The following is a 49,744-nucleotide window of genomic DNA, read 5'->3' as shown; positions in this document are numbered from 1 at the left end:
CCAGAACTTCAAAGATGACCCCGACACCAAAACCATCCTCAAAGAACGCGCTACCCAGGATGATGACAGCAATGTGCGATATGCAGCAGTCCAAGAATTAGCTAAACACTTTAAATATCACGCTGATTTGTTTGACATCTACTACCAGTGCGCTGTCGATAATGCCTTTAAAGGTAGCCATGAACCTCCCTATAACCCCAACCCTCGGCGCATTGCACTGGAAATAATTATCAAGCAATTTCCTCAGCATGAGCAGACTTTACCACTGTTGTGCGATCGCGCAGAGAATGACCCAGATGAGCAAGTGCGGGAGTATGCTCAGAAGAAGTTAAAGCAGTGGGAAGGGTAAATGTAAGCTGAGTATATGCCCAAGAAAATAAGAGAACTCAAAAGTTTATTGTCGCAAGCAGGGTTTACCTACCGTCCTGGTAAAGGTAGCCACACTAATTGGTATCATCCTCTCCTACCTGGAAGAGTTACTATATCAGGTAAAGACGGAAGTGATGCTAAAGCTTACCAAGAGAAAGACGTTAATAATGCACTTCAAAGGTTAGAAGAAATCAAGAATGCTCAAGAGGAAAAAAAGAATGAATTCTCACTACACAATAATTATTCAGTGGTCTGATGAAGATGAGTGTTTTGTTGTCAGCCTTCCTGAATGGGGAGAATTTTGTCACACTCACGGAGAAACTTATGAAGAAGCTTTTAAAAATGCTCAGGAAGTTTTAGAGATGCTGATTGAATCATCTTTGGCTGATGGTGAAACTCTACCAGAGCCTAAAACGCTAGGGAAATCTTTAGAAGTTGCATAAAATTGAGAAATTAAAGGGGTAGCTGATGAACACATCTGTGAATACCACCAAAGTCTAGCAAGAGCTAATCAGTACGTTAACCCTAAGTGAGTATTCAAAATGTCTCGTCCATATATTAATGCAGAACTGCGGCGTTTAGTTTGCGATCGCGCCGCCCATCTATGCGAGTATTTATATCCAGCTTTGGTATAGGTTGGGTTGAAGAACGAAACCCAACATTTTCGGGTTTTGTTGGGTTTCACGACCTTAAACCCAACCTACAAATTTTCTAAAACAGATAAATAAATAGGTTATGATGTGCGATCGCATTCAACAATGGGAATTATATACTTAGCAACTATTGCTACTTCACCATTAGAACTCCCAAGGTAAATATATAATGCCCTATCAAAATATTGCAGCCACCCTTTCGCCACAAGATATCCAAGAAATTAAAGCTGCGTTACAGACAGTTCAAAAAAAGATGCCCTTTCTGATTACTCTCAGCACTGAAGAACGGCGGAAGTTGCTAAAAATGGGCGATAAAAGCCTAGCCTTTGTAAACAATAGCGTCACAGCTGCTCAGTCTAACCGCGAAATTCTTCCACCCACTTTTGACGTTGAAGAACTTGTCCGGGATTATCAATTAGCCACTGCGCTTACTGAACTTTTAATCTCAGTGCAACAACTCGCCGAACAAGTCGATGATACCCTAATGGCAGTCGGTAGTGAAGCTATGATTAGCAGTTTGACAGTTTATGACTACGTAAAAACAGCATCGAAAAAGACTCCAGGCTTAAAAACTGTCGCTGAACAGTTGGGCGAACGCTTTAAAGCTATCAAAGGTAGACCGACAAAAGCTGCATCTAGTTCTTAATGAATTAATACTCATTAATGAGCCTTTGATACTCATTAATGAGTCTTTGAACCTCATTAAAGACTCTTTGAACCTCATTAAAGAGTCTTTGATACTCATTAAAGACTCTTTGAACCTCATTAATGAGCCTTTGATACTCATTAATGAGTCTTTGAACCTCATTAAAGAGTCTTTGATACTCATTAAAGAGTCTTTGATACTCATTAAAGAGTCTTTGATACTCATTAAAGACTCTTTGAACTCCATTATTACCCCACCCTAACCCTCCCCTTGTAAAGGGGAGGGAACTGGATTTTCCGGTTTCCCCCCTTTAAAAGGGGGGATTAAGGGGGGTAATAATGGAGTTCAAAAGCACAACAAACCACTTTTCAAACAACCTCTAATAGTGCTGACAAGGGTTTTGGCATCTTGGCTATATTTGGTTTTGTTGATTTCTAGCCAGTTGCAGAGCGGGAACTGAACCCTGTTGAGCGCTGTATCATTTATGTAGAGCTTTTCTACAGCACTCATTTGACAACTGGCATAGCTGGGACACCAGAAGCGGAAAGTTTTACCTTATCCCCCGTACAACTTCTTTACTGTCCCGTTGTGTTGATATCTCCATTGAAACAGTAGCTCGAAGTCATGAAATGCCAAATTGCCAAAATTGCTTAGGGCGGTATCTCATCCCATATTCTTTTCTTGGAACAGCAATCTTCGCCCAAGATTTACCACCACACAGGACTCATCAATACAATAACCTTGTACCGTCATTGACTAATGCTGTGATACCTAAAGTTACAGAGGTGTCACAGAAGGCTCTTGCACCCTATCATTAACAGTTTTTGGTTCTACAAAAGCTTCTCTACCTGTAATCAATCTAGAGCGACGATTACGAGTGATATAATTCCACGCCCACTGAAAGACTACTAGTAATTTGGTGTCAAACTCGATTAAGAAGTAGATGTGAACTAATAGCCAAAATGCCCAAGCAAGGAAACCTGTGAGTTTGAGGAAGGCTAAATCTACAACAGCTAAATTTTGCCCAATCATCGCCAAACTACCCACATCGTTGTAACGAAATTGTGGCAAAGTCTTACCTTGAAGCCGTCGTTGAATTAGTTTACCTACATACTCTCCTTGTTGTTTAGCTACGGGTGCAACACCAGGTAAGACTTTACTATCTTGGTGGGAGAAGTTAGCTAAATCTCCAATTACGAAAATGTTGTCATAACCCTCGATAGACAAGTCAGGTTCTACAATTACCCGCCCAGAGTAATCGCACTCTACACCTGTACTTTCTGCTAAGACTTTCCCCATTGCGGAACCTTGAACACCTGCTGCCCATAATATAGTGTCTGAGGCAATTTCTGTAAATTCATTGCCTTGCTTGAAAGTAACGATACCACCTTCAATATTTGTCACCCTAGTGTGAGTGTGGAGTTCTACACCCAACTTTTGCAAAGCTACTGCTGCTGATGCCGATAGCTCTGGCACCATGTGTGGGAGGATGCGAGGGCCCCCTTGTAATAGTAAAATTCTCGTTTCTGAAGTGTCGATGCTGCGGAAATCTTCTTTGAGAGTTTTGTATGCCAATTCTGCGATCGCACCGGCTAATTCTACACCAGTCGGGCCACCCCCCACAATCACAAAATTCAAGAAAGCACGCCGTTTTTCTGGATCAGTTTCTTTTTCTGCTGCTTCAAATGCGCCAAATATCCGGCGACGCATTTCTATCGCATCTTCCACAGTTTTCAAACCAGGAGCAACTTTTTCCCAGTGATCTTTACCAAAATAGGAATGGTTAGCACCTGTGGCGACAATTAATGTATCATAAGGTACTACTTTATCACCCAAAATAACTTGTTGGGCTTTTGGATCAATATCACTTACTTCTCCCAACAACACCTTTGTATTCTTGCTTTTCTTAAATACAGATCGCAATGGTGCGGAAATATCAGAAGGTGATAGCGTACCTGTGGCAACTTGATATAAAAGCGGCTGAAATAGGTGAAAGTTGCGTTTATCAATGAGAGTAACATTTACATTCCCTGCATTCAGACCCTTTGCTGCATACAGTCCACCAAAACCACCACCAACAATAACAACCCGATGTGGTGCATTATTTTCAAGTGAAACTGACATAAAAAATATTTCCTTGAGTTAAGAATTTGTAACTATTCTTAACGAATATGTAACAGCATTATGATATCGGTTGCTGTTTATTTAGAACAATTGAAAAATAATGAAAGTATTCAAAGTTAGTTTCTAGCCATATCAAAATATATATCCTACAAATCGGCCAGTAGTTATTTTTGCACTTCACTTATTGAAATGAAATGTTTTCCTTCAACACATCTATATAATAAGATATTCACTACGAGCTATAACTATATTTTGAAACGTATATCTGCATACAGACAGCAAATCCTAAAAAAAAATAAAGAAACCCATGTTTCGCCCAACCAAATAATAGGATACTAATAGTAGTAGCATATACAAAAAATATATTTGTAGCTTCATATAACTCATGTTTGAGTGCATCTGAGTACAGCTTAATATATTGCAAAATATCTTGACTAAATCTTAGCAAAGGCTTACGGATAAAGTTTCTTGTAGCGTGAACAGAAATTCTTACCCCCCGCCCTCAAAATACTAGTACCCCTATCGTTAAATACTAGCGCCCCTAACCCCAGACAAATTTTAACTTGATGTTAAGTCGGGGTTTTGGCGTTTGAGTACAACTATAATCAATCCAATAAATCCAATCAGTATCGGGTTTGGTATCGAGTTGGAAGTCACCTGATATAAGCATAAAAATAGCAGATGAATCTTTTACCAGATAGACATTACCGATGCAACAGTCTCTAGACAGTATTAGCGATCCCCCCAGTACCAAAACGCAGGATTCTGCACATAGATCCATGCTGAAAAATTTACTCTCAGGCGTTTTTTTTGAGCCATTATTGAGTGATTTTCGCATTATTTTTGAGCGCGATCCCGCAGCACGGAATTGGCTAGAGGTGGTATTTTGCTACCCCGGATTGCACGCACTCTGTTTGCATCGTCTTGCTCACTGGTTAGATGGTCGAGGAGTGGGTTTTATCCCCCGTTTAATTTCCCATTTGGGAAGATTTTTGACGGGAATTGAAATTCACCCAGGTGCAGAGATTGGCCAGGGCGTGTTTATCGACCACGGAATGGGTGTTGTGATTGGCGAAACTGCGATCGTCGGCGACTTTACATTGATTTACCAGGGCGTTACCCTTGGCGGAACTGGTAAAGAAACTGGTAAGCGTCATCCCACAGTGGGCAAAAATGCAGTGATTGGGGCGGGTGCGAAAGTTTTGGGTAATCTGCAAATTGGCGATCGCGTCCGTATTGGCGCAGGTTCCATTGTCTTGCGGGATATCCCCAATGATTGCACAGTTGTGGGCGTTCCCGGTCGAATTATTTCCCGAAATCAAAACGCCAGCCTTTCTCCTTTAGAACATGGAAAGCTCCCCGATGTGGAAGCAACCGTGATTCGTTCTTTGCTCTCGCGCGTTGAAGAACTCGAAAAACAACTGCAAGCTTTAAGCGTTAAGAGTCATTAATCGTTTGCAAATGACAAAGGACAAAGGACAAATGACAAATCACATTTTGCAGATACCTTTGAGCGATCGCTGGCGAATCTATCACCGACTGCAAGAGTTAAAAATAAATAGTTCTTGTCCCCCCGATGGTTCTTTACGAGTGCAAGTGAACAATTTACTGGAAGCGATTCTAATTCGCAGTACAGTTATGCAGCTTCTTGGTTCTCGTCAGGAATTATTAGAATGGCTAGAGCGTTGCTGGCATTACAGGGATTAATCGCGTCTATTAATCTTGAATTCATGACGAAATCGCTGCACTTTATCCCTTTTGTCCATAGATGCACAAAGCTCAAATAGGTTTAGAGTTTGAAGCTACTGTATGCTTGCAGAATTTATTGCAGACTGAGATGGATTAGATGGGATTTAGATTTTATTTCTTCTAGTAAATCTAAACTTTCCCTGACAATAGCAACAATTAAAAAGGCAAAATCTCCAACTATAAATTGGAAATTATGATTTTTAATTCTTTTCCCAAATTAGAAATTGAAAGTTCAATCATTTATGGCGACTCGGAATAGAGATATAAGACTCCTCACTTTTTTGCACAACGAACTTGAACTTTCAAATGCCGATATTGCTGTAGCTCTGCGACACCGTGAATTAGAAAATGGGCCACTACCGATGCTTCTTTGGCAGTATGGTTTCGTTGACTTGGAGCAGCTAGGAAAGATTTTTGATTGGCTAGCAGAACACAGTTAGCGAATTTGTACCCTATAGCTCCCAGTCCCATTACCTGCCGAAAGTACACACCAATGCTCTAAAAAATCTGAGGTTACGAAGATGATTACATCCTTAATTGCTGGATTCTGTGTTTTACTTTGTTCAGGATTTGCTAATAGTTATATTAGTTCATTGCTACTCGAACCGAATTCAACTGACATCGGTAAAAACGATTAGTAAATTATACATTGTTTTAGTTCCCTGTCATACAGATGTGATGCTGCTAATCAGTCAATAATTAAGGATCATGTATCCTACATTATGAATTGTGATATTTTTAGCATTTGCCATCGCTGGGGATTGTAGAGAGAAAGGATATTAAGAATACTTCCAAGAGAGGGATATTTGCAATGAATCAAATCATAATTAATGACACTACACTACGTGATGGCGAACAAGCAGCAGGTGTTGCTTTTACCCTAGAAGAAAAGGTTGCGATCGCTAAATTTCTTGATTCGATTGGTATTCCCGAATTAGAAGTCGGTATCCCAGCAATGGGTGACGAAGAAACCCGGGCGATCGCCGCAATTTCTGATTTGGGTTTACAAGCAAAACTCCTCGGTTGGAATCGTGCTGTCATCTCAGATATTAAGGCTTCTATTGCTTGCGGACTGAACCGGGTGCATATCGCCATTCCCGTCTCTGGTATCCAAATCGCGGCTAAATTCCACGGTCAATGGCGAGTCAGCTTGCAAAAGCTCAAAGACTGTATTAGCTTTGCCGTCGATCAAGGTCTTTGGGTAGCAGTCGGCGGAGAAGATTCTTCCAGGGCAGACGAAAACTTCCTCTTAGATGTAGCGCTTTATGCCCAAGAATGGGGTGCATCCCGGTTCCGCTTCTGCGACACCGTAGGAGTTCTCGATCCTTTCACCACCTACACCAAGGTTAAACGGCTGGTTTCAGCTTTGATGATTCCCCTAGAAATCCACACCCACAATGATTTTGGGATGGCAACAGCCAACGCCCTTGCGGGTATCAAAGCCGGAGCCTTATCAGTGAATACCACAGTCAACGGATTGGGTGAAAGGGCAGGAAATGCAGCTTTAGAAGAAGTTGTCATGGCGATCAAACGCATCTATGGCGTTGATTTAGGCATCGACACACCCGGTTTGCTGGAACTGTCTCAACTAGTTGCAGCCGCATCAGGAGCAGATGTACCACCCTGGAAAGCGATCGTTGGCGAAAATACTTTTGCTCACGAATCTGGCATCCATGCTCACGGGGTATTGCAAAATCCCATTACTTACGAACCATTTGCTCCCGAAGAGGTGGGTTGGGAACGGCGTTTAGTATTAGGTAAACATTCTGGACGGCATTTGGTTTCAAACTTGCTAGAACAGCATGGAATTTTCTTGAATTCCCAAGAAACCCAATCTGTTTTAGATGCAGTGCGCCATCAATCGGTACAGAAAAAACGCAGCCTGACGACAGAAGAACTATTGAATTTGGTCAGAGAACAGAGGTACTCTCATGCAACGCGATGAATTAGAGCTAAACTTGCCACCTGCTTTTGAAATTGGTGAAAAAGTCAGAGTTCGGAAACTGCTCAAAAATGATGGTACTTTTCCTGGTAAAGAAGTTGGGCAAGTTTTGGTAAATAAAGGAGATATCGGCTACATAGCTAGTATAGGAACATATTTGCAGAGTTCCTATATATATGCTGTGCATTTCTTGGAAACAGGATTCGTCGTCGGCTGTATGAAAAAAGAACTAGAATCTGTTGAGGAATCTCATGAAAGTAATGCTACGCATGAATGATGCCGGTACTTTAGTAGTCTACGTTGCTAAAAAAGACCTTGAAGAAGAAGTCGTCAAACAAACTGATGGAAATGATGGCAAGATTCTCACCCTAGCAAATGGTTGGGAATTAGAATTTCGTAATTTGCCAGACACAGCAAATTTACCCCAAACAGTAGAAGCTAAACGCCTCGCTTAAGGGTGCTGGGGATTGGGGACTGGGGAATAAATATTTAGCAATACTTTCCCAATTCTCAATTCCCAATTCCCAATTCCCAATTCCCAATTCCCAATTCCCAATAACTTTTTATCAATCATGGGTGACAAACATTTGACGTTATCAGAATTGAACCTTGAGGGACAGTTACTAGGTTTTGTTGGTGGTGAATCAGGAAAATATAAATACTTGCAATTGGCAATTCCATCTGGAAATGTGGAAGTTAAACTATCTAAAGAGTTGCGCCGTTCTCTAAGTTCATCCTTAATTCCTGGTCAGCAAGTTCGCGTTTGTGGTTATAGTAAGATAGATTCGCGTACAAGTGAAATTAAAATTAAAGCCTATCAGGTGACACCAATTAATGGGTGTCCAAAGCAAGATTTACCACCTGAAACCAAAGCGAGGATTATGGTATGTCAAAAGGGCGGTTGTCTGAAACGCGGTGGTAAAGGGTTATTATCAGAGTTAGAAAAAACTTTGTGCGATCGCGGTTTGTTAGACAAAGTTACCATTGAACATACTAGTTGCCAAAAATGCTGTAGCAGCGCTCCTAACTGTGTTTTACAGCTTGGTAAAAAGAAATACAAGAATATTCATCCTGACGCGATCGCATCTTTGCTAGAAAGTCACTTAACTCAATAGTAGTAACCTTTTCTAGCTTTTATTAAAAGAATACACAATTTTTTAGGGGTAAAATTTTTATCCCTATTTGTTGTAAGTATCATACAGTAATCTTGTCAAACTGCGATCGGCTAAGTTATAACTGCCCTGGCGAATGGAATGATGCCTCGCAGCTATACAGACGAAACCCACCTCCGTAGGTTTCAAATTCTTAGAGTCCGCGTAGGCGGACTTTGTTTGTCTAGCCGCGATTTATAATCGCCGGGTATATTTGCAAAGGTGAGATTCTCTCCCTAATTATTGTGTATAAATTTCCGCAAATATCTTAAATAGCTAAAAACCAATGTCTTTGTTTAGCAATTTACTCAACCTACATTCAGGGAACAAGCCGCTTGAAGATTTTTTTACAGAGATTGTTGCTTATTTTTTATCCCTGAATAACCATATTTTAATTGATTGGCTAAAACATCACTCAATTATTAGTGATGATAATTATTCCAGTATCAAGATTATAACCCAACAAGAACACAAAGGACTTGAAACCCATACAGAAGATAGTAGATTGGATATTGTAGTTGAACTATCAGATGGTTTAAATACAGATGTAATATTTCTTGAATCAAAAATTGGTTCTACAGAAGGATGGCGACAATTAGAAAAATATGCTGAAATTCTGAGTAAATTACAAAATGTTAGACATCGAATTTTAATTTATATTACCCGTGATTATGATCCAAAAGACGAAATCAAAACTCCAGGATCTAATTTAGAGCCAAAAGTGAATTTTTATCAATTGAGGTGGCATCAATTTTATGCCCGCTTACAACAACACTCGACTGATATCTTATCCCAAGAAATATTAATTTTCATGAGGAATAACAGAATGTCTCACACTAATCAATTTTCATCGGTTGACTTATTGACAATGGTGAATTTTAACAAAACTCTCAATCTCATGGAATCAACCCTCAATGATGAAGTACAAGACAAATTCAGGCTAGCTTTTGGAGGTGTAATCAAAGGCGCACCAAGTAGGACTCAATGGAAATGGTACAGTAGATATATTATCTATACTAAATTTTCAGGAGATAATCTTTGGTGTGGTCTTGGATACTTTAATTTAAATCCAGATACTTTAACAGAATATCCATATTTAGGTATATTTTTGGAGGTTTCTTCTAGTTTTGGAGAACGCCCAAAAATTATTGAATCTATGCAGAAAGTAATTAACGATAAACCCAATATATGGACTCCTGCTGATTTGACAATTTTGCCAGCATGTTCAGCTATATTTTATCGAAAAAGCCTACAAGAGTTTTTATCTGAAAAAGACCAGCTATCTGCTATTAAATTATTTTTCCAAGAATCAATAAAAGAATTAAAAACGGTTCAGGAACAATATTTTGATTTTCCTAGGAAGGGTGTAAGTATAGAAGCAACTACAGAAGGCGATAAAGAAGAATACCCAGACACCTCACTATCCTCCATCGCATCACTTTAATCAGTTACAGCTATATTAAGATAAAAATAACTCTGCATTCTCGTAGTTGTTATGAGCCTTACCACTGCTAAACGCTTTACTATCGCTGAATATCACCGTCTAGCTGAACTCGGCTTCTTTAAGGAGAATGACCGAGTTGAGCTAATTAAGGGTGAAATAGTCCAGATGGCAGCAAAAGGTACACCGCACTCTGTTTGTGAAACACGCCTAGAGCGAGAATTATATAAGTTAGTAGGCGATCGCGCAACCCTGCGAGGACAACAGCCAATTACTTTGTCTAACAACAGTGAGCCTGAACCCGATAGAGTAATTGCAAAAAATAGAGATGATGACTATTTAGCTAATCATCCCAGCCCATCTGATATTTTACTCTTAATTAATTGAGATTGCCGATTCATCCTTAAAATATGACCAAGAGGAAAAGTTACCGATTTATGCAGAAGCAGGTATTTTTGATTATTGGATATTTAATTTAGTAGATAATTATCTGGAGTGCTATGGCGAACCTTATCAAGGTTTACAAGGTAAATTTGGTTATCGTCGCAAGTTGATTTATCTGCCAAATGAATTAGTTAATCTGACCTGCCTACCTGATTTAGTTGTGGATTTATCTAAGGTATTTCCAGGTTAGGATATAAAACGCGATCGCTCAACTTTATTATCGTGAGTATACGCCCTATATTACCCTATATAATGGTGTTTAAAAAAATAAATGCCTTGACTTTTTAGTCAGGGCATTTAACTTTATTTATTTAATATGTAATGGTTAAACCTACACAGTTTGGGATAATTTTCACTTAAGCTTTATCCAAAATGCCATTACTCACTGAAGATAAATCAAGCTTTATTGCGAACAGTCCCCACCCAATTGCTACGCTAATTTCTTGCGTCGCTTGCTACCAGCTAAAGCCAGACCGACGATTCCTAAACCAGCGAGACTAGCAGGCTCAGGAGTCGCTTGGACAATACCTGATTTTTTGAATTCAAATGCAATAGTTTGTGTACCACTGAATTTGGTGGCATTGTAGCCAGTGGTTAGCAACTGCTGCGTTACATCACCCTGTGCTAAAAACGAGATTCCACTCAGATATTTTCCAGAGTCGATGACATTGAGATTAAATGTTTTGTCCTTGCCGTTATTGGTAAAGTAACTACTGGTCAAATCACCATAACCGACAACACCACCACCTTGTTTTACCTGAGTTTCGTAAGAAATCCATCCATCTCCTGTCAAACCACCATATCCAACACTGTAGCCCTCTTTGCTATCAGCAACTGTCTTTGCCTGAACACCACTATAAACACCTATTTGTTGTACCCCTGAAGCATTAACTGAGGAGAAATGAATACCAAACAAATCCCCACTGCTCATAGCATTTTCAAAGGTCTTACCGGCCGTATTGAAGAACAAATCACCATATCCAATCTGACCGCCCGCAGCACCCTGTTCAGCCTCTCCTGTTAACTTCATATTGCCATTGATTGCCACAATAACGCTGGTAGCAGTTTCTTTGATAGCCATACCAGAGATATCGTAGGGATTTACTTTCCCTGGCGCTGCACCAACCCAGTAATTCCCGTTCATCCCATCTGTGTTTGAATCAAATGCATACTGCCAGCCATTGGCATCAGTGGAGTTTTGACCCACCAAAAGACCAGTAGTGTCATTCAAACACTCTAAAGATATGCTAAATGCTGTTCCCTTTAAGTCGGAGGCATAGGCTCCTTGACCAGCCACAAATAAGATTCCAAAAGTAGCAATACTAATCTTCAGTAAATTGAATAAGTTTTGAGTTTTCATTATTTATAACTTGATTGAGAGAATCACAATTTGCTGGACTTATCTATTTGTAATTTGAATTACAAAAATATAAAAGCGTGATTCTTCTGAAAATATAATTTGGAGAACTTAACGGTAATTTTATAAAAATCAAAGACCAATTACATATTTAGTTAAAATTGCTTTGAGTTTACCTAATTGTATTCAATATGAAATAGAAGTAAAGCCAAGTAGGTCTAGTAGCCTAAGATTTTTTGCACCCTTTTACTTAGATAGTTTTGAAAAACTTTTAGGTTTGTGCCAGCTTAATAAACCATATCCCGCCAGCATCTCCGTACAGGGCATCTAAACCTGCGATCGCTAGAAGTTTTGTGTCTGATTGATCTACTTGAGAAAGTAATATCCGGTTTGGATGAACACTTGGACATTTACAGCAGATTGCAACTTGGTGAGGTACAGATGATTTTAAAGGCACAGCAGTGCTGTGCCCCTACCTGTGTACTTCATTTACCTGCAATCTGCTGTAAGTTATACTTTTGCAAGTTAAAAAAGTCAGCAGTTAGGGTTCGAAGTCAATAAACCTGCTGAAAACTGACTTATTCTGTGGTTCTTAGCTAAAGATGCAATCCTCCTAATCAAATCAATCCTTCCATCGCGTGTTGCAAATCATTCGTTACATCAGCAACAGCTTGTCTAGCAGCCAAACGATTCACTTGATACGCTGGGTAACGCTCAGAAATAGATATGGGTTCACCCACAGTAATTTTGACTTTTTGCTTACCTAATTGCGGACGTTGCACAGTTTTATTTCCTTTGATTTTAGCAATCATTTGCCATAAAATTAAAGTCGTCTCAGCAAACCTTTCTGCTGTTGGATTTTCACGAATATAATTACCAGAAACTGCTACAAAACTTTCTACTAAACGCATGTGCCACATTCGCGCATTCGCTTCTTCCGCAACGCGATCGCCTAAAGCTCTTTCGACAGCAGATACTCCTTTTACATCCTTAAATTCTTCTCTAAATATATAATTCCAGCCAGCTTGTTCTACTCGCCGACAACGGTCACTTAAATTACCTTTTGACTGCAAATCAAAATGCTGCTCTGATATTAACAACGCTGCATTCAATAAAGCTTGTAAACGTACTGTTAACGCTTCATTTCTATCTGGAATTTGCCCATTGACAATGTTAGGATCTGGCAGTTTTTGATGATAAAAACGTGTGTAAAATTCTTCCATTAGCAAAAGTAAATGTTCTGCCAAAGTCAATAGGCGAGGATAAAGCGACTCTATGGAAGTATTTTCTGCTGAATTCACAGGTAAACCACTAGCCGCTTCCAATTCACTTAGAAGATTTGCGATCGCACCCCAAGGAGCATCAACGTAACTATATTTAATCCCAACTGGTACAATTAGAACCTGTTCGGGGCGTTCAGCTTTGTGCAAGTCTTCAGCACACCAAAAGCCTAACTGAGCAATACCGGGTTCCAAAGGACTGATATTCTCCGATAAACCATTGGTTGCACCCTCTGGCGCAGCAGCCATCGGGAATTTCCCATTGGCAAACAAGTCACGCGCCGAACGTAACCCCGTCCAGTCAGCCTTACCTCGCTGAATCGGAGTTCCACCTAAATGAGAAGCAATCCAGCCAACGTGGGAACCTGCCCATAGAGGAATGCCGCGATCGTAGATAAAATGAGCGTGAATTGGAAGTTGTAGTGTTGTGTCCTGCGATCGCGCTATCTTTGGTACAAGTTGAGACAGCAAATAGGCCAAACAAAATGGATCGTCTGTTTTCGGATGGCGAAATGCCAGCATAAAACGGATTTTACCCTCCTGAAACTGGCGATAGAGATCCACCAGAACCTCTACGTTGTCTGCTTCAATTTGGGTAATAGATGTTTGCCAATTTATCCAACTGGGTAGCAACAGATGGACGAATCGTAGAAATAAGGGGTTAAACGCCGGAGGAATAAATTCTAAGGGTGCTTGTGCTTGATAAATTACATCTGCCAAGGTAGTTTTCTCCTAAAGTTGCGATCAAAAAAGGCGGAAGGCTATAAGTAAAAATGAAAAATAAATAACGCTGTGTACTTTGTACTTCATCATTAATACTTCATACTTTAGTTGACATAGAAATTAGTGATTCTGGAAAGGGAATAAACGATGCGACTTTCACAAATGTTATTCGTTACATTGCGGGACGATCCAGCTGATGCTGAGATTCCTAGCCATAAATTATTACTCCGTGCAGGTTACATTCGTCGCATCGGTAGTGGTCTTTATGCTTATTTGCCGCTAATGTGGCGGGTACTGCAAAAAGTTTCCCAGATTGTGCGGGAAGAAATGAACGCTACAGGCGCACAAGAATGTCTCTTACCACAATTACAACCTGCGGACTTATGGAAGGAATCGGAACGCTGGGACACTTACACCAAAGCTGAAGGGATCATGTTTTCCCTAATTGACCGCCGCGAGCAACAATTAGGATTAGGCCCAACTCATGAAGAAGTAGTCACAGCGATCGCTCGTGATATGATTCGCTCTTATCGGCAATTACCACTACATCTCTACCAAATTCAAACCAAGTTCCGCGATGAAATTCGCCCCCGCTTTGGTTTAATGCGTGGACGGGAATTTATCATGAAGGACGGCTATTCCTTTCATGCTGATGAAGCCAGCCTAAAAGAAACTTACCAGGATATGTATAAAGCATACAGCAATATCCTGCGGCGTTCTGGTTTAGCTTTTCGGGCAGTAGAAGCTGATTCTGGTGCAATTGGCGGTTCTGGTTCCACAGAATTCATGATTTTGGCGGAAGCTGGTGAAGATGAAGTTCTCTACACTGAGGATGGTAAATACGCCGCTAACGTAGAAAAGGCTGTTTCTTTACCAATTGATGCCGAAACCTCACGGTTTACAACCTATGAGAAACGAGATACACCTGGAACAGAAACCATTGAAAAGGTTTGTCAAATCCTCAAATGTTCTCCCACTCAATTGGTGAAAAATGTCCTTTATCAGACAGTTTATGATAATGGTACAACGGTGTTAGTTTTGGTAAGCATTCGAGGCGATCAGGAAGTTAATGAAGTCAAGTTGCAAAATGAATTGACTAAATTAGCTTCTGAGTATGGCGCTAAAACTATTATTAGTTTGAATGTCCCAAATGTAGAAGCCCAGCAAGTATGGAGAGCGAAATCTCTACCTTTAGGCTATATTGCGCCAGATATCGGAGATGAGTATATTACCGCCAATAAACAGATTCATCCTAAATTTTTGCGTTTGGTGGATCAAACAGCCGTTGATTTAAAAAACTTTGTTACAGGCGCGAATGAAGTTGGTTATCACGTAGTTGGTGCTAATTGGAATGAGCAATTTAAGTTACCAGAAAAAGTAGTAGATATTCGTAAGTCAAGAACAGGCGATCGCGCCATCCATAATCCAGAACAAACTCTTGCAAGCGCCCGGGGAATTGAAGCAGGTCATATATTCCAATTAGGTACTAAATATTCCCAAGCAATGGGTGCAACTTATACCAATGAACAGGGCGAAGAAAAGCCGCTAGTTATGGGTTGTTTTGGTGTGGGTGTGTCGCGGTTAGCACAAGCTGCCGTCGAGCAATCTTACGATAAAGATGGGATTATTTGGCCAGTTGCGATCGCACCTTATCACGCGATCGTCACAATTCCTAACATTAAGGATGCTCAACAAGTCGAAATCGCCCAAAAACTTTACACCCAACTCAATCAAGCGGGAATTGAAACCTTACTAGATGACCGCGATGAACGGGCGGGAGTGAAATTTAAAGATGCTGACTTGATTGGTATCCCATATAGAATTGTAACCGGGCGAGCGATCGCCAATGGCAAAGTCGAAGTTGTAGAAAGAGCTACCCGTCAATCTCAAGAAATTGTCATTGATGAAGTTACCACTACACTCAAACAATGGATTAGCGCCGCAATTCAAGTAAAAAATTAAATAATAAGATTTACGCAGAAGAATAAATACTTTACTTTGCGTTCCTCTGCGTAAACCTTTGCGTCCCTCTGCGTTGAAAATTTAATCATCTCCAGAAAGAATGAAATTTACATAATTTGGTAGGTGACGGATTAGAAATAGAAATCCTAGAATTAAAATAGGGACTTGCACAATTAAAAATAATCGCCTTTTGAGGCATAAAGTCTCCTCCAAGTTTCGGGAAACTCTCTACTTGTAAGTATCGTCGTTAACCAGGCTGCTCCTCACATAACTACCATATCAGCCCTCAGTTAGGAAGGTTTTGAACATGAAAGACCAACAAGGATCTAATCGTATTTCTTCAGGCGCAATTGCAGCCGTCTCAGCAGTGGTTGTAGCGGTGGGTGGCGGTGTGGCTTGGTTTACTTCCCACTCCAGCAATACTCTCACACCGACAAACCCCTCTGAGCGCATCGTTCAACCAGCACAGCCATCAACTAGGCAGCCAGTGCCTAATGAAAAAACCCCCAATGTTTATTGGCTCACACCAAAAGACAAAAGTGTTGCTTTGGTTCCCCAGCCTGTTAAAGTCGCTTCTATACGAGCCAACCAGCCTTTAGAAGCAGCTTTCCAAAGTTTGTTAGCAGGGCCAACAACAGAAGCGACGGGTTCCACAACTATCCCCAAAGGAACCAAACTTTTGGGGCTGAAATCAGAAAATAATGAAGTTCACGTTAATTTATCTGAAGATTTTACCAGTGGTGGCGGTAGCACATCAATGATGGGTCGCGTGGGACAAGTTGTTTATACTGCGACAACTTTAAATCCCAAAGCCAAGGTGTACATTGATGTGAACGGCAAACCGTTGGATGTTTTAGGTGGTGAAGGTTTAGAGTTACAACAGCCACTAACTCGTGAAAGCTTTGATAAAAATTATCAGCTTTAGTCATTGGTCATTGGTCATTAGTTTTTTACAAATGACAAATGACAACTGACCTAACGTTTAGTATTTAATACACGAAAATTACGGGCTTGTTCTTCTAACCTTGTGGCAAGGCGATCGCAAACCCGATTACACAAATCAAAAATCATTTGATCTTCCACCCGGTAATAGGCGCAAGTTCCTTCACTGCGGCGGCTAAGGATACCTGCTTGCCACATTACCTTCAGGTGTTTTGACACATTTGCCTGAGAAGTCTGTGTTGCCTCTACCAATTCTTGCACGCATTTTTCTTCATCCCGTAATAAGTGGAGCAGCCGCAAGCGCATCGGCTCACTTAACAGGCTGAAGTATTCAGCTACTTGTTGCACCACTTCTGGCGGTAAAGGCAACGTTTGTTTCATCAGGATTAACCCGCAAGGACTGAAGTTTTAACAATGACTCATTTCAGATGACTCATTTGATATATAGATTAATACTTAATCGGGGTTAATTCGCATCAAAGGTTGACCATATTCTACAGCGTCGCCATTTTGGAGAAGAATTTCCATCACCTGTCCAGAGACTTCGGCTTCGATTTCATTCATCAGCTTCATGGCTTCAATGATACAGACTGTTTGACCCTTGCGGATGCGATCGCCCACTTCCACAAATGCTGCTTCCCCAGGTGCAGGAGCGCGATAAAACGTTCCCACCATTGGGGAAGGCACTTCTACTAATCTCTGGTCAATGGTTGAGGGAGGATTTACTGATACCTGCAATTGTGTGCTACTACCAGTATTCTCAAATACGCGAGATGTGGACACCTCCGTTACCTGACTCGTGTTCGTCTGGTTTCCTCCAGATGAACCCGATGTCAAGCCCGAACCTACCACACCGCCGAAAGTCGGTTGACCTACCGACAACATCTGATTGCTAACGCTCACAGCCTTACGGACTGTTAGTTCAAAATCATCGCTTTTGAGCGTGACTTCTGCAATATCTGTTTGTGCGATAGTTGCCAATAGTTGGCGGATTTCATTAAAGTCCAATGGCACAGTTTTTATTACCTCGACCTATCCGTAAATTAGCATCTTAAGTGTGGCAGGGATTTAATCCTGATGTAGGGATTTCAATCGGGAACAAGCATCTCCATAGAGATGAAAGTTATTCCCTGCTGATATACTTATCTTCTTGGGTATCAACTTTGATGCGTTCTCCTTGAGAAATAAACAAAGGAACCATCACAATTGCACCAGTTTCTAGAGTTGCGGGTTTTGAGCCACCGGTAGCAGTGTCACCTTTTAAACCTGGGTCTGTTTGAATAATTTCCAGAACCACAGATTTAGGCAATTCTACTCCTAGCACCTGTTCGCCCCATTTAATAACTTCAGCTTCCATACCTTCCTTCAGGTATTTGACGCGATCGCCAATTTGTGCGCGAGTCAATCTGCCTTCTTCGTAGGTTTCCATATCCATAAAGACAAAGTCATCGCCCTCTTTATAGGTATGCTGCATCGTGCTTTTTTCTAGAGTAGCTTGGGGCAGAGTTTCCCCAGCTCGGAACGTTTTTTCCATCACGCTCCCACTCTGGACATTTTTTAACTTAGTTCGGACAAAGGCAGAACCTTTACCTGGCTTGACGTGTAGGAATTCAAGCACTCGCCATACAGACCCATCCAATACAATTGAAACACCGGGTCGAAAGTCGTTACTGGAGATCATGAAACTTTCAAATTTTGGAAGACAATCGGCATTTATTGTACCCTTCTAGAGTCGTCATTGGGCATTTGTCATTAGTTAGTTGTCATTTGTTCCCCTGCCCTAGACCTCTGATCCACTCAGCCCTTAACGTGGGAAGATTATTTATGGGTTACGTCCAGTCAACAAATTAATGCTGCATTTGAGTTATCCCATGCTTAACTTATTAAAATCCTGGCTGAAGAACAGCCTAATGGCAATACTGCTGGTAACAATATTTTTAGGCATAACTACAGCTGGGTGGACTCCCTCCAGTAGCGCCGCGCTGCCATCTGGCAACGCAATTACCGATGGCAAGGCTTTGTTGCGATATGCACTCCCGATAGATAACAAACCTGTACGGCAACTACAAGCCAGTCTAGAGGACATCTCTGCCCAGCTGCGGGCAAATCGGCGATGGGGTGCAATTTCCAAGGACATCAGCAAAGCATCCCGTATTCTCGATAAACCCTCCCAAATCTTAACAAGCGTTCCCGCAGAACGCCAACCCCAAGCTGAAGCTTGGATTACCGAGTTGAAATCTGGGGTGGGTAAATTAGAAGAATTGGCGAATAGCAAAGATAAAGAACAAATTCTACAAGAAAGAGGCAAACTTCTGAATCTCGTCACTCAGATAGAAGAGTCAATGGTGAAACAATTCCCCTTTGAAGTGCCTGCCGAGTTCAGTAACCTGCCACAACTTAAAGGTCGTGCCACTGTAGAAATTAAAACCAATAAAGGCGATTTAAACCTTGTAGTAGACGGTTATAGCGCCCCTGTCACTGCTGGTAATTTTGTCGATTTAGTACAGAAGGGTTTTTACAATGGCTTGGAATTTACCCGTTCTGAAGAATCTTACTTTCTGCAAACTGGAGATCCCGTTGGGAAAGATGTGGGTTACATCGATCCCAAAACGGACAAATATCGCGCTATTCCCTTAGAAGTCTTAGTTGAGGGGGATAAAGCACCTACTTATGGTATTACGCTAGAAGAAGCTGGGCGTTACGTTGATATGCCAGTTCTGCCTTTTTCTGCTTTTGGTGCAGTCGTGATGGCTCGTCCCGAAAGTGAAGTAAATGGTGGTTCTTCGCAATTCTTCTTCTTTTTGTTTGAACCAGAACTCACCCCCGCCGGACGCAACTTATTGGATGGTCGTTATGCGGTTTTTGGCTATCTCACTGAAGGCAGAGAAGTTTTGGATAAACTGAAAGCGGGTGACAAAATTGAATCGGCAAAAGTCGTCCAGGGAATAGAAAATCTGGTTGAGCCGCAAGCTGCATAAGAAGAGGAGAGGGAGATGGGGGAGATGAGGGGGATGGGGAAGATGAGGGAGCAGAGGAAGAATAACTCCTAACTCTTAACTCCCCTAATTTAGATTTCCGGTAGCGAACACTCGATCGACTGCGATCGCTAATTCTGGAAAAGTCCGCGATCCAATTTCCTGGGTGGCGGTAAAAACTGTTTCTTCGTAAAATCCATCTTCAAGTAATAACACCGAAATTTTTACTTCCAGTGGGTCTACAATCCAATATTCAGAAACCTCTAAGGCCGCATATTCAGACCTTTTATAACGATAATCTCGTTTAACCGACTCTGGACTGACTACCTCGACAATTAGTAACGGGAGTGACTGAAATACTGCTGAGGCATTCAACAATTCTCTGGCTTACTCTACTGTCACCACACACAAATCAGTCAACCTAGATTTATTTCTCCCTGTTCTCACCCCACTTTCTCGAAAACACAGCCAAGGTGAGCTACAACGTTTAATTTCTGTATCTAGTAATTGCTCAAGAAATTTGGCAATCAAAAAATGTTCAATAGTCGGTGGGTTCATTAGCTCTAGTTTGCCATCCACCAATTCATAATTGAAATCGCTACCATCATCATAAGTTAAGTACTCCTCAAACGTGATGCTGCTTACTGGAGTTATTACCATCCCAACTGACCCTTAGACGATACTTTTATATTAAACAGTAAAACAAATCATCAGTTTTCTTAGTAATTTTGCAACACGGAAAACCGATTGTGAACAGTGATTTATCTTCTCAACAAGTAAAAGATATTGGCGAACAAGGTCTTTTAGAAAAATTGCAGCGCTTCTGTCCTCCAGAAATTATTGGCGATGATGCAGCAGTCCTTGAGACTGCACCAGAGCAATCTTTGGTGGTGACTACAGATGTGCTAGTTGACGGCATACATTTTAGCAACCTCACCACTTCCCCAGAAGATGCTGGTTGGCGGGCTGCTGCTGCCAATTTATCAGATTTAGCCGCAATGGGTGCTTCACCATTGGGAATTACCGTCGGGTTGGGACTTCCAGGTGAAGTTAGGGTGAGTTGGGTTGAACGACTCTACCAAGGAATGACAGAATGCCTGCAAAAATACAATACTTCAATTGTCGGGGGTGATGTGGTGCGATCGCCTGTGACGACTTTGGCAATTACCGCTTTTGGTCAAGTTAACCCTAATCAAATTATCCGCCGTTCTGCTGCTGTAGTGGGAGATGCGATCGTTGTTACAGGCGTTCATGGAGCTTCCCATGCTGGCTTAGAACTGCTCTTACACCCCGAATTAGGACAACACCTCAAAGATACAGAACGCACGGCTTTAATCCACGCACACCAGCGCCCACAGCCACGATTAGATGTGTTACCAATCCTCTGGAAAATTTTAGCATCCCCATGCTCCATGCCCATTGCCGGTATGGATAGTAGTGATGGTTTAGCAGATGCGATTATCCAAATCTGCCGCGTCAGTGGTGTTGGCGCTATCTTAGAACGCAGACAAATTTCCATGCCAGTAGCTTTTGACCATTGGCTAACACCAGAACAAGCACTAGCTTATGCTCTATACGGTGGCGAAGACTTTGAATTAGTGCTTTGCTTACCACAAGAGCCAGCATTAGCCTTAGTACAACATCTTGGTCAAGGTGCTGCGATCGTAGGCAGCATTACATCAGGATCAACAGTACTATTGCACGACGAACAAAAAAAATTCCCTGACCAAGTTCTGAGCCTTAGCCAGGGATTTCAACACTTTGGTCAATAGTCCTTTATCCTTTGTCATTTTTCCAATGACCAATGACTAATGACCAATGACTAATGACCAATGACAAATTATTGCCACTTCTCGGCTACCAATTCTGCCAAATCCAAAACTCGTTGGCTGTAACCCCACTCGTTGTCATACCACGCCATAACTTTTACCAAGTCATTACCCAACACAAAAGTCAAGTTAGCATCGACAATCGAAGAAGCATCACTACCTTGATAATCGGAAGATACTAGTTCTAGTTCGCTATAGTCCAAAATGCCTTTAAGTGGACCTTCGGCAGCGTCTTTGAGAGCTTGGTTAACTTCTTCAGTAATAGTACGCTTCTCAACCTGAACAACGAAATCTACCATTGAGACGTTCGGGGTAGGTACGCGCAAGGCAACGCCATTAAGCTTGCCTTTGAGGTCTGGGATAACCAGTGCAACTGCTTTTGCTGCACCAGTGGAGGTGGGTACAATGTTTATCGCTGCTGCCCTCGCCCGTCGCAAATCCCGGTGGGAAGCGTCTAGCAAGCGCTGATCGCCTGTATAGCTATGGGTGGTGGTCATCGTACCTTTGATGATGCCGAACTTATCGTTCAACACCTTGGCAATTGGTGCCAAGCAGTTGGTAGTACAGCTAGCGTTACTGATAATGTTGTGTATATTGTGGTCATAATCATGATGATTCACACCAACCACAAAAGTGCCATCCTCGTTTTTACCAGGAGCGGTAATCAGAACTTTTTTGGCTCCAGCATTTACATGCTTCAGCGCTCCTTCTTTGCTCGTAAATACCCCGGTTGCTTCGATAATTAGGTCAATTCCCCAATCTCTCCAAGGCAACTTTTCTGGGTTGCGATCGGATACGCACTTAATGGTCTTACCGTTAACGATGATAGAGTTATCATCGGCACCAATCTCAGCACCTTTGATCTTTCCTAGCATCGAGTCATACTTCAGCAGGTGAGCATTGGTTCTAGGGTCTGACGTGTCATTAATAGCGACAAGATCGATTTGGCTATTCTCTCTACCCACCCAGCAACGTGCAAAGTTACGTCCAATTCGCCCGAAACCGTTGATTGCAACTCTAATCACAGTGTCTTGCCCTCTGTATTTATGCTTATATGTTGATATCGTTGACCCCAATCATATCGCAAAGGGGGGGGGCACTTATAACCATAAAGTGTTAGATCAATAAAAAAACACATAATTTATTCAGATTTGTTCGAGTAGAAATTGTTGTTAGTGATATACGATCTGACCGCTTCCGGGACTAAATAACGAATTGACTGGCGTTCGCGGCACAATTTGCGAATTAGACTTGACGAAACTCCTACCAAAGGTATATTTAAGAGTTGCCAGTAAATGGTGTACGACTGCTCCCTTAGTTGTTGCTCCACTTGCTTGCAGATTAATTTGCTTTGAGTTATAGTCTCACCACCTAGCAGTCGGGGTGCGATTAACCAATCACACATTTGTGCTAGTTCGTGTCCACGGTACCAACGAGGTAAGGTTTGGAAAGTATCCAAGCCCACAATCCAGTACCAGTGAGTATTTGGGTAAGAAGCAGATAAGTCAATCAGGGTATTAATGGCATAAGAAGTCCCAGAGCGATTTGTCTCGACTAATGAGACAGTAAACGCTGGGTTATCTTTTATGGCTAATTGCAGCATTTTGACGCGATGCTCAAACAAAGCTGCTTCTTTGTGAGGAGGACTTAGGGATGGCACCCAAATTACCTTTTCAAGGGATACTTCTTGCATTGCTGTCTCAGCTACGAGCAGGTGTCCCCAATGAATTGGATCGAATGTGCCACCAAAAATTGCTAGTTGCTGCATCCAGTTATGCCTAGCTTTTATGCAATTGAAAAATAGTTTCATTACCAATGTACTATTGTAGTCAATTTACGCCTAAACTTGATGCAATTTCAAATCAGTTTCACTAAACAATGTATTATGTAGCCAATTCCAGTAAGGTAGACAAAAATATGTATTTGACATTACAAGAATTTCTTTCCCGATGTAGCCAAAATTTTCAGAATAATCTTAACAACAGTTCAGAAATAGTAAAAACCTCCAACCAAGGTAAAATCATTCTGAACGCGCAAAACCAGAGCAGAAAGAACATCTGGCCATTAAAGATAAACACGATATAGGAGTAGTTACAGTAAAAATCAAATTCCTGTTATGATACGCGTGTCATTTGTGATTATGGTGTGGTGTGGTGTAAGAGGAGCAATAAATGACTAATTCTGTAGATTTTAGTGGTAGACCATTTCATTTTATTGGCATCGGCGGCATAGGTATGTCTGCTCTGGCATACGTTCTCGCCAAGCGTCAATTTCCAGTATCAGGTTCGGATCTTCGTCCTAACCACATTACGCACAAATTGGAATCTATCGGTGCTCATATTTTTGGTAGACAAGAGGCAAGCAATCTCGAATTCTTTCGCCCTCAAGTATTAAATTCACAAGAACAATTAACTGCTGATACTAAGTCAAAACTACCTCAAGTCATTTGTTCAACAGCAATTAACACTAATAATTTAGAATACAAAGCAGCATTAGAATTAGGTTGCCCAATTTTACATCGTTCGGATGTACTAGCCGCCTTAATTGCCGATTACTACAGTATTGCAGTAGCAGGAACACACGGCAAAACTACAACTAGTAGCATGATTGGTTATATGCTGCTGGAAGCAGGTCTAGACCCAACGATTTTAGTTGGTGGCGAAGTCAATGCATGGTCTGGTAATGCTCGATTGGGACAAAGCAAATATTTGGTAGCCGAAGCAGATGAATCTGATGGTTCTTTAGTAAAACACGCTCCAGAAATTGGCATCATCACCAATATTGAACTCGATCATCCTGACCATTACGATACATTAGAAGAAGTCATTGACATCTTCCAGACATTTGCTAAGGGTTGTAAAACTGTAATAGGTAGCATTGACTGTGCGACAGTGCGCGATCGCTTGCAACCCACCCTGAGCTATAGCTTACACTCCAATACCAACGCTGACTATACCGTTACTAATATTGATTACCGTGCTGATGGCACCACGGCTCTAGTTTGGGAAAGAGGCAAAGCTTTAGGGGTGTTGAAGTTGCGGCTGCTCAGTCGGCACAATCTCAGCAATGCCTTAGCAGCAGTTGCGGTTGGTCGCGTCTTGGGCTTAGAATTTGGAGCGATCGCTAAAGGTATTGCCACCTTTGAAGGAGCAAGACGACGCTTTGAACTCCGGGGGGAAGTTGATGGTATTACCTTCATTGATGACTATGCTCATCATCCCAGCGAGATTCGCGCTACTCTCGCCGCCGCCCGTTTACAGGCAAGACCAGGGCAAAGAGTGGTTGCTATCTTCCAACCCCATCGCTATAGCCGGACACTGACCTTTTTAGAAGAATTTGCCGAGTCCTTTACCCATGCTGATTTGGTTGTGCTGACTGATATTTACAGTGCAGGCGAACCCAATTTAGGGCAAATTACTGGTGAAGATTTAGCGGCGGAAATTGCTAAACACCATTCTCCTGTCGTTTATCAACCAACTTTACCCTCAGTGCATGAGTACTTGCTAAAAACATTACGTCCAGGAGACTTGGCGCTCTTTTTAGGGGCTGGGAACTTGAATCAGGTGATTCCTGAAATAATTACTGCACTTTGCGAACCTGCTAAAGCCACATCTTAAGTGGAGGCTTTGCAAAGACCTCATTTCTGAGCAAAGCGCTCGTCTAGCAACGGTTCCGTTTGTGAATTCTATTACCGTATCTTTGCGGTAAATTAATGTAAAAATTTTACCCATACAAAGTAAAGATGACCATTTCCCAGGCAGTTGGAAACGTCTGCACAGTTTCTGCTTTGAATACAAAGAAACATCAAACAACTAATTCGGTGGATAGTGAAATAATTTATTTACCAAATACTGATTGTGCGATCAAGTCCCAGGCTTGCTTGTCAGCGTTTACTTCCTATAGGGTTGGAGGAGCAGCTGATTTGTACGTTGCCCCCCGAAACTTAGAAGCACTGCAAGCCAGTTTTAAATACGCAAAAGAACGAGATTTAAAGGTGACAACACTGGGAGCCGGTTCTAACCTCCTGGTGAGCGATGGTGGGATATCAGGTTTAGTGATTGCAACTCGTCATCTCCGCTTCAGCAACTTTGACCCCCAAACCGGTCAATTAACCGTTGCTGCCGGAGAATCAATTCCTAGCTTGGCATGGGCGGCAGCAGAATTAGGGTGGCAAGGATTGGAGTGGGCTGTTGGCATTCCCGGAACAGCCGGTGGTGCTGTGGTGATGAATGCAGGGGCACATAATAGCTGTATCGCAGATATGTTAGTTAGTGCCGAGGTACTTTCACCCGATGGAACCCTGGAGACTCTTACCCCAGAACAGTTAGGTTATAACTACCGGACTTCATTATTGCAAGGTGGCGATCGCATTGTCACCCAAGCCACCTTACAACTCGCGCCAGGTGCAGACCCAGCAAAAGTTGTAGCAATCACCAAAGAACACAAAAAACATCGGTTAAGCACCCAACCATACAACTTCCCCAGTTGTGGAAGTGTGTTCCGCAATCCCAAACCTTACAGTGCTGGCTGGTTAATTGAACAAACTGGACTCAAAGGCTACCAAATTGGTGGAGCGCAAGTAGCACTACTCCATGCTAATTTCATCGTTAATCGAGGTGGGGCAAAAGCTAGTGACATCTTCTGTCTTATTCGCCACATTCAACATCAGGTACAAGAACGTTGGTCTATTAATTTAGAGCCAGAAGTCAAAATGCTCGGAGAGTTTCAAGGTGCTTGCTGAAACTTTTAATTCAGGGGATGGGGATTGGAAACTAGGGATATCAGAAAGATAGGTCGTAACCAATGCCCAATTCTCAATCTCTAATCCCCAATTCCCGAATGCATTAATTATTGGTAAAAAAAGAGGCAAATTACTTACCGCATCTATAATTGAATTTGATTTGTTATTCAACGCACAAGCGTACAAATAATTATGACAGGTAAAGGACAAGGATTCGGCTTTGGCTTAGGAAAAATGAAGGAACTGGCCGAAGCTTTTAAGAAAGCACAGCAAGTTCAAGAAGGTGCAAAGCGACTCCAAGAAGAATTGGAGCAAATGGAGATTCTAGGAGAATCTGGCGGTGGTCTGGTGAAGGTTATTGTCAGTGGGAACCAAGAACCCAAACGGGTAGAAATTTCTCCAGATGCTTTAACAGAAGGTGCAGAAGTACTTTCCGATCTCGTGACAGTGGCAATGAAAGAAGCCTACAACAAGTCCACAGCAACAATGCGGGAACGTATGGAAGAATTAACCAGTGGGTTAGAGTTACCTGGATTTTAGATCGTTGGTCATTGGTCATTAGTCAAAGGACAAATGACTATTGACAAAGGACAAAAAATATCTATGCCTTACAAGTTGCTGTTTGTCTGCTTAGGTAACATCTGCCGATCGCCATCGGCAGAAAACATTATGAATCATCTAATTGAGCAGGCTGACTTGAGCGAAAGCATCCTCTGTGATTCGGCTGGTACATCTAGTTATCACGTTGGTAGCCCACCTGACAGACGCATGAGTGCTGCGGCTGCTACAAAGTTGGGAATTAAACTGCGTGGTCAAGCACGCCAGTTTCAAAAGTCAGACTTTCAAGACTTTGATTTAATTTTGGCGATGGATCGAGAAAATTATGACAATATCCTCACTCTCGATCGCACTAAGCAATATCAGCATAAAGTTCGTTTGATGTGCGAGTTTTGCTCTCGACACACTCTAAAGGAAGTTCCAGATCCTTATTACGGTGGTCAAGACGGATTTAATCAGGTTATTGATTTACTGATTGATGCTTGTGAAGGTCTGCTCACAAAAATTAAAAGTGAAGAGTTATGAGTTTTAATTCCGAACTCCTCACTTTTTTATTCCACCAAACCATGCTTCATGGCAAAACGCACTAATTCTGCTCGGTTGCTGGTTGAGGTTTTTCTTAATAAACTGCTAACGTACTTTTCCACTGTCCGAGGACTTAGGTGTAACTGATGACCCATATCGGCATTAGACAGACCATGAGTCAATAACTCTAAGACTTCTTGTTCTCTATGAGTTAGGGATGAGTAGAGATGGGATTTCTGAATTTGAGTAGACAGAGAATTATGGGCATCCGCCGCTTTTGTCGAGCCGGAAATGCCCAAACTCTCTTTATCAGAAAAGCGATACTCCGATTGAATGATTTGCGATCGCTCCAAAAGATTGCGAATTGCTGCTGCTAATTCTTCCAGTTCAAAAGGCTTGGGTAAGTATAAATCGCACCCTGACTGGTAGCCCAAAATTCTTTCCTGCGTCTTAGTTCGGGCTGTTAATAAAATTACAGGCAATAACCGAAACACTAGTTGTTGACGCACCCGACGCACCAGTTCATAGCCATTCATCTGTGGCATTATAATATCGGTGACTATCAAATCAGGATTATACTCATCCACCATAAACAAAGCCTCTTGACCGTCATTAGCCGTAATTACTGAGTAGCCAGACAGTTCAAGATAGTCGCTCACAGACAGACGAGTGCCCAAATCATCATCCACTACAAGGATCGTCAAGGGCATGGACAATACACCCCTAGCATTTTTTTTACTCAGAAATTTGCTTCTACGCGCTTCATCCGCGAACACTGGTAAGAATATTGTTCTTATGTCTCATACTATGACAGGATTACCAGCTAATGAATGACTTTAGGGTTGATTTATAAAGAGAATCTTAAATCTTTCCGAAGGTTAACGGAGTGTAACTGCCTTTGACTCACTCTGCTTAGGAGGCATAGAGAGCTTTTTAATTTGTAATAACTCATTAATCAGGCAGAGTATATTCTTATTATAGTATAAATTATTATTAATATTATCAGTAATTTACCAAAATATAAGTTAAGTAGCCATGATTGAAATAATTTTCTAGAGAAGAGTAGCGTTTCATAACAATATACCCACAAAGGTACACTCCAAACCTTTAACTATCTACGCCGATTTACTTACCAACTCTTTGGGAAACTTGAGGCAAAATCCTCCAAATTCTGGGTAAACCTCAGATTTAATCCATATCTGGTACCTTAAAGTCACCATAAAACTCTTAATTATGAACTTAGAAAAGCTAAATTAGTGATATACAGTTCAATATTTATAGCGGTTATAATGAATACCCTATAATTCGCAAGACAATCCAAATAATTTTTTAGGTACATTTAAAGCGCACAAAATTATCAATGAGCGACAAGAACGAAGGTTACAAAGTTATTGCTGACAACCGTCAAGCCCGTTATTTGTATGAAATTCTGGAAACTTACGAAGCCGGAATTGAGTTGACAGGAACCGAGGTGAAGTCAATTCGTGCAGGTAAAGTCAATCTCCAAGATGGCTATGCTTTACTTCGCAATGGCGAAGCATGGTTGATCAATATTCATATCTCGCCTTATAACGCCAGCGGACAATATTTTAATCATGAACCACGGCGGACACGCAAGTTGTTGTTGCATCGTCAAGAACTCCGCAAGCTAATTGGCAAAGTAGAACAGCAAGGGTTAACTTTAATCCCTTTGAAAATGTATCTCAAACGCGGCTGGGTAAAAGTGAGTATAGCCCTTGGCAAAGGTAAAAAGCTCCACGATAAGCGAGAAGACCTGAAACGACGAGAAGATCAGCGTGACATTCAACGGGCAATGAAAAGTTATTAACGTTCTTGTCCTATCAAGTCAAAAAAAGCTCTTGCTAGTCGCATTGGTAAAAGCTTGGGATATATTGGGAATTATCAACGCCTCTGCGGTTTGTTAAGGAAGAATAAAACCGCAGAGACGCTGAGGGCACAGAGAAATATGAGTATAAAGATGTAACTAATATGAAGGGCGGGGAAAAACTTAGACTCTTTTTTGATAATATTTAAGACCGGACTCTTTAAATATTGATTGACGTATGAGCAAAGGTACCCTGTTTGATAAAGTTTGGGACTTACACACCGTTGGTACACTTCCCTCAGGGCTGACGCAACTATTTATCGGGCTTCACTTAGTTCATGAAGTCACCAGTCCCCAGGCTTTTGCTATGTTACGCGAGAGGGGTCTAAAAGTACTGTTTCCAGAGCGTACTGTTGCTACAGTCGATCATATTGTGCCGACAGAAAATCAGGCACGTCCCTTTGTTGATGGTTTGGCAGAGGAAATGATTCAAGCACTTGAGCAAAATTGCCGAGAAAATAACATTACCTTTTATAATATTGGTTCTGGTAGTCAGGGTATCGTTCATGTGATTGCTCCAGAACTGGGACTGACTCAACCAGGAATGACGATCGCTTGTGGAGATAGCCATACTTCCAGTCATGGGGCATTTGGTGCGATCGCATTTGGGATTGGTACTAGCCAAGTTCGGGATGTTCTCGCTGCTCAAACTCTCGCCCTCTCGAAACTGAAAGTCAAAAAAATTGAAGTTAACGGCAGTCTAAACCCAGGAGTTTATGCCAAAGATGTCATCCTACATATCATCCGCACCCTCGGCGTAAAAGGCGGCGTGGGCTATGCTTACGAATTTGCAGGTACGACATTTGAGCAAATGAACATGGAAGAGAGGATGACTGTCTGCAATATGGCCATCGAAGGCGGTGCTAGATGCGGCTATATTAATCCCGATCGAGTCACCTATGATTACCTCAAAGGTAGAGATTTTGCACCCATTGATGCAGATTGGGATAAAGCAGTGGCTTGGTGGGATTCCATCAAGAGCGATGTTGATGCCGAATATGATGATGTAGTTGTATTTGACGCTGCGGAAATTTCTCCTACTATTACCTGGGGAATTACTCCCGGTCAAGGTATCGGTATCAACCAGTCAGTGCCTCAGCCGGAAGAACTGCTGGAAGAAGACCGATTTATTGCCGAAGAAGCTTACCGCTACATGGATTTATATCCTGGTCAACCCATTAAAGGTACTAAAATAGATGTCTGCTTTATTGGTAGTTGTACCAACGGCAGAATCAGTGATTTACGAGAAGCTGCAAAAATCGCCAAAGGTCGCCATGTTGCAGAGGGAATCAAAGCTTTTGTTGTTCCCGGTTCTGAAAGGGTGAAGGAAGAGGCGGAAGCTGAGGGATTGGATAAAATCTTCCAAGAAGCCGGATTTGAATGGCGTGAACCGGGATGTTCCATGTGCTTGGCAATGAACCCCGATAAATTACAAGGAAGACAAATCAGTGCCTCTTCTTCTAACCGCAACTTTAAAGGAAGACAGGGTTCCTCCTCCGGTCGGACATTGTTAATGAGTCCGGCGATGGTTGCTACTGCTGCCATTAAAGGCGAAGTTTCTGATGTGCGCGAGTTGTTGTAACCCCACTTCGCGGCAGAGAGAAATCTCTTAAACTTTTCTTTCTTTCCTTTGCATTCTTTGCGTTCTTTGCAGTTCGTTTTTATAAAAACTATGGTGAGTGAAGTTAAAACAGTTTCAGGGCGCGGCATACCCTTAGTGGGCAATGATATAGATACCGATCGCATCATTCCCGCACGATATTTGAAAGCCGTTACCTTTGATGGGTTAGGCGAAGGTGCGTTTATTGATGACCGGACAGCACTTAAAGGGGAACATCCCTTTGACCAATCCCAATACCAAGGGGCGAATATTCTAATAGTCAATAGAAATTTTGGCTGTGGTTCATCACGGGAACACGCACCCCAAGCGATCGCAAAATGGGGAATCCAAGCTTTAATCGGTGAAAGCTTCGCAGAAATCTTTTTTGGTAACTGTGTGGCAATGGGCATACCTTGCGTGACAGCATCGGCTGTCACTGTTAAACAACTCCAAGATTTAGTCGCTACTAATCCTCAAGCTTCTGTGAGAGTCAATCTGGAAACCTTGCAAGTGCAAATTGGTGATTACACTGCCCCAATTGCGATCGGTGAAGGTACTAGAAGCACATTTATTTCTGGAACTTGGGACGCTTGCGGTCAGTTGGTGGCCAATGCTGACAAAGTTCGGGCAACAGCTGCAAAATTACCTTATGTAAGTTGGGGCAATTTAGCAGCGAGTTAATGTTAATATTTTCTCCTTCCCTGGCTCTGCCGGGGAATACTGATTGATTCTCAAGACCTTCACTGTTCAATAACTTTAAAATTTGTAGCGCTTATCCTGCATAGCTTAGAGCTGTAGTCCTTGTCTTCAGCCCTGAAATACTTGTTACGTAACAGGAGCATTGTCAAATTTATAATAAAGAACTTAGTGCTTTCACTAAAGCCTGATTTTGTTCATCAGTACCAACAGCGATCCGTAATTTATCATCTAGTCCAGGCTGCTTGAAGTAACGGATTAAAATTCCCCCTTCCTTCAGTTTTTGATAGAGATATTCCGCTTTTTTTTGTGGAGGCTGTACCAGCAAAAAGTTAGTTTGGGAATCCCAAACATGAAAACCTAATTGTTTTAAGTCTGTTGCCAACTGGTTCCGTGATGCTTTAATCTTTGCCACACAAGCATTTTTATAAACTTGATCGGTAATAGCAGCTGTACCAATTGCACAAGCGATCGCATCAATGTTATAGCTATCCTTCACCTTAAACAATCCCTGCAACAGTTTGGGATTCGCCACCCCAAACCCCAGGCGCAATCCAGCCAACGAGTAGCCCTTAGATAGAGTGCGAATTATGATGACATTTTCGTATTCCTTTACCAAAGCCAATGCATTTTCTTCGGTAAAATCTATGTATGCTTCGTCAATCACTAAAACTCCAGATAACTGGCTGGCTAATTTTCGTAGTTCATTTGTTGTTACTAGATGGCCCGATGGACTATTAGGCGATGCAATGAATGTCACAGAACCATCGACAGCAACCAGTTCTTCTAAAGGTAAACTGTAGTCCTCGCTGTAGGGAATCTCAACAATTTCTGCAGCTTGCATTTCTGCTAATGTGCGATACAGGACATAAGTTGGTATCGGATAAACTACCTTCTTCCCAGGTTCTACACAGGCTCGAACGATCAGACTCAACAATTCGTCACTACCATTTCCGACAACGATCCAATCAGTAGGAACTCCTAAAACTTTACTTGCAGCTTGCCGGAACTCCCCACCAAAAGGTTCTGGGTACCGCCGCAACCACTCGCCATCGATATTCTTTAGCACAGCTAGTGCCGCAGGGGAAGGGGGATAGGGATTCTCATTGCTGTTAAGTTTGACTATCTGTGTACCGCGTTGAGGCTGCTCACCGGGAATGTAGCTAGCCATTGCATCAACGTTAGAGCGAAAGTATTTATTCATAGGGCATTGGGTGTGTATCTTAAGCAAATTTGAACTTACAATTTCTGACAATATCGTTTTTTGTCTTGTTCAGTCACGTTAGAAAATAGAAGCATGGGAGCATGGGGGAATGGCACTAAGTTAAGCTGAAGAGTATGCAGCGTAAGAATTGCAGAGGGGCAGGGGGGCAAGGGTGCAGAGGAGAATTTCTAAATATCCGGAACGCAATAACTAAAACTTCTTCTTTCTCCCCTGCTCCTCTGCACCTCTACTGCCTCAACGATTTTCCCTTTACAAGCGTGCCATTCGGAGCATGGGGAAAAACTAATGTCTCATGCCCAATTCCCAATCACCAATTCCCAATGAGATATATTATTTTTTACAAACCATACGGTGTTCTCAGCCAGTTTACGAAAGATGCTCCCACACATAGCACTCTAAAAGATTATATTGATGTACCTGATGTGTATCCTGTAGGACGCTTAGACTGGGATAGTGAAGGGTTGCTGCTGTTAACGAACGATGGGCAATTGCAACATCGCCTCGCCCATCCGCGTTTTGGTCATAAACGTACTTACTGGGTACAGGTAGAGCGAATTCCAGATGCAGATGCGATACAAAGGTTGCAAACAGGTGTAGAAATTCAAGATTACCGCACTCAACCAGCAGAAGTGAGGCTCTTGCCAACAGAGCCACAGTTACCTGAACGTAACCCGCCGATTAGATTTCGCAAAAATGTACCCACAGCTTGGCTGGAAATGACTTTGACAGAGGGAAAAAATCGCCAAGTCCGGCGCATGACTGCGGCTGTAGGGTTTCCGACTTTGCGGCTAGTCAGGGTTAGCATAGCCCACCTACAATTAGATCGCCTACAATTGGGTGAATGGCGCGACCTCACCACATCTGAACTGCAATTTCTACATAATTTTAGTAAATCAAAAAATTTTCCTTCCAACTCACCGTTCGCGTAATAGGATTTGACTAAGATTTTATCTATCAATTAGTTGTTGACAGACTACTAAATAGCAATACTCTGTGCGATTTGAGATGGTAAAAGACGAACATAAGGATATTCAAGAGAAGCATTACGTTGGATTATCTGTTCTTCAATCTTCCTTAATCGCACCTTTTGAAAATCTTGAAAAACTTTTCTGGCGGCTTCATCTTTAAAAGGATTAGCCATAGTTAACAAGGATTCACTGCTAAGTGGTACGGGCATACTCAAAGCCTTGACTAACACAATTTGTTTAAACGATTGTAATCTGTTAGGCAATCTGTCAACTAAATTTACTGTTGACTGTTGCTTTTCTAACAAATCATTAAAAGGTTGATAAATAGCAAAAGGCATATTTGGTACCCAGGAAGCATACTCATATTGACTAAAATTTACAGCCGAATGTTGTGCGGTCGCTGTAAAAATCACGTTGGTAATGATGGCAATGAGATCGTTTAATTCCGTGAGAGTCCCAGTAATTTGAGCAGATTTTTCTGGGGAAAGTAAACCTTGAATTCTACCGAAATCGGGGCTAACGAGTTCATTTTTCCATGCTTGCAACTCAGCATCATTCACCAAATCTTCTTTGGACTTGTAATATAACCGCAGAATGTCGGTAACATAGGTTTGAATCGCATCCCAAATCGTAATGGCATCATCCCGATAATAATAATTTGGCAAGTCAGCGACATCACGAGCAGCTAAGGCGATAGGTAAGGCTCGACGATAGAATATATGTGGTTCACCTTGATAGTTTTTGCCACTACCTGTGTATGCCCGTCTCAGCAACTCATTAGAACCCGTAAATCCTAAAGCGCCTGTAACATCAAAAAAGCCTTCATGACCTAAGAAAATACCTCGCGCCATTTCATTAATCGCAAAGGTATTAAAGAAATGTGATTGGAGTATCTGTAAGACAATATGCTGAGGTGAGAGTTGCCGATAGGAAGCAACCGCAAAGGTTTCAATGATTAAATGGGTATCCATTAAGTGTGAGACTATCCCTTGATAGGCAATGTCGGCACTCGATACGGCCATTTTGGCAGTCAACCAATTTTCTGGTGAAGATTGATGGGTGAAGATAGGGTTTTTGTTCAGGTCATGAAAACTGTTTCCTTGCTGAAGACGAATGGCCAAAGGCATTAATTGGTCTTTTTGATTAACGTGGAGTAAACATAGGGGGGCAAGTGGATATTTACCTAGTTGATCTTCGAGTTCATTGGTAATAATGTCAGCGAGGATTTTGTAATCCATTATATATAAACGATTGTTTGCCAATTCCGTCGCTAGACTGCTTCCCTGGGATAGTAAACCACTGATGATTGCATCTGTCACAGGAAAATTTCCATCACTGCGTAAATCTTCCGCTTTACACTTACGAATAAAAGCTGGATTGATACCATAGATGCGTTCTCTGCCAAATTCAGCATCTGTAGTCCAGGTATTGGCTACCTTGGGTTTATCAAAGCTTGTCCAAGGCTGGAAAAAATCATTTAGGTCTTCGATTTTATTCCATTTGTTCAGTAATTTCAGACCTTCAGCCAAACCTAAGTCTGCCGTTCTTTGAAATTTAATTTTTCCTTCTCGAACCAGATTCAAAAAGAGGAAAAATTCCACTAGAGCAATACCTAAGACTCCTTTAACAACTATCCATTGAAATCTGAGAATCTTAGCAAGAGAAAATCCCTGTTTCTCTGGTAAATTTTTGATGTGTGGTGGTACATAGGCAGGGTTTAGTTTCCATTCATATTCGGTAGCTGAATCTTTCCCAGACAAGGTAATAGCCATGATTACTATCCTTAAACTAATAGAACGAAATTATTACACTAAGATTATAAAGACCCAGAAATTAGTCACAAGGGTTTTATGAATTTTGAATTCATCCTTAAGGTTACGAACGAGTAACCTTAATATGAAAAGGTTTATTGGGATAACCCTGCACAATAGGTAGAGGATCAACATTTTCGAGAATACCTAACCGCAACACTTGTTTTACCGCTAGGGGAATCTGTAGCATCGAGAAGTATTTACCGTGACAAGTGTGTAATCCAGCTTCAAAAAAGGTATAAGCTAAATGAGCGGGTCGTCCGACTTTAAATTCTTGTGGTGCATCAATGACAGTGGGATCGTGCATAGCGGCTATACTGCAAGCTAAAACTTGAGTTCCGGCTTTGATGGTTTGCTCATAGTCAGTTCCCTTACCCAGAGTATAGTCTTGTACACAGGTATTAATCACGCCCGGTGAAGGTTGTCTAAAGCGTAAGGATTCCCAAACATACCCGGCAATAGCATCATCCCGATCTTGCTGTGATGCTGCGATCGCTTCTTGAAAAATCTCAGGACGTTTCATTAATTCTATTATCACATTAGTAATGGCAATGGATGTCAAATCAACACAAGCTGACATCATAAACAAGAGACTACTAACGATGTCCTCATCGGTGGTGTAAGTCGTTGGCACAGACTGCATCAGCAAATAACGCTCTAACACGTTAGGATTTGATGGAGGGTGTATCTCTGGTTGAGTTTTAACTAGTCCAAATAGATGTTCCCAAAAACTTGGTTTAGCTACAGGATTGCCGCCCGGTAATTTTGCGCGAGTGGCTTTAAGAATTTCTCTGATTTTTGGTTTCAATTCATCACTGGCAGCTGTAGCATCTGCGTTGAGTTCGGGAGAGTTGCCCAGATTTCTGACTGCGCCCTCATTGATGTCATGTAGCCACTGAACTAATTTGTCTATAGGTAATCCTTGCAAACCTAGATATCTTGATATTGCCGTAGCCGGGAGTTTTTTAGCATAGTCAACTAGATCAAAGGAGGTATCTTCTTTGACATTTTGCAGCAGAGTTGCCGCTTCTTCAAGCAAAATTTGATGATACCGAGAGATATCCGCCATCGGGAAAGCTAGACGGAGAATTGATTTACGCTGTTCGTACTCTGGTGAAGGTGGTAGTTCCACCACTGTATTGCCGATGAACTTCAACATATTTTGTTTCAGTAAATCGGTAGTGAAGATTTCATTGAGGGTCAATACGTCTTGAATATCTTCATAAGATGTTACTAGGGTAAAAGCAGGTGCTTTCAAAATCGGGGATTTTTCACGAAGTTCATTGAAAAACTCTACTGGGGAAATTGCGATCCATTTACCAATTAGCTGCATTTGTGCTTGAGCAGATGCAATTGGGTTGGGATTGTTATCTACAGCTTCTTTTAATTGTTCTAGAAAACTCTTATTTTGCTCAGTCATAGTCGATATTTAGTAGGTTTGTAAAAAGCACTATCCCAGTAAGTAAATTAGTTATAAATCTTTATATTTACTACTTACTATTTGTACAAAGCTACAAATGCAAAGAAGCGAATTCCAGAAAATCTTACCTAAAATCAATAAGAATGCTTCCACCACATTGGAACGGTGCTACTAGTACCAAATAATTTATTATCAAGGGATTTCTGTGCTTTATACTACATCTAATTCATAAGTAGTTGTGACAAGGGTTGGCGATTGCGCGGATCGTAGTGGCAAAGGCAATCACCTGTTTTGGGAAAGCGTGCTTCTTCACATATCCTCTATTTCATCAAATTCATTAGACCCTCCTTAATCCCCCCGATATATTGGGGGGAAACTTGAAATCTTGCGCCCTCCCCAACACATCGGGGAGGGGTGATTCAAGGATTTTTGCAAGAGGTCTAATCTTGATTACGCGAATGATGAGTTCCAAGACTAATGTGCTCTCTAATAGGAACTTTCTATTGTTATCTAGCGGCTTTCCAATCTGAAGAGCATTTTGCCCACTTGGGATGCGTGGCTATATTAACCAAAACTTTGAACAACATACATATCGCTACCTCTATCCCCTACTAAAAGCAAGTTACTGTCATCAGTTTCTATATCTCGACTGCCAGCAATACCCTTTTGTACAACTTTAATTAGTCTTTGGGGAGTGAAAGATTCCAATTCTACAAAATTTCCAGATTTTAACCATGCTAATTCTTCAGGAGATAAACTTTGACGAATTTCTTCAGGTAATTCTTTAGCTGCTTGCGCCGATTCAGGAGAAGATTGAATGAACATTCCGCGCTTAGTAGCGATAATTTGACGTGGCATTAATCCGATATCAATAATCGTAATCTCGCTGTTGAGAAACCAACTAGCATTGGTTCTAAGACGATGAACTAAACCAATACCTCGTGGATTGCAATCATGCACTGCATATACTTTCAAATCAGGATTACGGTGCAGCATTTGCATTGTGGTGTCAAAAATGCTTTGAGGATATCCAGTAATGCTGAGAATTGCACAGTTATTTTCAAAGTGGAAATTATTAGCAATTAATAATTGAGCAATGGCAGCATTATCACAGACGACTAATCTATCAAAACTGTAAGCAGTTACATCGGGATTAACTGTAGCTGGTGTATTTCCCTGGTTAGGAAGAGGCAGAATTTTGAGGATTGAACCATTTATTTGCTGCCAACGATCTAGCAAATCTTTAAGCTGAGATTCAGGAAATAAAAATTCTTGTGTTAAAAATCCAATTCTTCCTAACTGTCGGGTTCCTAAATATATAGGCAGCATCCCTAAAATAACAATAATGGTAAATAAGCTGAATGAGTTTGAAACGAGACTTAGGAAAATTCCTATAACAAGGATAATTCCTCCTATAATTTGTAAATTTCTAGCATTTTGTTTGCGAATTTTATTGTTAAGTTTAACTGAATTGGTTCGATTGAAAAATATCCAAATAAACACAATATTTACGAAGAGTGGACCAATAATTAAGAAAAATGTAAAAAAATTCAGAAACACATATAAAAATAACCAGCTAAATTTGGGAAAAGATTTTGATCTAAGACGATTATCTAGAAAATATAGTAGTTGCTTGGGTGTAAAAAACAAAGTATTATTTGCAGAAATATCAGCGATCGCCTTTGCAAAAAAAGGATCGGTAATCTTAATATTACTCATATTGGTTGGTTCAAAGGCAAAGGGATGATTGCATTTTAGACACCGACCTTGATTAGCTGTCCGGTCTTTTAGTTTGTTGTCAGTTCCACAGTTAATACACTTCATAATGGTTGCTCAATATTATTTATTAATTATTAGTTATCAAGCATCTGATTTGTTAGCAAAACACTATAGTCTTCCCGTTGACGAATCAAGCGATGTGTACCCTTTTCTAGCAAGACTTCCGCAGGTTTGGGGCGATGCAAAAAGTGAGACGACATGGCATAACCATAAGCACCGACATCTAAAATGGCAATGATATCACCAATTTCTAGCGATGGAAGTTGGCAATTTTTCCCTAGATAATCTCGTGAATAAGTAGTATTACCACAAATATCAGTTGTGAAAAGGGAGTAAGGATTGTCTGCTTGCTTCCAAGTGAAAATTTCGCGGTAGCCACCGTGTACTGAGGGGACTGCAAGATTAGCAACGGTGGTATCAACTCCGACAATCTGCTTTTCTCCTTGCCATTTCACAGAAACAACTTGAGCCAGCAAAGTTGCACATCCGGCGATCGCACTTCGTCCCGGTTCAATCACCAAATCAATTTTCCGCCCTAAACGGCTAATTCTCTGGCTTAACTCACCCCCAAACATTTCCCAATCAAAGGCTGTTTTGTTGTGGTGATACGGATAACCAAAACCACCACCAAAATCTAAATATTCCCAATCGGGTAACAGTTGGGCTATGGCGATTAGCTTATCAATTACCTGGGTGAAAGCGGCTGTGGCATTAGTTCCAGTCCCTCGATAGAAGTGTAAACCACTCAGCCTTAGTCCAAATTCACGAGTTAAAGCGATCGCATCACCAAATTCTTCAGGACGCACACCAATTCGGCTATCCCCAGTAATTTCTGGTAAATTCAGGCGTAAACCCAGGCGAATATCTTTCTCTCTACCTTTGGGCAAAACTTCGCAACACAACTGTAATTGAGCCAGACTATCGAGATTGAGAGTTGTAACTCCCCAATTTAAGACTTGTAGCATCTCAGCCCGATTCAAATTACTGCCACTATAAACAATCTCACTAGGATCGAAACCAGCTTGCAATCCCAAATAAATATCTCCTGGGGTATTAGCGTGAAGTCCCCACCCAAATGAGCGAAAAATTTTTAACAGCGCAATATTACCATTGGTAACGCTGGCAAACCGAAATTGCGTGTAAGGATAACTGACAGCCTTAGTAATGCGCTCAATAGTTTCGCGCAAGCGATCGCCATTATAAACATAAAGCGGAGAACCATAAGTCCTCAGTAACTTCTGGGCGAGTTCCCCAGAAAATGGCAAAGATGAGAAGATTAACTCCTCACTCCCAACTCCTAAGTCTTTTTTATCTAATCTTGCCATCGCTTATAACTCCTCCATAGCCGACGAGGCAACCAAAAAGGATGATCCCAGGACTGTTTACTTCGTTCTTCATTTAAAACATGCGATCGCCAAAGTTGCCACATAATAAGTAACCAAAGAGTCTCACCAATCCGTCGCCCTTGAATAGCTGCTCCGAGTTTGCCTTCAACGATTTGTGCTGCGATGTGAGGATAAAAGTGATTGTTGGCGCGAAGGATTTCTGGATTGAGCCAGATGCCTAGCTGATGCCAAAAATTATTTAAACACCAAGAAGTTAAAGGAACCCCCATCCCCCGCTTTTGTCGCCAAACAATTTCGGGCGGGAGCCAATTTTCTCCGGCACGTTTGAGGATATATTTTTCACAGGCTCCCTGCAAACAGAGTTCTCCAGATAGGCTAAATGTCCATTCTGCTAGAGGTAAATCACAAAAAGGCGATCGCACCCATAATCCATGAGCAAACCCCAATGCAGTCGCACGGGGATGGATATTCTGCGCACCTTTGAGCATCAAACCAGCGCGGCGCAAGCGATGCAGCAAAGATGGACACTCATTGTAATCAAGAGCCGCCAATAGCCAATCTTCGGGAGGCAAATTTTGGATCTGTGCATAGACTTCTGGCTGATAAACTTGAGATTCGTATCCTCCAAGACGGTGAAAGGTGCGGAGATATTGCTGGATAAAAGTTTCCTGTCCGGCGGGATTTTCTGACTGATAAACACCTGCGGCAATTAAAGGTTTGTTTGTCCAACCGGCAAATAATTGATCTCCACCTTCGCCGTTAAAAATTACCTGAGTTTCCTGACTCGCCCTTTCAGATAGAAGATACAACGGAACACACACGCCATCTCCAAAGGGCAAATCTAATGCTTGCACAGTAGAAATTAGGGCATTTTTGATAGAATTTGGGGTGACTGCAACTTTAATAAGCGGAATTTCGAGAAACTGGGCGACTTGTTCGGCATAAGGATATTCTGGAATGCCTACATCACCAAAATCTAGAGTGTAGGCGCGGACTTTCACTCCTGCTTGCACCAACAGCGCCGCCACCACTGAAGAATCGAGTCCGCCAGAGAGAAACACCCCAACAGGCTCATCCTTTAAATCGGCAATCTGTCGTTCAATGGAATCTTTAAGGAGGGTTTGCAATTCGGTAATTGCTGTAGCTTCATCTGTTAACTGTTTTGGGGCTTCCCGCCACGAGTGGATATTTTTAGATTCAGGCTTTTGCAAAATACCTGATTGACGATCGTGCCAAACTAATTCAGTTCCAGCCGTCACGGCAAACACTTCCTTAACAGGGGTTAAAGGTGTGGGAACGTAAGAAAAACAGCTGTAGCCGTATAATCCAGCAATGCTAACTTCTGACTGTTGTAATATCGGTAAGAGTAATTGCAGTTGGGATGCAAACCAGATTGCTTGTCCTTGCTGAGTCCAATACAAAGGCATCTTTCCGAAAGGTTCTCTACCCAAAATTAGGCAGTTATTTTCTTGGAGACTTACCCAAGCGTCGGGTGAAGTGAATAATCCTGATGCGGAAATAGCAGCAATTTGATTTTCTAGCGGTGGGGAATTTCCATCAATTCCTATATAAGCAACATTCCAGATAGGAAGAGGATAATTTCTCTGTGGAGAGAACTGACTATTCTTCCCTGCAAGGGAAGGGGGAAAATTCACAGCCTCTCCTTTTGTCGAGCAGAGATTTTCCAGAATACTACTTAACAGCGCTTCCAATTCATGTTGAGCGCCGTAACCCCAATAGCCTAGAAAGTGATGCGGGATGTTGCCCATCTGGACTATTTCACTTCAAAGGTTTCATCGCTAATCTGCCGACCTTCCACGAACATCTGCACCTGCCAATTGCCAACAGTTGCAGCCGAATTAATCGTGTAGCGACACTGGGTATCCCAGACAGACGTATTAATTTCGCGGGTTTGATATTTGTTTTGCTTGACAATTTGACCGCTTGGGTCAATCCAATTACAGGAAAGAGCCAGCTTTTTACCCAAGGGTGCATCCTTTAAGGTGACACGGTAAAAAACTTCTGGGTTGGTTTGGCGGGAAATTGTCTTCAAGTCACCGCCAGTATTTTGTACCAAGGTGATGCGGTCTTGTTGAGCAGAAACACGAGAGAGTGCAGAATTTTGTTGCCGGATGAAAAATATTGTAGATGCACTCAGTATGATTAATAATGCCACCACTCCAGAGGCAATCCATCGATTTCGGCGTTGTTGTACCTCCACTGCTTGGCGGCGATTTAACTGAATCAGGGCTTCATCTAGTAACTCTGGCGGTAAATTCAACTCCTGTAAAATTTCTCTAACCTGCTGTTGGTCTAGTTCTGCTTCTCGACGCACTTGCAGACCTTCTACTTCAGTGACTATTTGTGATAATTGCTCTTGAGTCAGTCGCTGCGTCATAGCTTAACTCCTGTTAAAAAACTTTATAGCGATCGCTGATTATGTGCAATCAGAATAACTCTACATTAGACATCTCACTTTTGTAGATACATCATAAGCTACAAAATAAAGTTGTTGCTTTTCAGATTCTTTCTGAGATATCTTTCCGAAAGCTTTATTTATTTTGACCCAATCTAAAATCTAAAATCCCAAATTGCTATGACTCAAGAACAACAAACCGCAATTGAAGGTATCTATGAAGTCTGTATTGGCATCCCGGAACCAATTTCTGCAATTCAGTATTGGGAGCAATTTGGCTATCGCATTGGTCAAGTGGGTGAATTAACCGCAGATGTAGCTTATCAATTATATGGAGTAAATTCGTCTTTACGCTCAATCCGCCTCTACCACCAAAATTCAGATCATGGTTTGATTCGGCTAATGGTTTGGCAAAATCCTACCCATGAAGGTTTGGGAATAGCATCAATGAAAATTAAGGGAAATCGTTGGGCGACAAGCTTAACAACAGATTTATTAGGTATTTTAAATCATATAGAGGATGCAAAAGCCGCAGGTTTTCCAATTTGGCATTCTTACCCTTATTGGGAAGTCATCTACAACAAAGAGAGGAAAAGCCGTCCTTTTATTGAGCCAGCAGTTGGTGTGCGAGAAATGCTGCTACTACAACCCTTAGCTCGACAGGTTTTATTTCAACGGTTTGGCTATACACTACCGCATTACGGGCAAGTTAACCATAATGCGGCTCTCAAGGCTAGTCAGTTTACCCATATAGGGATCATCGTTCAAGATGACAGCAAAGAAACCCTGAAGTTTTATGAAGAAGTTTTGGGTTTGCTACGTGTGCGTGATGATGTAGAAACTAGCTATGAATCTTCGCCAGCCGGTCGAGATATTTTTGACCTTAACCCGGGTGAAAAGTTTATTGTTACTACTTTTGACGATCCCCGTTCTTCTAAGTCTGACCTGATGGCTGCACGCAGTGGTAGACTTTATATTGTTCGATTTCCAGAATCTCTTAATTTAGAATCATGCTTTGAGGCTGCCCAACCAGGTAGCTTGGGTATGTCCTTATATACCTATCGAGTTAAGGGAATACAAGAGTATTGCGATCGCATCAAAGCAAGTGCTGTACAAAAAGTTACAGACATGATTAGTAATGAATTTGGCGAGACGAGTTTCTCTTTTATTGCACCAGATGGCTATTTCTGGACTTTGCTAGAAGGTAATTAACGGCATAGGGGACACGTCGCCGTATCCCCCTAGTTAGCAATAAACTGATGTCAGTACTTTTTGAAATTCAAAATTTCCCTAAGTAAAACTGACTTGTAGCGAATAAAAAGTAGGATCGAAGCTGGGGCTAGCAGAGAAAACTCCGCCATTTTGAGGGAAGGCAGGATAGTCACTCACTGAAATTGAGTACGTACCTGCACCCAAAAAGCTGGTGATTAATGACGAATTACCACCGCCACTATCATCGTCACTGGTCACTAAATTCCCAGCATTGTCAAATAGTCCGAGAACTGTATCTCCTGATGTCACTGTCCTAATATTGACAGTTCCTGAATTTGCTAGGGTAAATGTAAAAAAGTCAAAATCAGCACTATTCCCTGGTTGAACTGTTGCTAACTGGGCTTCAAGATTAATGTTTGAGCCTGATGATAAGGAACGCAACCCTTCAGCGCTGTCCAGTGTATTATTTGTACCTTCTCCAGCATTTTCTTGCTCATTGAAAAGGAAGTCATCACTATCAAGTCTGAGATTGGTTTTCCCCTGTAGAATACCTATAAGCTCATCTGGCTCTGAACCCGGTTTGTCTACAAATATTCGTGTATTGGTTCCAACAACTTGCAGGCGGTAGTCTTGTGGTGCTCCTTTGAGTCGAATTAAATCTTGGCTAGAGTCGAAGTCAGTAATAGTACCGTAGTCTCCCAAACCAGGATTCACAGTATTGTTATCGTCGTAGAAAATATTTATAAGATCCCCTAAGATAAATCTATCTGCCCCAGCCCCACCTGTCAGGGTATCAGTTTCTCCTAACCCAGGTGGAAGCAAACTATTAGGGAAAACACCGATGAGAACGTCGTTTCCAGCATCCCCATTGAGTTTGTCATTGCCTGGCCCACCCTGTAGACGATCGTTGCCGTCGCCACCATTGAGGCTATCATTGCCAAGACTACCATCTAGGGTGTCATCGCCTCCTAAGCCATTCAAAGTGTTGTTACTACTATTACCAAAGATAAAGTTGTTAAGAGTATTACCTGTCCCACTGATGGCACCAGTTCCTGTCACCGTCAGGTTCTCCACATTGGTCGCAAGTGTGTAGGCGATAGAAGACCGGACGGTATCTGTGCCGGAATTAGCAGCCTCAATAATGGTATCAACAGCACCATCAATGATGTAAGTATCGTTGCCTGCTGCCCCATTCAAAGTGTCAGCACCTGTACCTCCATCAAGTGTATCACTGCCATTTCCACCGTTTAGACTATCGTTGCCATTATTACCAAACAATTGGTTATTTTGGTCGTCACCAATAATGATGTCATTTGCATTTGTGCCTTTGACATTATCAAAGTTAACTACAGTAAATGGCAATGTTCCCAAACCAGGAACGTTATTGGCAGACAAACTTTGGGTTTGCAGGTTAACAGTAATAGATACTCCAGTCAAAGATTGGGATGCATCTATGGTATTGTTAGCAACATTAGCATTAGCAATAATCTTTTCAACTTTAAAGAGCGTATCTTGCCCCAACCCGCCAGCTTTTTGAATGGTTCCAACACCTGACAAGGTAATAGTTTGACTTACTTGACTGTAGTCTGCGGTATCTATGCCATCTCCACCATTAATACTGTCGTTACCCTGACCGCCTTTGATGGTGTCGTCTCCTATGCCTGCATCAAGTGTGTCATTGCCATCTCCACCGATTAGGCTATCGTTTCCTGTCCCACCAGCGATAGAATCATTACCATCTGCACCATTCAAGGTGTCATTACCGGATGTACTATTGGCGTTACCATTAATGGCCCAACCAACTATCGTGTCATTTCCCGAAGTCCCAGAGATATTGTCAGGATTTGTACTACCAAAAATAAATGCCATGTTATTTCTCTTGAATTTCTAACTAATAGGTCAGTTCAGCCTTAGTCAAAGAACTATTTATCAGTTCAATGGAGATTACTTATCATTTGTATAATCCTATTTCCCAACCCTTAATTATTAATTGGGCTAGGAATTTTCAAATAAAAAATATCCAACTATTTATTGTGGGCTGGGTAGAAAAGTCCTGCTTTGGTTACGGGCGAACGAGATACCTACTTAACAAAATTAGATAATTTATTTAATGAAAATACCTTAATAGATTAATCAAATGATATGTAATTAGGTCAAATATTTTGTCAATCTAATTGTTTTGAACCAAGCTGTAATTATTTAATTACCATGAATTAAAGGTTAGATTAGCTTATTTATCAAATCTTTAAAATCTTGATAAATGCACCTTGTAATACATTGAATTATATTTGTAAGAAGTAATTAAATATTGTTTCAAAGCTACTGATTTGTTCGCAAATGTTGTGATATTTTCCGGCTTCTGGTGGTACTGGTCGTTAAATTAGGTTTTCATATCAGTTTTTTTCGTAAATAAATATTATTTTTAATAAAAAAAAATACTTTTGTATTAAAGAACTACATTTTCCAATAGATAAGTTAAATTTATACATTAGTCCAGAAAACTTGGCGCTTAATAAAACTGAAGCTTTACATAAATTTTATATAATTTATTTAAGCGCTCTTACCAAATCGCAATTCCCAATTCTTTATTACGTGTCAGAGCAGAGTCCCCATTACACCTTTTCGACTACTCCGCTTTTCGATTTACCTGTAACCAAATTTCTAAACTGACAAGCAACCACAGCTTCACCCCATAACGACTCCAAGTATCTCCTTGATAGTTTAACCAATTACGAATTGGTAACTGGTTCAAGTAAGGAGTGATAGCCGCATGACCATTAAGCAATAAATCTCTGGCTTCTTGCTGCCAATATTTCCGAAATCCTAACTGCACGGGCACCATCATGCCGCTTTTGGGACGATGAATAATCGCATCTGGTAAAATATCTGCGTTCGTCGGAGACTTACCGTAGCTAATCGCTTGCTTTAAGACAGCTTTTTCTTTCACTCCAGAAAGCTTATATTCTGGAGGGATTTCCATGCTTAAGTCTACTACTCGTTGGTCAAATAGAGGAGAACGACCTTGTAAAAGGGCTGCTTGAGTCAAGTTACTGACTTTGGTCAGAATTTGGTCAGCGCCTTTATATTTGATGTTCATTGCCATCAAACGATTCAGATAGCTGGCTTGGGAAGATAAATCTTCTTGAAAAACCCAAGGTGCTGTTTGTACTGCTGTCCAAACTTCTGGTTTTAAAAGTTGCGGTAAGTCAACAGCGCACTTTTGGAAGGAAATTAAATAAGCTTGCAATGCATCCTGATTGGTGACAGAACCATATAAACTATTAATTAGCATTGGCTGGTTTTTTGGCCCACCAAAACAGGGGTCGCCACCTTCACCATTTAAAACTACTTCTACGCTTTCTCTCGCCAATCGCCCCAGCAAAAGGTTGGGAACAGTTAGTGGGTCGCCAATGGGGTCATCTAAATAGGCCATTGTTTCTGGCAGACGTGACCACATATCCTTAAAAGTAATTTCTAAAATGTGGTGCTGCGTCTGGCAATGGGATGCAACGAGACTAGAAAATTCTAACTCATTGGGACATTCAGAACCGAAATGAATCGAGAAGGTGTGAACTGGTGCTTTATGGAATTTCGCTACTAAAGCAGTGACACCGCTAGAGTCCAAACCACCAGAAAGAAAAACACCAACGGGTTCATTGGCTGGTGGTAAATATTCTTGAACAACTTGCTCTAGGAGTTCTCGCAAGCGATCGCCATGCCATGCTAAGGGTTGATCTATTGCTATAATCTGTTCTTGAAGCTGCCAATAAGCTTCAACTTTGTGGTCGGGAAATTCTAAAACGGTTCCAGGTCGCAGTTCCCGCACCTGTTCCCAAAGCGTTCTTTCTCCTGGAACAAAGGCACAACAAAGATAATCTCGCAACGCCACCAAATCTAAATCGGATGAACGATGGGGTGATAAAGTTCTCAGTTGAGGCGCAATCCAACGAACCGAACCAGTGGTAGTGTAGTAGAGGGTACGAACACCGATGCGATCGCGAACTAACTTCAATACCTGTTTTTCTCGATCCCAAATCACTAGCGCAAACATCCCCACAAGTTGGCGAAGACATTCAAAGCCCCATCGTTCCCAAAGATTGGCAACTATTTGCAAAGAAGTTTCTCTAAAGCTATCCGGTTCAATGCCGAACTTTTGCAGCAACTGCACTCGGTTAGTTAACCAAATATCACCAACAACAACAAATCGTCCTCCAGAACTGATGGCTAATTTTTCCGTCAGAAATCCCGAAGCTGTACGTGGTAGAATTACAGAAAAATTTTCATCTCGCCAAGCGATATTTTCATAAGTTTTATCAATTTTTCCGCAAGCTACGCGCCAGGTTGGGTCAGTTTTGGTGAATTCGATTTTAGGAGATTTACGATTTTTAAACGCATCAAATAGCATGGGAAATTTTCAACGCATAATTAGTAATTTTAGGCAGTTTTAAAATAAATAGACCACACACAAACCTATCTCCAAGAAGGCTAATTATGCAATTCAATTTTGAACAGCTTACCTTTTTCCAAGATGCAAGCAGATTCTATCCCTAAAACGATCGCACAAGCAAGTCAGCAAATGCAAAGTGGCTTGCTAACTTCCAGGATACTAATCAAGCATTATCTTGAAGGTATCCAAAAGCTCAACCCTATACTCAAGGCTTTTATTACCGTTTTCGAGCAACAAGCCCTAGAAACATCTATACAAAAGGATTTAGAGCGAGATAACGGTCAAAAATGCGGATTGCTACACGGAATTCCTATTGCTGTCAAAGAGAATATTGATACAGTAAAAGTAAAAACTACAGTTGGTTCACAACTTTTTTGCAAACTGATAAGTCAGCGATCGCGCGATCGCATACCATTATCTGATAGTGTAATTGTCCAAAAGCTAAAGTTAGAACCTGCCGAAACCCAAATTTTTCTGCTGTTTTAAAAATCTCAACGGTATACTCAAGACTGGGAGGACGCTCCCAAGCGGGTAAACCTAAATAGAATCCATCACCAGATACCGGAGCGCACCAATTAAATTCCAGTTTCTCTTTTGCAAACATTCAGACAAATTTTCAATTGCGATTCGATTATGCACTATCGAGCAAAACAAAACTTAAAATGCAAATTAATGCACGGAATTTGTGTTGCAATTCAAGATAATAATGAATCGTCAGCAGCGTTATTAATAACTACGAATTGTTCAAATTAATTTTCAGAGATATAGATTTTAAGTTGAAGGTTTGTTCTCAAACTGCTAAGGTAAGCTAGCAGCGCATAAATAAAAATCACAATTCCAGCCATTTCTAAAAATTCTTCAACAACTATGCCGATTAAGGTTATTAGGCTGAGTCGCCCAAAATCTTCTCTCAAAAGTCCACCTACCATTTCCATGCCTAAAGTTCCACTCACATAAACAACTGCGGCAATCAGAAATAAATACCGAGTCTTGTGAGGGAGATGGAGCCAAAATTTTAGATATTTAAATGCAAAAAATACTAATAAAATAGCACCAGGTATAACCCAGGTTTGGTAAAATATAGGATTGAGATGAAGCCATTCTCGCACTGACGGAATTATCAAAATCTCGTGAAAACTAAATGCTTCATCAAGACTCAAGTATAAAAATATAAAATGTAATAGTTTCCACTGAGAGAAATAGCGGTCTTCCGTCTTAATAGCGGTAATTGTTTTAAGTAATCCCGAACAAAATAATAGAGAGAATGCAGAATACCAGGCAGGAATATTCAATTCTTCATCTAAGCTAAATAGGTCGTAAAACCATTTGCTAGCTGGGAACGAAAACTCCGTAAGTAAGAAATAGGAACTTAGAACGCCTGCTAAGGTGAGGCAGATAACTGCGACAATTAAACACCGAGCAATTGTTTTAGCATACAGCACTTGCGTCTGTTATGAGGTACACTAAATTAAAATATAAATACCTTTAAATGAAGTCATACTCTGTCGAGCTTCGAGAAAAGATAGTT

General features: G+C 41.4%; 46 protein-coding genes and 2 pseudogenes. 27 read left to right on the top strand and 21 right to left on the bottom strand.

The genetic code is table 11. The features are described from left to right. The 4 genes from V7K42_RS17290 to V7K42_RS17275 form a co-directional block, all read left to right on the top strand. Positions 1 to 349 (top strand): HEAT repeat domain-containing protein (locus V7K42_RS17290; RefSeq protein ID WP_334918135.1); only part of this gene is annotated, 349 nt, incomplete at its 5' end. Positions 350 to 364: 15 nt separating this feature from the next. After that, entirely contained in the window at positions 365 to 625 is a 261-nt protein-coding gene (locus tag V7K42_RS17285) for a type II toxin-antitoxin system HicA family toxin (RefSeq protein WP_334918133.1), read from the top strand. Continuing rightward, the gene (locus V7K42_RS17280; RefSeq protein ID WP_193195421.1) at positions 588 to 812 is read left to right on the top strand and encodes a type II toxin-antitoxin system HicB family antitoxin; all 225 of its coding nucleotides are present in this window, start codon (positions 588 to 590) and stop codon (positions 810 to 812) included. Before V7K42_RS17285 ends, V7K42_RS17280 begins: the two co-directional genes overlap by 38 nt. A gap of 379 nt (positions 813 to 1,191) precedes the next feature. Next, positions 1,192 to 1,668 (top strand): hypothetical protein, encoded by a 477-nt coding sequence (locus tag V7K42_RS17275; protein ID WP_334918128.1) that lies wholly within the window; start codon positions 1,192 to 1,194, stop codon positions 1,666 to 1,668. Between the two features lie 777 nt (positions 1,669 to 2,445). Here the strand turns inward: V7K42_RS17275 and V7K42_RS17270 are convergent. Beyond that, positions 2,446 to 3,792, bottom strand: a complete 1,347-nt coding sequence (locus V7K42_RS17270; RefSeq protein WP_334918126.1) for an NAD(P)/FAD-dependent oxidoreductase — start codon at positions 3,790 to 3,792, stop codon at positions 2,446 to 2,448. A 710-nt stretch (positions 3,793 to 4,502) separates the two neighbouring features. Between V7K42_RS17270 and cysE the strand changes: the two genes are divergently transcribed. The 9 genes and pseudogenes from cysE to V7K42_RS17225 all read left to right on the top strand — a co-directional run bounded on the left by cysE (position 4,503) and on the right by V7K42_RS17225 (position 10,709). Continuing rightward, the gene (cysE, locus tag V7K42_RS17265) at positions 4,503 to 5,243 is read left to right on the top strand and encodes a serine O-acetyltransferase (protein WP_334918124.1); all 741 of its coding nucleotides are present in this window, start codon (positions 4,503 to 4,505) and stop codon (positions 5,241 to 5,243) included. Positions 5,244 to 5,274: 31 nt separating this feature from the next. After that, positions 5,275 to 5,499, top strand: coding sequence for an Asr1405/Asl0597 family protein (locus V7K42_RS17260; protein WP_334887946.1), 225 nt, complete (start codon positions 5,275 to 5,277; stop codon positions 5,497 to 5,499). 284 nt (positions 5,500 to 5,783) lie between these two features. Beyond that, positions 5,784 to 5,981: a DUF2949 domain-containing protein gene (locus V7K42_RS17255; protein WP_334918121.1), complete on the top strand. Its 198-nt coding sequence runs from the start codon at positions 5,784 to 5,786 to the stop codon at positions 5,979 to 5,981. Positions 5,982 to 6,352: 371 nt separating this feature from the next. After that, a complete protein-coding gene (nifV, locus tag V7K42_RS17250) occupies positions 6,353 to 7,486 on the top strand; it encodes a homocitrate synthase (protein ID WP_334918119.1) in 1,134 nt (377 codons plus the stop codon). Continuing rightward, complete coding sequence (locus V7K42_RS17245; protein ID WP_334811376.1) at positions 7,473 to 7,760, top strand: nitrogen fixation protein NifZ; 288 nt, start codon at positions 7,473 to 7,475, stop codon at positions 7,758 to 7,760. The genes nifV and V7K42_RS17245 overlap by 14 nt, the downstream gene beginning before the upstream one ends. After that, positions 7,735 to 7,938, top strand: a complete 204-nt coding sequence (gene nifT, locus V7K42_RS17240; RefSeq protein ID WP_012407237.1) for a putative nitrogen fixation protein NifT — start codon at positions 7,735 to 7,737, stop codon at positions 7,936 to 7,938. Before V7K42_RS17245 ends, nifT begins: the two co-directional genes overlap by 26 nt. Before the next feature lie 117 nt (positions 7,939 to 8,055). Continuing rightward, positions 8,056 to 8,598, top strand: a complete 543-nt coding sequence (locus tag V7K42_RS17235) for a (2Fe-2S) ferredoxin domain-containing protein (RefSeq protein WP_334918117.1) — start codon at positions 8,056 to 8,058, stop codon at positions 8,596 to 8,598. 322 nt (positions 8,599 to 8,920) lie between these two features. After that, on the top strand, positions 8,921 to 10,078 hold the full coding sequence (locus V7K42_RS17230; RefSeq protein WP_334918115.1) for a PD-(D/E)XK nuclease family protein: 1,158 nt from the start codon (positions 8,921 to 8,923) through the stop codon (positions 10,076 to 10,078). A 51-nt stretch (positions 10,079 to 10,129) separates the two neighbouring features. Further along, positions 10,130 to 10,709: pseudogene (locus V7K42_RS17225) on the top strand (Uma2 family endonuclease). 240 nt (positions 10,710 to 10,949) lie between these two features. Here the strand turns inward: V7K42_RS17225 and V7K42_RS17220 are convergent. From V7K42_RS17220 to V7K42_RS17210, 3 genes are all read right to left on the bottom strand, one after another. Continuing rightward, on the bottom strand, positions 10,950 to 11,879 hold the full coding sequence (locus V7K42_RS17220) for a PEP-CTERM sorting domain-containing protein (RefSeq protein ID WP_334918113.1): 930 nt from the start codon (positions 11,877 to 11,879) through the stop codon (positions 10,950 to 10,952). Positions 11,880 to 12,147: 268 nt separating this feature from the next. Beyond that, positions 12,148 to 12,333 carry a hypothetical protein gene (locus V7K42_RS17215; protein WP_334918111.1) on the bottom strand — a complete coding sequence of 62 codons (186 nt, stop codon included), beginning with the start codon at positions 12,331 to 12,333 and terminating at the stop codon, positions 12,148 to 12,150. Positions 12,334 to 12,493: 160 nt separating this feature from the next. Next, positions 12,494 to 13,876, bottom strand: a complete 1,383-nt coding sequence (locus tag V7K42_RS17210; RefSeq protein WP_334918109.1) for a 1-acyl-sn-glycerol-3-phosphate acyltransferase — start codon at positions 13,874 to 13,876, stop codon at positions 12,494 to 12,496. A gap of 150 nt (positions 13,877 to 14,026) precedes the next feature. Here V7K42_RS17210 and V7K42_RS17205 point away from each other — a divergent pair, with 150 nt between their 5' ends. Next, positions 14,027 to 15,841: a proline--tRNA ligase gene (locus V7K42_RS17205; RefSeq protein ID WP_334918107.1), complete on the top strand. Its 1,815-nt coding sequence runs from the start codon at positions 14,027 to 14,029 to the stop codon at positions 15,839 to 15,841. Positions 15,842 to 16,148: 307 nt separating this feature from the next. Then, positions 16,149 to 16,766, top strand: a complete 618-nt coding sequence (locus tag V7K42_RS17200) for a GerMN domain-containing protein (RefSeq protein WP_334918105.1) — start codon at positions 16,149 to 16,151, stop codon at positions 16,764 to 16,766. A gap of 50 nt (positions 16,767 to 16,816) precedes the next feature. Here V7K42_RS17200 and V7K42_RS17195 read toward each other — a convergent pair whose 3' ends face one another. From V7K42_RS17195 to efp, 3 genes are all read right to left on the bottom strand, one after another. Further along, positions 16,817 to 17,164 carry an ArsR/SmtB family transcription factor gene (locus V7K42_RS17195; RefSeq protein WP_094332184.1) on the bottom strand — a complete coding sequence of 116 codons (348 nt, stop codon included), beginning with the start codon at positions 17,162 to 17,164 and terminating at the stop codon, positions 16,817 to 16,819. Between the two features lie 75 nt (positions 17,165 to 17,239). After that, on the bottom strand, positions 17,240 to 17,797 hold the full coding sequence (accB, locus tag V7K42_RS17190) for an acetyl-CoA carboxylase biotin carboxyl carrier protein (RefSeq protein ID WP_334918103.1): 558 nt from the start codon (positions 17,795 to 17,797) through the stop codon (positions 17,240 to 17,242). 109 nt (positions 17,798 to 17,906) lie between these two features. Next, positions 17,907 to 18,464, bottom strand: a complete 558-nt coding sequence (efp, locus tag V7K42_RS17185) for an elongation factor P (protein ID WP_334918101.1) — start codon at positions 18,462 to 18,464, stop codon at positions 17,907 to 17,909. Positions 18,465 to 18,654: 190 nt separating this feature from the next. On the opposite strand from efp, the gene V7K42_RS17180 reads away from it, so the two are divergent. Then, entirely contained in the window at positions 18,655 to 19,761 is a 1,107-nt protein-coding gene (locus tag V7K42_RS17180) for a peptidylprolyl isomerase (protein WP_334918099.1), read from the top strand. An 84-nt stretch (positions 19,762 to 19,845) separates the two neighbouring features. Here the strand turns inward: V7K42_RS17180 and V7K42_RS17175 are convergent. Continuing rightward, a pseudogene (locus V7K42_RS17175) lies at positions 19,846 to 20,418 on the bottom strand (Uma2 family endonuclease). Positions 20,419 to 20,507: 89 nt separating this feature from the next. Here V7K42_RS17175 and thiL point away from each other — a divergent pair. Next, a complete protein-coding gene (gene thiL / locus V7K42_RS17170; protein ID WP_334918097.1) occupies positions 20,508 to 21,530 on the top strand; it encodes a thiamine-phosphate kinase in 1,023 nt (340 codons plus the stop codon). Between the two features lie 68 nt (positions 21,531 to 21,598). Here the strand turns inward: thiL and V7K42_RS17165 are convergent, their stop codons facing one another. Beyond that, complete coding sequence (locus V7K42_RS17165) at positions 21,599 to 22,612, bottom strand: type I glyceraldehyde-3-phosphate dehydrogenase (RefSeq protein ID WP_334918095.1); 1,014 nt, start codon at positions 22,610 to 22,612, stop codon at positions 21,599 to 21,601. A 116-nt stretch (positions 22,613 to 22,728) separates the two neighbouring features. Then, positions 22,729 to 23,355, bottom strand: a complete 627-nt coding sequence (nadD, locus tag V7K42_RS17160; RefSeq protein ID WP_334918093.1) for a nicotinate (nicotinamide) nucleotide adenylyltransferase — start codon at positions 23,353 to 23,355, stop codon at positions 22,729 to 22,731. 403 nt (positions 23,356 to 23,758) lie between these two features. On the opposite strand from nadD, the gene murC reads away from it, so the two are divergent. From murC to V7K42_RS17140, 4 genes are all read left to right on the top strand, one after another. Next, a complete protein-coding gene (murC, locus tag V7K42_RS17155; protein ID WP_334918091.1) occupies positions 23,759 to 25,204 on the top strand; it encodes a UDP-N-acetylmuramate--L-alanine ligase in 1,446 nt (481 codons plus the stop codon). A gap of 125 nt (positions 25,205 to 25,329) precedes the next feature. Continuing rightward, the gene (gene murB / locus V7K42_RS17150) at positions 25,330 to 26,328 is read left to right on the top strand and encodes a UDP-N-acetylmuramate dehydrogenase (RefSeq protein ID WP_334918089.1); all 999 of its coding nucleotides are present in this window, start codon (positions 25,330 to 25,332) and stop codon (positions 26,326 to 26,328) included. A gap of 192 nt (positions 26,329 to 26,520) precedes the next feature. Further along, a complete protein-coding gene (locus tag V7K42_RS17145) occupies positions 26,521 to 26,868 on the top strand; it encodes a YbaB/EbfC family nucleoid-associated protein (protein ID WP_334887987.1) in 348 nt (115 codons plus the stop codon). A 63-nt stretch (positions 26,869 to 26,931) separates the two neighbouring features. Beyond that, positions 26,932 to 27,411 (top strand): low molecular weight protein-tyrosine-phosphatase, encoded by a 480-nt coding sequence (locus tag V7K42_RS17140; RefSeq protein WP_334918136.1) that lies wholly within the window; start codon positions 26,932 to 26,934, stop codon positions 27,409 to 27,411. Positions 27,412 to 27,437: 26 nt separating this feature from the next. Here V7K42_RS17140 and V7K42_RS17135 read toward each other — a convergent pair whose 3' ends face one another. Further along, entirely contained in the window at positions 27,438 to 28,121 is a 684-nt protein-coding gene (locus tag V7K42_RS17135) for a response regulator transcription factor (RefSeq protein WP_334918087.1), read from the bottom strand. Positions 28,122 to 28,771: 650 nt separating this feature from the next. Between V7K42_RS17135 and smpB the strand changes: the two genes are divergently transcribed. From smpB to leuD, 3 genes are all read left to right on the top strand, one after another. Continuing rightward, a complete protein-coding gene (gene smpB, locus V7K42_RS17130) occupies positions 28,772 to 29,239 on the top strand; it encodes an SsrA-binding protein SmpB (RefSeq protein WP_094332194.1) in 468 nt (155 codons plus the stop codon). Positions 29,240 to 29,474: 235 nt separating this feature from the next. Continuing rightward, positions 29,475 to 30,878 carry a 3-isopropylmalate dehydratase large subunit gene (gene leuC, locus V7K42_RS17125; protein ID WP_334918084.1) on the top strand — a complete coding sequence of 468 codons (1,404 nt, stop codon included), beginning with the start codon at positions 29,475 to 29,477 and terminating at the stop codon, positions 30,876 to 30,878. A gap of 90 nt (positions 30,879 to 30,968) precedes the next feature. After that, the gene (gene leuD, locus V7K42_RS17120) at positions 30,969 to 31,577 is read left to right on the top strand and encodes a 3-isopropylmalate dehydratase small subunit (protein ID WP_334918082.1); all 609 of its coding nucleotides are present in this window, start codon (positions 30,969 to 30,971) and stop codon (positions 31,575 to 31,577) included. Positions 31,578 to 31,746: 169 nt separating this feature from the next. Here leuD and hisC read toward each other — a convergent pair whose 3' ends face one another. Then, positions 31,747 to 32,796 (bottom strand): histidinol-phosphate transaminase, encoded by a 1,050-nt coding sequence (gene hisC, locus V7K42_RS17115; RefSeq protein WP_334918081.1) that lies wholly within the window; start codon positions 32,794 to 32,796, stop codon positions 31,747 to 31,749. A 341-nt stretch (positions 32,797 to 33,137) separates the two neighbouring features. Here hisC and V7K42_RS17110 point away from each other — a divergent pair, with 341 nt between their 5' ends. Next, the gene (locus tag V7K42_RS17110; protein ID WP_334887995.1) at positions 33,138 to 33,746 is read left to right on the top strand and encodes an rRNA large subunit pseudouridine synthase E; all 609 of its coding nucleotides are present in this window, start codon (positions 33,138 to 33,140) and stop codon (positions 33,744 to 33,746) included. Positions 33,747 to 33,793: 47 nt separating this feature from the next. Here the strand turns inward: V7K42_RS17110 and V7K42_RS17105 are convergent, their stop codons facing one another. The 6 genes from V7K42_RS17105 to V7K42_RS17080 form a co-directional block, all read right to left on the bottom strand. Further along, entirely contained in the window at positions 33,794 to 35,557 is a 1,764-nt protein-coding gene (locus V7K42_RS17105; protein ID WP_334918079.1) for a lipoxygenase family protein, read from the bottom strand. Between the two features lie 103 nt (positions 35,558 to 35,660). After that, on the bottom strand, positions 35,661 to 37,016 hold the full coding sequence (locus V7K42_RS17100; protein ID WP_334918077.1) for a cytochrome P450: 1,356 nt from the start codon (positions 37,014 to 37,016) through the stop codon (positions 35,661 to 35,663). A gap of 564 nt (positions 37,017 to 37,580) precedes the next feature. Continuing rightward, positions 37,581 to 38,840, bottom strand: a complete 1,260-nt coding sequence (locus V7K42_RS17095) for a hypothetical protein (RefSeq protein WP_334918076.1) — start codon at positions 38,838 to 38,840, stop codon at positions 37,581 to 37,583. Positions 38,841 to 38,869: 29 nt separating this feature from the next. Continuing rightward, a complete protein-coding gene (locus V7K42_RS17090) occupies positions 38,870 to 40,120 on the bottom strand; it encodes a diaminopimelate decarboxylase family protein (protein ID WP_334918074.1) in 1,251 nt (416 codons plus the stop codon). Next, positions 40,108 to 41,910, bottom strand: coding sequence for an asparagine synthetase B family protein (locus V7K42_RS17085; RefSeq protein WP_334918072.1), 1,803 nt, complete (start codon positions 41,908 to 41,910; stop codon positions 40,108 to 40,110). The genes V7K42_RS17090 and V7K42_RS17085 overlap by 13 nt, the downstream gene beginning before the upstream one ends. Before the next feature lie 5 nt (positions 41,911 to 41,915). Then, complete coding sequence (locus V7K42_RS17080) at positions 41,916 to 42,539, bottom strand: DUF3859 domain-containing protein (protein ID WP_334918070.1); 624 nt, start codon at positions 42,537 to 42,539, stop codon at positions 41,916 to 41,918. A 198-nt stretch (positions 42,540 to 42,737) separates the two neighbouring features. Here V7K42_RS17080 and V7K42_RS17075 point away from each other — a divergent pair, with 198 nt between their 5' ends. Beyond that, the gene (locus V7K42_RS17075) at positions 42,738 to 43,769 is read left to right on the top strand and encodes a VOC family protein (RefSeq protein WP_334918068.1); all 1,032 of its coding nucleotides are present in this window, start codon (positions 42,738 to 42,740) and stop codon (positions 43,767 to 43,769) included. A gap of 78 nt (positions 43,770 to 43,847) precedes the next feature. On the opposite strand, the gene V7K42_RS17070 is transcribed toward V7K42_RS17075, so the two are convergent. Next, positions 43,848 to 45,638, bottom strand: a complete 1,791-nt coding sequence (locus V7K42_RS17070) for a DVUA0089 family protein (RefSeq protein ID WP_334918066.1) — start codon at positions 45,636 to 45,638, stop codon at positions 43,848 to 43,850. A gap of 757 nt (positions 45,639 to 46,395) precedes the next feature. Further along, entirely contained in the window at positions 46,396 to 48,174 is a 1,779-nt protein-coding gene (locus V7K42_RS17065) for an asparagine synthetase B family protein (RefSeq protein ID WP_334918064.1), read from the bottom strand. A gap of 123 nt (positions 48,175 to 48,297) precedes the next feature. Here V7K42_RS17065 and V7K42_RS17060 point away from each other — a divergent pair, with 123 nt between their 5' ends. Continuing rightward, positions 48,298 to 48,702 (top strand): amidase family protein, encoded by a 405-nt coding sequence (locus V7K42_RS17060; protein ID WP_334918062.1) that lies wholly within the window; start codon positions 48,298 to 48,300, stop codon positions 48,700 to 48,702. Between the two features lie 263 nt (positions 48,703 to 48,965). On the opposite strand, the gene V7K42_RS17055 is transcribed toward V7K42_RS17060, so the two are convergent. Next, entirely contained in the window at positions 48,966 to 49,658 is a 693-nt protein-coding gene (locus V7K42_RS17055) for a hypothetical protein (RefSeq protein ID WP_334918060.1), read from the bottom strand. Positions 49,659 to 49,744: the final 86 nt, after the last annotated feature.

The sequence above is a fragment of the Nostoc sp. genome (genome assembly GCF_036917455.1).
Taxonomy (GTDB): domain Bacteria; phylum Cyanobacteriota; class Cyanobacteriia; order Cyanobacteriales; family Nostocaceae; genus Nostoc.
Note: the sequence above shows the minus strand (reverse complement) of the source record. Positions and strands in the feature narration are given on the sequence as shown.

What these genes read in the sequence shown, in the direction of transcription:
- cysE (WP_334918124.1), top strand. Translation starts at nt 4,503, where the DNA reads ATGCAACAGTCTCTAGACAGTATTAGCGATCCCCCCAGTACCAAAACG.
- V7K42_RS17080 (WP_334918070.1), bottom strand. Translation starts at nt 42,539, where the DNA reads ATGACGCAGCGACTGACTCAAGAGCAATTATCACAAATAGTCACTGAA.
- V7K42_RS17220 (WP_334918113.1), bottom strand. Translation starts at nt 11,879, where the DNA reads ATGAAAACTCAAAACTTATTCAATTTACTGAAGATTAGTATTGCTACT.
- V7K42_RS17180 (WP_334918099.1), top strand. Translation starts at nt 18,655, where the DNA reads ATGCTTAACTTATTAAAATCCTGGCTGAAGAACAGCCTAATGGCAATA.
- V7K42_RS17095 (WP_334918076.1), bottom strand. Translation starts at nt 38,840, where the DNA reads ATGAAGTGTATTAACTGTGGAACTGACAACAAACTAAAAGACCGGACA.
- V7K42_RS17135 (WP_334918087.1), bottom strand. Translation starts at nt 28,121, where the DNA reads ATGCCCTTGACGATCCTTGTAGTGGATGATGATTTGGGCACTCGTCTG.
- V7K42_RS17145 (WP_334887987.1), top strand. Translation starts at nt 26,521, where the DNA reads ATGACAGGTAAAGGACAAGGATTCGGCTTTGGCTTAGGAAAAATGAAG.
- V7K42_RS17065 (WP_334918064.1), bottom strand. Translation starts at nt 48,174, where the DNA reads ATGCTATTTGATGCGTTTAAAAATCGTAAATCTCCTAAAATCGAATTC.
- V7K42_RS17235 (WP_334918117.1), top strand. Translation starts at nt 8,056, where the DNA reads ATGGGTGACAAACATTTGACGTTATCAGAATTGAACCTTGAGGGACAG.
- V7K42_RS17230 (WP_334918115.1), top strand. Translation starts at nt 8,921, where the DNA reads ATGTCTTTGTTTAGCAATTTACTCAACCTACATTCAGGGAACAAGCCG.
- V7K42_RS17205 (WP_334918107.1), top strand. Translation starts at nt 14,027, where the DNA reads ATGCGACTTTCACAAATGTTATTCGTTACATTGCGGGACGATCCAGCT.
- V7K42_RS17075 (WP_334918068.1), top strand. Translation starts at nt 42,738, where the DNA reads ATGACTCAAGAACAACAAACCGCAATTGAAGGTATCTATGAAGTCTGT.
- V7K42_RS17200 (WP_334918105.1), top strand. Translation starts at nt 16,149, where the DNA reads ATGAAAGACCAACAAGGATCTAATCGTATTTCTTCAGGCGCAATTGCA.
- murB (WP_334918089.1), top strand. Translation starts at nt 25,330, where the DNA reads ATGACCATTTCCCAGGCAGTTGGAAACGTCTGCACAGTTTCTGCTTTG.
- leuD (WP_334918082.1), top strand. Translation starts at nt 30,969, where the DNA reads ATGGTGAGTGAAGTTAAAACAGTTTCAGGGCGCGGCATACCCTTAGTG.
- V7K42_RS17110 (WP_334887995.1), top strand. Translation starts at nt 33,138, where the DNA reads ATGAGATATATTATTTTTTACAAACCATACGGTGTTCTCAGCCAGTTT.
- V7K42_RS17085 (WP_334918072.1), bottom strand. Translation starts at nt 41,910, where the DNA reads ATGGGCAACATCCCGCATCACTTTCTAGGCTATTGGGGTTACGGCGCT.
- V7K42_RS17260 (WP_334887946.1), top strand. Translation starts at nt 5,275, where the DNA reads ATGACAAATCACATTTTGCAGATACCTTTGAGCGATCGCTGGCGAATC.
- V7K42_RS17255 (WP_334918121.1), top strand. Translation starts at nt 5,784, where the DNA reads ATGGCGACTCGGAATAGAGATATAAGACTCCTCACTTTTTTGCACAAC.
- hisC (WP_334918081.1), bottom strand. Translation starts at nt 32,796, where the DNA reads ATGAATAAATACTTTCGCTCTAACGTTGATGCAATGGCTAGCTACATT.
- efp (WP_334918101.1), bottom strand. Translation starts at nt 18,464, where the DNA reads ATGATCTCCAGTAACGACTTTCGACCCGGTGTTTCAATTGTATTGGAT.
- V7K42_RS17070 (WP_334918066.1), bottom strand. Translation starts at nt 45,638, where the DNA reads ATGGCATTTATTTTTGGTAGTACAAATCCTGACAATATCTCTGGGACT.
- V7K42_RS17195 (WP_094332184.1), bottom strand. Translation starts at nt 17,164, where the DNA reads ATGAAACAAACGTTGCCTTTACCGCCAGAAGTGGTGCAACAAGTAGCT.
- V7K42_RS17140 (WP_334918136.1), top strand. Translation starts at nt 26,932, where the DNA reads ATGCCTTACAAGTTGCTGTTTGTCTGCTTAGGTAACATCTGCCGATCG.
- smpB (WP_094332194.1), top strand. Translation starts at nt 28,772, where the DNA reads ATGAGCGACAAGAACGAAGGTTACAAAGTTATTGCTGACAACCGTCAA.
- leuC (WP_334918084.1), top strand. Translation starts at nt 29,475, where the DNA reads ATGAGCAAAGGTACCCTGTTTGATAAAGTTTGGGACTTACACACCGTT.
- V7K42_RS17275 (WP_334918128.1), top strand. Translation starts at nt 1,192, where the DNA reads ATGCCCTATCAAAATATTGCAGCCACCCTTTCGCCACAAGATATCCAA.
- nifT (WP_012407237.1), top strand. Translation starts at nt 7,735, where the DNA reads ATGAAAGTAATGCTACGCATGAATGATGCCGGTACTTTAGTAGTCTAC.
- V7K42_RS17100 (WP_334918077.1), bottom strand. Translation starts at nt 37,016, where the DNA reads ATGACTGAGCAAAATAAGAGTTTTCTAGAACAATTAAAAGAAGCTGTA.
- V7K42_RS17090 (WP_334918074.1), bottom strand. Translation starts at nt 40,120, where the DNA reads ATGGCAAGATTAGATAAAAAAGACTTAGGAGTTGGGAGTGAGGAGTTA.
- V7K42_RS17060 (WP_334918062.1), top strand. Translation starts at nt 48,298, where the DNA reads ATGCAAGCAGATTCTATCCCTAAAACGATCGCACAAGCAAGTCAGCAA.
- nadD (WP_334918093.1), bottom strand. Translation starts at nt 23,355, where the DNA reads ATGCAGCAACTAGCAATTTTTGGTGGCACATTCGATCCAATTCATTGG.
- V7K42_RS17280 (WP_193195421.1), top strand. Translation starts at nt 588, where the DNA reads ATGAATTCTCACTACACAATAATTATTCAGTGGTCTGATGAAGATGAG.
- murC (WP_334918091.1), top strand. Translation starts at nt 23,759, where the DNA reads ATGACTAATTCTGTAGATTTTAGTGGTAGACCATTTCATTTTATTGGC.
- V7K42_RS17285 (WP_334918133.1), top strand. Translation starts at nt 365, where the DNA reads ATGCCCAAGAAAATAAGAGAACTCAAAAGTTTATTGTCGCAAGCAGGG.
- V7K42_RS17105 (WP_334918079.1), bottom strand. Translation starts at nt 35,557, where the DNA reads ATGGCTATTACCTTGTCTGGGAAAGATTCAGCTACCGAATATGAATGG.
- V7K42_RS17245 (WP_334811376.1), top strand. Translation starts at nt 7,473, where the DNA reads ATGCAACGCGATGAATTAGAGCTAAACTTGCCACCTGCTTTTGAAATT.
- nifV (WP_334918119.1), top strand. Translation starts at nt 6,353, where the DNA reads ATGAATCAAATCATAATTAATGACACTACACTACGTGATGGCGAACAA.
- V7K42_RS17270 (WP_334918126.1), bottom strand. Translation starts at nt 3,792, where the DNA reads ATGTCAGTTTCACTTGAAAATAATGCACCACATCGGGTTGTTATTGTT.